Genomic DNA, 40560 nt, shown 5'->3' on the forward strand with positions numbered 1-40560 from the left:
ACGGACGTGTCGGCCTGGACCCCGGACTCCACGGCCTGGAAGCACCTGACGACGACCTTCCGGACCGGCGCCTCGACGACCTCGGTGACGGTGTACACGCACGGCTGGTACGGCCAGCCCGCCTACTACGCCGACGACATCTCCGTGCAGGGCCCCGACGGGGGCGGCGGCGACGGGGAGCAGCCCTCCGTCCCCGCCGTCCCCGCCGCCCCGGCCGGCCTGAGCGTCTCCGGCACGACCTCCTCCTCGGTCTCCCTGTCCTGGAACGCGGTGTCCGGCGCGACCGGCTACTCCGTCTACCGCGACGGTACGAAGGTGACGGCGGTGACCGGCACCTCGGCGACCGTGACCGGCCTGTCGGCCGCGACGTCCTACTCCTTCCAGGTCACGGCCGCCAACGCGGCCGGCGAGTCGGTGAGGTCGGCGGCGGTGCCGGCGCGCACGGCCGAGTCCGGCGGCGGCGCCCTGCCCCGGCACGCCGTGACCGGCTACTGGCAGAACTTCGACAACGGGGCGACGGTCCAGAGGCTCTCCGACGTCCCGGCCGCGTACGACATCGTCGCCGTCGCCTTCGCGGACGCGACGACGACGCCGGGCGCGGTGACCTTCGACCTGGACTCGGCGGGCCTGGACGGCTACACCGTCGACCAGTTCAAGGCCGACATCAGGGCCAAGCAGGCGGCCGGCAAGAAGGTGATCATCTCGGTCGGCGGCGAGAGGGGCACGGTGTCGGTCGCGGACGCGGCCTCCGCGGCCAACTTCGCGGACTCGGTCCACTCCCTGATGCGGACGTACGGCTTCGACGGCGTCGACATCGACCTGGAGAACGGCCTCGACGCGACGTACATGACCCAGGCCCTGCGCGCCCTGTCGGCGAAGGCGGGCCCGGAGCTGATCCTGACGATGGCGCCGCAGACCATCGACATGCAGTCGACGTCCGGGTCCTACTTCCGGACGGCGCTGAACGTGAAGGACATCCTCACCGTCGTCAACATGCAGTACTACAACAGCGGTTCGATGCTGGGCTGTGACGGCAAGGTCCACAGCCAGGGCTCGGTGGACTTCCTGACCGCGCTGGCCTGCATCCAGCTGGAGGGCGGCCTGTCCCCGTCCCAGGTGGGCATCGGCACCCCCGCCTCCGCCCGGGCGGCGGGAAGCGGCTACGTGGCCCCGTCCGTGGTGAACGACGCCCTGGACTGCCTGACCAGGCTCACGAACTGCGGTTCCTTCAAGCCGTCCAAGGCGTACCCGGACCTGCGGGGCGCGATGACCTGGTCGACCAACTGGGACGCGACGGCGGGCAACGGCTGGTCGGGCGCGGTGGGACCGCACGTGCACGCGCTGCCGTAGCTCCGGCCGGTCCGGCGGCTGTTCCCCCCGCCGCGGCGGCGGGGGGAACAGCCGCGCGGGTTCACTCCCGCCGTCCCGGGCGCTCGTTCGACAGGTACTTCTCCCGTACCCACAGGCCCAGCAGCACCGTCCCGCCGACCAGCAGCGGCACCGGGTCGTGCGCGGCGGGAGCCAGTACCTGCCCCAGGGTCGTGACCGTGCAGACCGTCAGCGGGACGAACGCCGCCGCGCCCTCCATCCCCCACCGCAGCGTCGGCCGGGCCATGTCCAGGACGCTCGCCCCGCCGGGCAGCCACGGGGCTGTGATGATCACCAGGAGACCCGCGGTCCGGTAGCCGTCGGCCAACGGACAGGACGTCCCGCCGGGGCCGTGCGGGCCGACCGCCGCGAGCTGCAGGGTGTCGCCGGCCAGAATGAGGGAGAGGCCGGCGATCCCCGCCCACAGGGCGGGCCTGCGGTCACTGCGCACCAGACGGCACAGGGCCAGCAGAAAGCTGAGGAACACCAGCTCGGCCGCCCACAGGACACCCACCATCCCCTCGCCGAGCCGCCAGCCGGCGCCGACCCCGCTCAGCAGTACCCAGCCCGTCATGAACAGGGCCCCGGCCGCGACCAGCCCGTCGAGCACCCGCCGCAGCAGCGCGGGCCGGCCGGTGCCGGCGTCGGCCGCGACCACCAGACCGGCCGTGCCCAGCGCGACCGTCAGGGTCGCCCCGACCATCACCACCGTTCCCGACAGCGACCGCTCGTCCTGCCCCGGGTCCTGCGGGTGGGCCGACAGCACGCCGGCCACGACCCGGTACACGCCTCCGGCCGCCGCCGAACCCCCCAGCAGCAGCAGACGCGTCCGCACCCGTCCGCTCGCCCACCACGCACGGAGCACCAGCGAGACCGCCAGCGCGCCGCAGCCGACGGTCGGCCCGAAGGACACCATCCGCGCCACCGCGCTCCCCAACCCCGACATCAGGTGGCCTTTCACCGGTTGCCGCCCGCAGGGTCCTTCTCCCGGCCCTGGGGTCCACGGGGAGAACGTAGAAGACCCGCCACCTGCCCCGAAACGATCCGCGGGCCCATTCACCCGTACCGCGTACGCACAGGACCCACCGGCTGCCGCCGCTGACGCACGCCGTCCACACGCCCCGTACGCCGCCGCACCCGTCCTCGGCGGGGCCGCCCACGTCCGCGTCCCGCCCCCGGGCTCCTTGGCCTCACCGAAGCCCCAGATGCCGTCGCGGGCCCGGGCGGCGCGGGCCAGGACCCGCAGGCCTCCCGTGCCTTCATCCGAGACGTCGCCAACAGCCCGTGAGGACACTCGCCATGGACCACACCACCTGGGAAGAACCCTTCCGCGCCGAGGGATCGGCCTGCTTCCGCCTCGGCACCGACGACGACGGCAACGCCTGCATCGCCATAGCCGGCGCCGAAGAGGACCACCTCACCGACAGCCGCGAAGCGCTCCGCCGCATGATTGTCGACATCAAGGCGGGCAAGGCCGACCACCTGCTCCGAAACGGCCGTCCCCCGCCACGAGGAGACCCCCTGGCCGGCATCCGGAACGGCGCGTGGGCGTACAGGGGCGGTACCCCCGGCGAGTACCTGGCCGTCGAGGCGCTCGGCCAAGTGAGCCGACCCGGCTTCGAGGGGCAGCCCGCCGGTGGGGGCGGCCCCGCCGTGACGCCCCGTGCCCAGACCTCACCGGGTCCGCGCTAGAAGAACTCCGACCACGGCTGGTCCCAGATCTGCTTCACGCACAGGACGAGGAAGAGCAGGCCCGCGATGCCCAGCATGCCGTTGCTCAGCCGGCCGTTGCGCCACTCGGCGGGGGTGCGGGTGGAGTTGAGGAGCCAGACCAGGGTCAGGGCGAGGAAGGGCATGAAGGCGGCGCCCAGCACGCCGTAGATGATGACCAGGCGGAAGGGCTGGCCCTGGAAGAGCAGGACGATCGGGGGGAAGGTCAGCCACAGGAGGTAGAGGCGGAACGGCCAGGAGCGCTCGCGCTCGCCGGCGGCGATCTTCTCGCCCGTCGCCTCGGCCGTCCCGGCCCGCAGCCGGGCCACGAAGTCGGCGAACATCAGGCTGACGCCGTGCCAGACGCCGATCAGCGAGGTGAAGGACGTGGCGAAGAAGCCGATCAGGAAGAACTTCGCCGTGGCCGTGCCGTACCGGTCCTCCAGGATGTCGCTGAGCTGGACCAGGCCCTGGTCGCCGCCGGCGAGGGCGATGTGGGCGCTGTGCAGCAGTTCCGCGCCGACGAAGAGCATGGCGACGACGAAGACGCCGGTGGTGAGGTAGGCGACCCGGTTGTCCAGCCGCATCACCTTCATCCAGCCGGTGTCCGTCCACCCCTTGGCGTTGACCCAGTAGCCGTAGGCGGCCAGCGTGATCGTGCCGCCGACGCCGCCGATCAGGCCGAGGGTGTTGAGGACCGAGTCCTTCTCGTCGGGCAGGACCGGCAGGAGGCCGGCGAGGGCGTCGCCGAGGTTGGGGGTGACGCGGACCGCCAGATAGACGGTGACCACGAACATGACGCCGACCAGGACGGTCATGACCCTCTCGAAGACGGCGTACTTGTTGAACCAGACGAAGGCCAGGCCGGCCACCGCGCAGGCCACGCCCCACCACTTCAGGTCCATCACGTCCGGGAAGAGGGCCTGGAGGGGGAGCGCGCTGGAGGACATCGCCGCCGCGCCGTAGACGAAGCCCCAGACGACGACATAGAAGGCGAAGAACCAGGTCGTCCAGCGGCCGAGGCTCGCCCAGCCGTCGAAGAGGGTGCGGCCGGTGGACAGGTGCCAGCGGCCCGCCGCCTCCGCCAGGGAGATCTTCACCAGGCAGCCGATGACCGCCGCCCACAGCAGGGTGTAGCCGAAGTTGGCGCCCGCGATGAGGGTGGCGACCAGGTCGCCGGCGCCGACGCCGGTCGCGGCGACGACGATGCCGGGGCCGATGTGGCGCCAGCTCGACTTGCGAGGAGTGCCGGTGTTGCCGGGGGTGCCCGTAGCGTCCGCCATGCCGATCAAGAAAGCGTAAAGAGCACTCCGGCGCAAGGGCGCGCGGATGCACTTGACCTGGCCATGTCATGACGCCAGGATGAGCGCCACATCCGCACAGCACGTCGCTGGACCACCCCCCGCTCCACTCCCCGCCTCCGGAGATCCCGGAGGTTCCGGAGACTTCAGGAGACTTCATGCGACTTCGCTCACGAGGCCCCGGCAGCCGCAGGCACTGGGCCGCGCTCGCCACCCTCCTCGCGCTCGCCCTCGCCGCCCCGCTCTCCGCGACGACCGACGCCGGCGCCGACAGCGCCCGCCAGGCCGCCCCGTCGGCGGACGACATCCGCCAGTACGAGGTGCGCACCCGCTCGGACTCCGCGTCGCGCACCGCGATCCAGCGCACCGGCGTCACGGTGGACGACGCCGACGACCACTCGGTCTTCGTCTCCGGCCGCGCCGACCAGATCAAGGAGCTGGAGCGGCTCGGCTACGACGTCACCCCGCTGGGCGCGGCCCCCGACCGCTCGGGCGGCGCGGACGGCGTACGGCTCCTCGACTTCCCCTCGGCCGACTCCGGCTACCACAACTACGCCGAGATGACCGCGGAGATCGACACCCGGATCGCGGCGTACCCCGGCATCATCAGCAAGCGCGTGATCGGGAAGTCGTACCAGGGCCGGGACATCATCGCCGTCAAGATCAGCGACAACGTGGCGTCCGACGAGAACGAGCCCGAGGTGCTCTTCACCCACCACCAGCACGCCCGCGAGCACCTGACGGTGGAGATGGCGCTCTACCTGATCCGCGAGCTGGGGGCGGGCTACGGCTCCGACTCCCGGGTCACCAGCATGGTGAACGGCCGCGAGATCTGGATCGTGCCGGACATGAACCCGGACGGCGGCGAGTACGACATCGCCACCGGCTCCTACCGGTCCTGGCGCAAGAACCGCCAGCCCAACTCGGGTTCCTCGTACGTCGGTACGGACCTGAACCGGAACTGGGCCTACCGCTGGGGCTGCTGCGGCGGCTCCTCCGGCTCGCCGTCCTCCGAGACCTACCGGGGTTCGGCGGGCGAGTCGGCGACCGAGGTGAAGGTCGTCGCCGACTTCGTGCGCAGCCGGGTCGTCGGCGGGGTGCAGCAGATCAAGGCGGGCATCGACTTCCACACCTACAGCGAACTGGTGCTGTGGCCCTTCGGCTACACCACCGCCGACACCACCACCGGGATGACGGCCGACGACCGGAACGCCTTCGCGACGGTCGGGCAGAAGATGGCCGCCAGCAACGGCTACACGGCGGAGCAGTCCAGCGACCTGTACATCACCGACGGGTCGATCGACGACTGGCTGTGGGGAAGCCAGAAGATCTTCGGGTTCACCTTCGAGATGTACCCGTCGTCCAGTTCCGGCGGCGGCTTCTACCCGCCCGACGAGGTCATCGAGCGGGAGACCTCCCGCAACCGGGACGCGGTGCTGCAGCTCCTGGAGAACTCCGACTGCATGTACCGGTCCATCGGCAAGGAGTCCCAGTACTGCTGACCGCCGGAGACACCCGCCCTGCCGAGAGCCTCGTACAGGAGGCCCTCGGCAGGGCGCGGTTCGGCAGACCCGGGGTCGTACGGGCGCGGCCGGAGCACCTGCCGGCGGTCTCCGAGCGGCCGGCTGCACGGCTGTCGGCCGTGCCCTTCGCCGCCGGGGCTCTCCCCGGCTCCGGGCAGGTCTCGACCGCCTGGGGCCCGGTCCCTCAACTGGACACCGCCCGGGTCGACAGCGCCCGCGGGCCGGAGTTCCCGAGCGGTGCCGCCCAGTTCGCGAAGTACCGTACACACCTGGACCGGATGGAGCGCATCACCCTGTCCCCGCAGGCGTCCCGCGACTTCGTCCGGGACGTCGCCAACGGCCTGTGAGGAGACGCGCCATGGACGACAGCACAGGGGAAGAGCCCTTCCGCGGGAGGGAGCGCGTTGCTTCCGCCCCGGCACCGACGCCACCGGCAATGCCCGCATCGCCATAGCCGGCGCGGAGGGCATCCCCCTCGCCGACAGCCGGGACGCCCCGCGCCGCATGATTCCCGACATCAAGGCGGGCAGGGCCGGCCACCTGCTGTGAAGAGGCTCGCCCGACGTCCGGCGGGGCGAGTCCCGGAAGGCATCGGGCAGTGCCCGCCACCATGCCCGTCCGGCCGTTGATGCCGGAACTTCCGGCACAGTTGCATGACCATTTGTACTTATGAAAGGCAACTCATGTACAAGCAGCAACGGCGCGGCAGCTCTGCCACCAGCCCCCACAGGACCCCAGCCGGTTCCGTGACCGCGTCCTCCGCGGAGCTGGACATCCTGAAGCTTCAGCGCACCGCAGGCAACGCGGCCGTCAACCGCGCGTTGGAGCAGGGGACGGCCGCGCCGGTTCAGCGCATGGAGGAGAAGGAGAAGAAGAGTCCTGGGTATCCGCCCGACCTCTCCAGCCTCACTCTCTCTTCCCGGGCCTACGAGCCCCCCACCCTCTCCTCCCGGGCCTACCAACCCCCCGCCACCCTCTCCTCCCAGGCCTACGAGCCCCCCACCCTCTCCTCCCAGGCCTACGAGCCCCCCACCCTCTCCTCCCGGGCCTACCAACCTCCCAGTGGCTCCCCGGCGCCGAACGAGAGCCGGGACCAGGGCACTCCCAGGGCTTCCCGTAGACCCGCGAATTCTGGTACCCGTGTCGCCAAGAAGCTCTCCGACGTCTTGCCGGAGAGTGAGTGGTGGAAACTCTTCATGGACCCGAACGACCATGAGACCGCACTGAAAAAGCACCCCGAGGATCCAGGCAGCTATTACGACAACGATCAGTCACCGGGATTCAGGGCAGGGATGGTCGACGCCTACCGCAAAGCACTCGAAGACCCCGAAATCACCCTCGACTCCGAGACGTACAGCGACCTCCACACCACGGTGACCTCAAACCTCGGGAAGAAGCCGGAGAAGACAGGAAACAGAGGTCAGCCGACGAAGTTCCCCTTGCGTGCCGACGCCATGAGTGAGGACACCGACAAACTGTACGTAGGCGACCGGAAACTTCTGGGAAACTTCAAGAATTTCTCTTTCCAGAAACCGGACAAAGAACTCAGTAGGGCGGTCTCCGTCCTCGGCATCCCCACCGCCAAGAAGGAGAGCAACACCGAGATATCAACCAACTACAACATCAAGGATTGGTCGACGCTGGTCGATCAGATATTCCAGGACTATTACAGCGAAATAAGCACCGCAGAAACCGACGAAAGCAAGCTCGAGGTAATAGCGAAGACCATCACCAAACTTCAGATAACGCACCCGTTCCAGGACGGAAACCGTCGGCTCAACGTCCACGTAATCCTGCCCAAGCTGCTCCTCGAGAACAACTTCAAACCGGCGATCTCACCAGATGTACGTCACATATTCCAGGGCGGCGCCAGCCACAAGAAGCAGGTGGAAGTCCTGCGGCAGAGCCAGATCTAGCCCAGTCCGTCACCACCGGACGCCGGGTGGTGCGAACCGTCCTTCGAGGGCATCCCCGCTGCCCGTCCGGCCCGTTTCCGGGCACCCCCGGACGTGCCACGATGATGACGGACTGGACTGGAGGAACAACCGTGTACTTGCGTCGTTCCCGTACGGACGAGACGACCGTGCGCCCCGATGCTCCGAGATCATCACCGGCCTGGTCGCGCGGCGTGTCCGCGTCCCGCCCGCTCGATGTGGCGGCTCTGCAGCAGCTCGCGGGGAACAACGCGGTGGCGCGTACGGTGAGGGACATGCCCGTCCAGCGGGCGGGCGACACGACGGTGCCTGGAGCCCGTGCACCCCGACGGCTGGAGGAGGTGCTCCCCCGTGACCAGTGGTGGCGGGCCCAGCTCGACCCGGCCCACCACGAAGAGGCACGGAAGAAGCACCCGCAGAACCCCGGGGAGCTGTACGACCACCAGGAGTCGCCGGGTTACCAGTCCAGCATGATGGCCGCGTACGACCAGCACCTCAACAGCGAGGACATCGGCGACCGGGTCGACTTCGCCAAGTACAACGCGATGCACGACGCGGTGGTGTCCGGGCTCGGCAAGGACTTCGAACCTTCCGGCAAAGACGGCTACGCAACCAGCTTTCCCCTGCGTGCGAGCTCCCCCACACCCTCGGTGCTGAACGAGGAGATCGACGGGAGGCCACTGACCGTCAAGAGGGACGGCTTCGCCAGCACGGGCGTCAGGCCCAACGCCCTCACCTGGTACGGCCGCATGCACGGGGCTCCCAACGTCCTCATCGAGACCCTCTACAAGCACGATGAGGTCGAGCGCCTGGTCACGCAGATACTCGACCGCCTCTATGCGGATCTCGACAGGGCGGAGACCGACCGTGACCGCTTCAAGGCCATCGGGCGGGCGGTACGGAGCATCCACATAGTCCACCCGTTCGAGGACACCAACCGGCGGCTGAACGTGCACGTGCTCCTGCCGCGCCTGCTCCTGGCGGCCGGCTTCCAGCCGGTGATCTTCAAGGACATGGACCAGCTCTTCCAGGGCGGACGGTCACTGGACCAGATCGCCGACGCTCTGGAGAAGGGGCAGGGGCTGGACCTGACCAGCGACGAGCTGGTGCCCACCGAGTCCCGCTACGACCGTCCCTGGTACGAGAACGACGGGCCGGTGGTCGCGGGCACGGCGGGGACGATCGTCATCCCGACCTTCTCCTCATTGCAGACACCCCAGAGCTACTACGAGCCGCTGCACGCCCCCGCTCCTGCGGGAGGCTACGAGGACTACGAAGCGGGCGGCCCGGGACCGGCTCTGGTCCACGGGCAGTACGAGGAGATGGGCGGCCCCGGACCGGCTCTGGTCCACGGGCAGTACGAGGAGATGGGCGGCCCCGGACCGGCTCTGGTCCACGGGCGGTACGAGGAGATGGGCGGTCCGGGACCGACGATGAGGCATCCGGCCCAGCTGGCGTCCGGCCCCGGCGGGACCGTCCGGCGAACGGACACGTCCGGACGTGCCGAGCTGACCGAATACCTCGTCGGAGCCCTGCGGCAACAGCCCACCGGTCACGGAGACGAAGCCGGCTCAAGGGGGTAGCGCCCCTTTGGGGCGGGGAGGCGGCCGAGCGGCATGGAGGCGGCGCCCAGGACGCCGTGGACGATCAGGCGGAAGGGCTCGTCCTGGAAGACCGGAAGAACGGAGTCGTCGGCGGGGAGGTGAGCGCCAGGCAGGCGGTCACGACGAACGTGACGCCCACCTGGCCGGGGCCAGGCCCATGGCGGACAGCGGGACAAAGGGGCGTGCGTGGGTCCTCACGCGGTGCGCCTACTCGGCGCGGACGGTGGCGTCCTTGGCGGCCTTCTCGCGGGTCCCTCCGGCGGTCGCTTCGTCCGGCCCCGCGTCCGTCCCGGGCTCGGCATCCGGCTCGTCGTCCTCGAAGTACGCGTCCAGGACCTCGTCCAGGGCGGACTCCCACTCCGCGAAACGGCTGCGGGACGCCGCCTCGATCTCGATCGGGTACCACCGGCGGTCCGGCGTGTGCACGGTGACGGTGAACCGCTTGCCGAAGCGGGCCGTCTCCGTCTCCACGGCCCCGACCTCGTCCCAGCGGAATTCGCACGCCTGGTCGTCGAGGGACAGGCGTATGCCCTTGTGGTCGGCGACGATCTTCGCGCGGCGGTCGGCGGCCTCGAAGACGGGGCCGTCCACGGGGGCCTCGTCCTCGGCGTCCGTCTCCCCGGTGCCCGTCTCCTCGGCGTCCGCCGCGTCCCCGGCGGGCGTCTCGCCGACCGGCGAGGGCTCCTCGGCGTCCTTCTGCGCCTCGTCGCGTCCCACGTCCTCGGGCTCACCGGACACGGGTGCGGTGAGCCCGGGGATGAAGGCCGGGTCGAATCCGGCACCTTCCAGGGGCTGGCTCGTCGATCCTCTGCGCTGCTCCACAGCGGGCAGTATGGTCGACGATCCTGTGCCGGGCACAGCCAGCCCCAACTTCGTTATCAGACGCCTACATGAGCCGCTTGCACGAGCCGCCTACACGAGCAGGCTCACCACGGCCGCCACCGCGAACCCGGCCAGCGACAGCACGCTCTCCAGCACGGTCCACGTCTTGAGGGTGTCCCGTTCGCTGATGCCGAAGTACTTGGCGACCATCCAGAAGCCGCCGTCGTTGACGTGCGAGGCGAAGATGGAGCCGGCCGAGATGGCCATGATGACCAGGGCGGTGAACGCCTGGGAGTGGTCGCCCCCGGCGAGCAGCGGGGCCACGATGCCCGCCGTCGTCACGATCGCCACCGTCGCCGAGCCCTGGGCGACGCGCAGCACCAGGGAGATCAGGTAGGAGAGGACGATCACCGGCAGGCCGACGCCGTCGAAGGTGTCGGACAGGGCCTGGGCGACGCCGCTGCCCTTGAGGACGGCGCCGAAGACCCCGCCCGCGCCGACCACCAGCAGGATGTTGCCGACCGGCTTCAACGAGGCCGTCGAGACGGTCTCCAGGGACTTGCGGGACCAGCCGCGCCGGATGCCGAGCAGGTAGTAGGCGAGGAACAGGGCGATGGTCAGGGCGACGAACGGGTTGCCGAAGAACTCGATCACCGAGCGGCCGGTGGAGGGGTCCAGGACGATCGAGGAGAAGGTCGCGGCGAGGATCAGGACCAGCGGGGTGCCGATGATGCCGAGGACCGTGCCGAGCGGCACCGGCGTCTCCCGCGGCTCCACCCCGGCGGCGCGCTGCTCGGCGACGACCGCCTCCCTGGCCTCCTCGGCGGCCTCCACCATGTCCTGCGGCACGGCGACGAAGATGCGGCGGCCGATCCAGGCGGACCAGGCCCAGGCGGCCAGCACGGCGGGGACGCCGCAGACGACGCCCATGAGGATGACCCAGCCGAGTTCGACGTGGAGCAGTCCGGCGGCGGCGACCGGGCCGGGGTGCGGCGGCAGGAAGGCGTGGGTCATGGAGAGGCCGGCCAGCAGCGGCAGGCAGTAGAGGAGGACCGACTTGCCGGAGCGTCTGGCGGCGGCGTAGACGATCGGCGCGAGGACGAAGATGCCGACGTCGAAGAAGACCGGGATGCCGAAGATCAGGCCGGTGAGGCCCATGGCGAGCGGCGCCCGCTTCTCGCCGAACAGGCCGAGCAGGCGGGTGGCCAGCACCTGCGCGCCGCCGCTGACTTCGAGGATCGCGCCGAGCATGGTGCCCAGGCCGATGATGATGGCGACGTGGCCGAGGATGCCGCCCATGCCGGACTCGATGGTGGAGACGGCGTCGGACTTCTGGACGGTGCCGAAGAGTTCGGTGACCGACAGCCCGGCGAGCAGGCCGACGGCTATGGAGACGGCCAGCAGCGCGACGAACGGCTGGAGTCTGACCTTGATGATGAGGAACAGCAGCAGCGCGATGCCGATCGCGGCGACGGTCAGCAGACCGGCCGTGCCGTCGATCAGGAGCAGCAGGCCGCCGGTGTGGGACGGGGTCTCGGACATACGGGGGTCCTCTGGGCCTTCTGGAGTGGTGCATGCGGCTTTCGGGCAGGAGCGATCGCGGCACGGCGCCCCGCGCGGGGAGCGCCGCGCCGTACGCGGACGAGCGAAGGGGGACGGTCAGCCCAGGACGGCCAGCGCGTCGATCTCGATGAGGAGTCCGGCGGGCAGACCGACGTAGACGGTCGTGCGGGCGGCCGGGGGCTGGGTGAGGCCCTGCTCCTCGAAGTAGGCGTTGTAGATGTCGTTCATCTCGGCGAAGTGGCCGACGTCGGTGAGGTAGACGCGGATCATCATCACGTCGTCCCAGCTCGCGCCGCCCTCTTCCAGGATCGCCTTGACGTTGGCGAGGGTCTGCAGGGTCTGCTCGCGCAGGGTGGGGCCGGCCGGGGTCGGGGTCTTGCCCTCCTCGTGCGGGAGGAAGCCGACCTGGCCGGCGACCTGGAGGATGTTCCCCTTCTTCACGCCGTGGCTGAACCTCGCCGGCGGCACGGTGTGGGTGGAGGGGGTGAGCGCGGTCTTCTCGGTCATGCGGTGACTTCCTTGGCTGGGGCTGAGGATGGGGCTGAGGATGGGGCCGGGGTTCTGCCGGAGTACTCGCCGCTGACGGCGTCCGCCGTACGGCGCACCAGCGGGAGCAGGGTGAGGAGTTCGTCGGCGGTGACGACGACGTTCGGCGCGGAGACCGACATCGCGGCGACCACCCGGCCGGCCGCGTCCCGGATGGGCGCGGCGACGCAGTTGATGGACTCCTCGTGGCCGCCGAGGTCGGTGGCCCAGCCCTGTTCGCGCACCTTGGCCAGTTCCTTGAGGAAGGCGTCGGCGCTCGGTGTCGAACGGGACGTGTACAGGGGGTAGTCGAGCTTCTCGGCGACCGCGCGCCGCTCGCCCTCGGGGAGGTCGGCCAGGAGCAGCTTGGCGACGGCGGCGACGGTGATGGCGACGGGCTTGCCGATCCGGGAGTACATGCGGACCGGGTAGCGGCTCTCCACCTTGTCGATGTAGAGGACCTCGTTCTCCTCGTGGACGGCGAGGTGGACGGTGTGGCCGCAGGTCTCGTTGAGGCGTACGAGGTGGGGGTGGGCGATCTCGCGGACGTCGAGGTTCTCCATCGCCTCCTGGGCGAGGGCGATCAGCCGGGAGCCGAGGCGGTAGCGCTGGTCGGACTGGCGGTAGACGAAGCCGTGGTCGTGCAGGGTGCGCAGCAGGCGCAGGGCCGTGGACTTGTGGACGCCGAGGGCGTCGGCGACCCGGCCGAGGTCGGCGGGGCCCTCGGCGAGCAGCGGCAGGATGCTGAGCGCGCGGTCGACGGTCTGGCTCATGGGGTGCGTACCTCCTCGTCGGCCCGGCCCGTGTCCCGTGTCCAGCCGGGGCCGAGTCGCAGTCTCCCCCATGCCTCCTCGTCCAGGGCGGCCAGCCGGTCGGCCAGGTCGCGGGCCGGGGGCGGGGCGAGGTCGCCGGGGACGGTGAGGGCGGCGGCGGCCCAGAGGTGGCCGTGGCGCAGCCGGTCCCGTACCGGCAGTCCGCGCAGGGTGGCGGAGAGGAACCCGGCGGCGAAGGCGTCGCCGGCGCCCACGGCGGCGACCACCTCGACGCGGGGCGCGCGTTCGTGGACGGCGGTGCCGTCGGCGTCCTCGCACCCGGCGGGGTCCCGGCCGAAGGCGACCGCGCCGCCCGGTCCCTGCTTGACGACCAGCACTCCGGGCTCCGGCAGCGCGTCCCGCACGGCCCGCGCGCCGCGCAGGCCCCAGGCGTCACGGGCCTCGTCGTCCCCGACGAACACGATGTCCGCCCCCCGCGCCAGTTCCAGCAGGACCTCGGGGCCGCCCGCCGCGCGGCTCCACAGCCCGGAACGGTAGTTCACGTCGAAGGACACGCGTGGCCGTTTCGCGTGACGCGTGGTCAGCTCCCGCATCAGCCGCAGGCAGTCGGCGGAGAGCGCGGCCGTGATGCCGGACAGGTGCAGTACGCGCCCGGTGCGGACGGCGGCCGGGTCCACCGTCCGCGGGGACATGGCGGAGGCGGCCGACCCGGCCCGGTAGTACGCCACCTCGTGCGCGTCGGTGGCCCGGTCCCCGGCGGTACGGAAGTACACGCCCGTCGGACGCTCCGGGTCCCGCCGGACGGCGCTCACGTCGACGCCGTAGCCGCCGATCGTCTCCACCAGGTGGTCGCCGAAGCCGTCCGCGCCGACCCGGCCGACCCAGCGGGCGGTGTGCCCGGCGGCGGCGAGCGCGCAGGCGACGTTGGACTCGGCGCCGCCGATGGCCCGGTCGAAGGAGGGGACGTCGGCCAGCCGGCCGGGGCGGGAGGGCAGGAAGGCGACCATGGACTCGCCCAGCGTGACCACGTCGACCACGTCGGCACCGTCTTCCGCACCGGCGGCGCCGGAGGCGACGACCGCACCGGCAGCGGCGGCGGAAGCGACGACCGCACCGGCGGCGTCTCCCGCACCGATGGCGCCGGAGGCGGCGACCGCACCGGTGGCGGCGGAGGCGGCGCTGCGGGGTCCGTCGGCGGTCACGGTGGGCAGGCTCCTTGTCGCGTCGCGCGGGCGGCGGCTCCGTTGACCCCGCGTTCGCCGAGATGTTAGACAGCGGTAAGCGATATACGCAATGGTTGTTGCACAGGATGCAACGCGCCTGAACAGGGAGGCTGCATGGCCCTCGACGCCGGTTCCGAAGCCCTCGCCCGTCTGGCCGAGGAGCACGTCGACCACCGCTTCAAGGGCCTCCCGCCGGACGCGTACGGCCTGACCGTCGCCGAGCTGGCCGCCCAGCGCCGGAACCTCTTCGACGGCGGCTTCACCACCCCCGTGCTGGCCCTGTCCGCCGAGCGCCTGGCGCACAACCTGGCGCTCATGGGGACGTACTCCGCCCGGCACGGCCTGGCCTTCGCGCCGCACGGCAAGACCTCCATGGCGCCCCGGCTCTTCCACCGGCAGATCGAGCACGGCGCCTGGGGCATCACCCTCGCCGTGCCCCACCAGGTGCGGGTGGCGCGGGCCTTCGGCATCCGGCGGATCTTCCTCGCCAACGAACTGGTCGACGCCGCCGCCCTGCGCTGGATCGCCGCCGAGCAGGACGCCGACCCGGAGTTCCGCCTCGTCTGCTACGTCGACTCCGTGCGCGGCGTGGAGCTGATGGACGCGGCGCTGGAAGGGGCCTCGCGCCCGCTGGACGTGGTCGTGGAGCTGGCCGCGGGCGAGGGGGCACGGACCGGGGCGCGCACCGAGGCGCGGTGCGCGGCGGTCGCCGACGCGGTGACGGCCGCGCGGGCGCTGCGGCTGGTCGGCGTCGCCGGGTACGAGGGCGAGGTGCCGCACGCCGGCCCGGAGCGGGTGCGGGCGTATCTGCGCCGGCTGGTGGACCTGGCCGCCGGCCTCGACGGGCGGGGCCGGTTCGGCGGGGCGGACGAGATCGTGGTGAGCGCGGGCGGCAGCGCCTGGTTCGACGCGGTGGCCGACGTGTTCGCCGAGATCCCCGCCCTCTCCCGGCCGGTGCTGAAGCTGCTGCGCTCCGGCGCGTACGTGTCGCACGACGACGGGCACTACCGCGAGCTGACCCCCTTCAACCGGGTCCCCGGGGAGGGGGCCCTGGAGCCGGCGTTCCGCCTGTGGAGCCAGGTCGTCTCCCGCCCCTGCCCCGAGCAGGCGTTCACCAACGCGGGCAAGCGGGACGCGGCGTACGACCTCCACCTGCCCTTCGCCCAGGTGGTCCGCCGGGACGGCGGCGCCGAGCGGCCCGCCGCCGGCGTCACGGTGACCGGCCTGTCCGACCAGCACGCCTGGCTGCGCACGACGGCCGAGGCGGACCTGGAGGTCGGGGACTGGGTCGGGATGGGCCTGTCCCACCCGTGCACGTCGTTCGACAAGTGGCAGCTCATCCCGGTCGCGGAGGCGGACGGGACGGTCGTCGAGTACATCCGTACGTTCTTCTGACCTGACGGGAGCCGTGGCATGGAAGAGCTGGTCATCCGGGACGCCGACGTCGTGGACGGTTCCGGCGCCCCCTCCTGCCGGGCGGATGTCGTGGTCGACGGCGGCCGGATCGTGTCGATCGTCCAGGAGGCCGCGGCGGCCGGCTGCCAGCGGCCCACCGCGCGCCGGGAGCTGGACGCCGAGGGGCTGGTCCTGGCCCCCGGCTTCATCGACATGCACGCCCACAGCGATCTGGCGCTGCTGCGCGACCCCGACCACAGCGCGAAGGCCGCGCAGGGCGTCACCCTGGAGGTCCTCGGCCAGGACGGCCTGTCCTACGCGCCGGTCGACGACCGCACCCTCGGCGAAGTGCGCCGCGCCATCGCCGGGTGGAACGGCCCCGGCGACGACGTCGACTTCGACTGGCGCTCGGTCGGCGAGTACCTGGACCGCCTCGACCGGGGCGTCGCGGTCAACGCCGCCTATCTGGTCCCGCAGGGCACGGTCCGCGCGCTCGCCGTCGGCTGGGAGGACCGGCCGGCGACGGAGGCCGAGCTGGAGCACATGCGGCGGCTGGTCGCCGAGGGCATGGAACAGGGCGCGGTCGGCATGTCGTCGGGGCTGACGTACACGCCCGGCATGTACGCGAAGGACGCCGAGCTGACCGAACTGTGCCGGGTGGTGGCGTCGTACGGCGGCTACTACTGCCCGCACCACCGCTCCTACGGGGCGGGGGCCCTGGAGGCGTACGCGGAGATGGTCCGGCTGGCCCGGGAGGCGGACTGCCCCCTGCACCTGGCCCACGCCACCATGAACTTCGGCGTCAACGAGGGCCGCGCCGGCGAGCTGCTGGCCCTGCTGGACGACGCGCTGGCCGCCGGCGCCGACCTCACCCTCGACACCTACCCCTACACCCCCGGCTCCACCACGCTGGCCGCGCTGCTGCCGAGCTGGGCGGGCGAGGGCGGCCCGGGGCGGCTCCTCGAACGCCTCGCCGACGACGACACCGCCGAACGGATCCGGCACCACCTGGAGGTGACCGGCTCCGACGGCTGCCACGGCGTGCCCGTGGAGTGGGAGACGATCGAGATCTCCGGCACGGGCGACCCGGCGCTCGGGGAGTACGTCGGCCGCACGGTCCGGGAGTCGGCCGCGGCCCGCGGCGAGACCCCGTGGACGGTCGCCCGCCGCCTCCTGCTCGCCGACCGGCTGGCGCCCACCGTCCTCCAGCACGTCGGCCACGAGGAGAACGTCCGCGCGATCATGCGGCACCGCGTGCACACCGGCGGCTCGGACGGCATCCTCCAGGGCGCGAAACCGCACCCGCGCGCCTACGGCACCTTCCCGCGCTACCTCGGGCACTACGTGCGCGAGCTGGGCGTGCTGTCGCTGGAGGAGTGCGTGGCCCACCTCACCTCACGCCCGGCCGCCCGGCTGCGGCTCCCCGACCGGGGCCTGGTCCGCGAGGGCTACCGGGCCGACCTGGTCCTCTTCGACCCGGCGACGGTCGCGGCGGGCTCGACGTACGAGGAGCCGCGCCGGCCGCCGACGGGCATCCCGCACGTCCTGGTGGACGGACGGTTCGTGATCGAGGACGGACGGCGCACGGACGTCCTGGCGGGGCGGTCGGTGCGGCGCGCGGACGCACCGGCGGGGCGTCCGGCGCGGCGGACGCCCCGCTGAGAGCGGACGCCGCGCCGAGAGCGGACGCCGCGCCGAGAGGGGGAGAATCCTCGCGAACGACGCGACCCACGTGGCGGAAAACACGGCCCGGCGGTCGTGACCGGGCCGTAAGCTCGCGGACATGCAGGTGATCCAGTCGACCAAGCTCGCCAACGTCGGATACGAGATCCGGGGCCCGGTGCTCGAGGAGGCGATGCGGCTGGAGGCGGCCGGTCACCGCATCCTGAAGCTGAACACGGGCAACCCGGCCGCCTTCGGGTTCGAGTGCCCGCCGGAGATCCTGGAGGACATCCTCCGCAACGTCTCCACGGCCCACGGGTACGGCGACGCCAAGGGGCTGCTGGCCGCGCGCCGGGCGGTCGTCATGCACAACCAGACCCTGGGCGTCGAGACGGACGTCGAGCACGTCTTCATCGGCAACGGCGTCTCCGAGCTGATCGTGATGGCGATGCAGGCGCTGCTCGACGACGGCGACGAGGTCCTCGTACCGGCCCCGGACTACCCGCTGTGGACGGCGGCCGTCTCCCTGTCCGGCGGCACGGCCGTGCACTACCGCTGCGACGAGCAGGCCGACTGGATGCCGGACCTCGCCGACATCGAGCGCAGGGTCACCGACCGCACCAAGGCGATCGTCATCATCAACCCGAACAACCCGACGGGCGCGGTGTACGGCGAGGAGCTGCTGCGCGGCCTGACCGACATCGCCCGCCGCCACAACCTGCTGGTCTGCTCGGACGAGATCTACGACAAGATCCTCTACGACGACGCCGTGCACGTCCCGACCGCGTCGGTCGCCCCGGACCTGCTGACGCTCACCTTCAACGGCATGTCGAAGGCGTACCGGGTGGCCGGCTACCGGGTCGGCTGGCTGTCGGTGTCCGGTCCGCGCGCCCACGCCGCGTCCTACATCGAGGGCCTGACCATCCTGGCGAACATGCGGCTGTGCGCCAACATGCCCGGTCAGCACGGGGTGGTCGCCGCGCTCAGCGGGCGGCAGAGCATCAAGGACCTGGTGCTGCCGGGCGGGCGGCTGCGCGAGCAGCGCGACACCGCGTACCGGCTGCTGACCGAGATCCCGGGGGTGACCTGCGTGAAGCCGAAGGGGGCGCTGTACCTCTTCCCGCGCCTGGACCCCAAGGTCTTCAAGATCAAGGACGACCGGCGGATGGTCCTGGACCTGCTCCGCCAGGAGAAGATCATGGTCGTGCACGGCACCGGCTTCAACTGGCCCGAGCCGGACCACTTCCGGGTGGTGACCCTGCCCTCGGCCGTGGACCTGCGGGACGCGGTCGGGCGCATCGGGCGCTTCCTGGACGGCTACGGCCAGCCCTGACGTCCGGTTCGCGAGAACACACAACTTTAGACTCGATCCAATGTAGGATGGTTTCCTGGAAGCAGTCAGGAGACCATCCATGTACGAGCCGATCCGTACCAAGTCGGTCCACAGCACGATGCCCGACAGCGCCCCGGACTTTCCCCACCGGTCCCGCGAGGAGGAGCTGGACATCCAGCTCGCGGGCCACCTCGCCGCGCTGCTCGCCGTCACGGACGAGCTGCGGGCGCTGGCGCCCTGCGACGAGCTGGACGCGGCGGCGCAGCGGCTTTCCGGGCAGGTCGCCCGGCTGCGGGACGGGCACGCGCCGGCCCGCGCCCCGCTGACCTCGGTGCGGGACGCACCGTGTCCCTCCGCCCTGCACCGGCGGGCGCACGCCCTGGCGGGGCGCGCGCTGGTGGTCGCCGCGTCCCGCGCGGACACGGCGGCGGCGATCCTGGCCGCCGAGATGATGGACCTCCACGCGGCGGCGCTGGAGCGCGGGGTCGCGCTGGCGCCGTAGGGGCCGCTGCCGGCCGACCTGCAGGCGCGGTGCCGCCGCGCGGATCCGGTGCCGCCGCGCAGGTCCGGCGCCACCGCGCGGATCCGGCGCCGTCGCGCGGACGCGGTTCCGCCGCGCGGACTCCGCGCCGCCACGCAGACTCCGCGTCGCCGCGCAAATCCGGCACCGCCGCGCGGCCTCCCGTGCCCGCGCGGCGGCACCGCGTGTGTCACAGCCGCGCGCCCTGCGGGGCGCGTTGCCATGCCGGGGCCGGTATGTCACCCCCCGTTCATGATCGAACGCCGGGAATGTTTCGTTCCGGAGGCAGGCTGCCGGCGTGAGACGAATCGCAGGAATAGTCCTCGCGGTCCTCCTCGTCGGCGGTGTGGTGGCGGCCGTCGTCGCGGGACGGGAGACCGGGGACGACAGCACGGCGACGAAGACCGTGCGTGCCGTGATCGGGTCGGAGAAGGCGGAGTTCTTCGCCGACCCGGACGTGGTGGAGGCCCTCGCCGCCAAGGGCTGGACCGTGACCGCCGAGACCTCCGGGTCCTGGGCGATGGAACAGCTCGACCTCAAGGGCTACGACCTGGCCTTCCCCTCCAGCCAGGCCCCGGCCGACGAACTCGCGAAGCGGTACGGCGCGCGGAAGCCGCTGCCCCGGCCGTTCTACTCGCCGCTGGTCGTCGTCGCCCACCGCGCCGCCGCCGACGTACTGGCGGCCAACGGCCTGGCGACCCTCGACCGCACCCACGGCGGCACCCTGCGGACCGACGCCTTCCTTGACGCCGCCCGCGACGACCGCACCTGGCAGCAGCTGGAGGGCGCCGAGCGGCACGGGGAGCTGCGCGGGACGGTCTACGTGTCGACCACCGACCCGGAGTCGTCCAACTCCGGCGCCCTGTGGCTGGCCGCCGCCTCCTACGCCGCGGGCGGCGACCGGGTCGCCGCCTCCGACGCCGACGTGGAGCGCACCGCGCCCCTGATGCGCAAGCTGGTCCAGGTGCAGGGCGCCCAGCAGGCCAGCTCGGACGCCGCGTTCCGGGACTTCGTCAGCGGCGTCGGCAACCCGCTGGTGCTGGTGTACGAGTCCCAGGTCGCCGCCCTGCTCCAGGAGGACCAGGACGTCGGCGACCTCACCGTCCTCTACCCGGACACCACCGCGACCAGCGACCACACGGTCGTCCCGCTCACCGAGGACGGCCGGGAACTGGGCGAACTCCTCTCCGACGACCCGGCGCTGCGGAAACTGGCCGTCCGGCACGGGTTCCGGCCGCAGGGCGCCGGTGCCGAGTTCACCCGGGCCACCCAGGACCACACCGCGTATCTCAACCAGCAGCTGACCGGCGTCCGGCAGGCGCCCGTGCCCACCTCCGAGGTGCTGCGCGACATCGCCCGCCGGGCGCGTGGATGACGGGGGACCCGGCATGACCGACGACACCGGCTTCGTACTCACCCCGCCCGAACCGGTGGCCGCCGTGCCCCGGGAGAGGGCCGGCGGGCTCGTCCCCGTCGACGACGGTGCCCGCGCCGAGATGTCCCGCAAGGCCGCCGCCTACGTCGAGTCGCTCGCGGCGCTGGACGCCCGCTCCCCGGAGTTCGCCGGCAAGGTCGGTGAGATCACCGCGCTGGGCGCCGGGGAGATGCGGGCCGCCGCCGCGCAGTCCAACCGGATGCTGGAGCGGACCGTGCGCGCCCTGCCGGGCAAGGGCGGTGACGCCCAGTCGCGGGTGGCGGGCTCGCTGGTGGAGCTGCGCCGGGTCGTGGAGGACCTGGACCCGCGCGACCTGCCCGCCGCCAGGGGCCGCCGGTTCCTGTCCCGGCTGCCCGGCGGCAACAGGCTGCGCGACCACCTCGCCAAGTACGCCTCCGCGCAGGGCACGCTCAACGCGATCGTGGGGTCGCTGCGCGGCGGCCAGGACGAGCTGCGGCGCGACAACGCCGCGCTGCAGACCGAACGGGTCCGCCTGTGGGAGACGATGGGCAAGCTCCAGGAGTACGTCGTCCTCACCGAGGCCCTGGACACGGCCGTCGAGGAGCACATCGCGGGCGTCACCGACCCCCAGGAGGCCGACGCGCTGCGCGCCGACGTCCTCTTCCCCGTCCGGCAGAAGCACCAGGACCTGCTCACCCAGCTCGCGGTGTGCGCGCAGGGTTACCTCGCCATGGACGTCGTGCGCCGCAACAACGAGGAGCTGGTCAAGGGCGTCGACCGGGCGGCGACGACCACCGTGTCCGCGCTGCGGATCTCCGTCATGCTGGCCTCCGCGCTCGACCACCAGAAGAAGGTCGTCGAGCAGGTCGACGCGTTGCGCGGCACCACCGAGGACCTGGTCCGGGGCAACGCGGAGATGCTCGCCACGCAGAGCGGCGAGATCCAGCGGATCGCCGCCGACCCGGCGGTCGGCGCGGACACCCTGCGCCAGGCGTTCCAGCAGATCTACCGCACCCTGGACACCATCGACACCTACAAGGCGCGGGCGGCCGAGGCGATGGCCGCCACGGTCGGGTCGCTGACCGCCGAACTCCAGGACGCGAGCGCCCGTCTGGAGCGCAGCCGTTCGCGGGGCGCGCTGGAAGGCGGTCCGGCGTGAGGCGCCTCGCCGTCGGTCTGACGGCCGCCCTCGCCCTGCTGACCGCCTGCACCGCCGACGGCGACGGCGCCGCCGGCGCCTCGGCCCCCGGTGTCCCCGGCCCCGCCGAGCCCGGCACCCTGCGCGTCCTCGCCTCCAGCGAACTCACCGACATGGAACCGGTGCTGGAGCGGGTCCGCGAGGACACCGGCGTCACCGTCCGCCTCACTCCCATGGGCACCCTCGACGCCGTCGACCTGCTGGCGAAGGGGAGGACGGACGGGCGGTACGACGCCGTGTGGCTGTCGTCCAACGACTACCTGCGGCTGCGCCCCGAGGCCGCGAAGCGGGTGGTGTCCGAGACGCCCGTGATGACCAGCCCGGTCGCCATCGGCGTCCAGGACGCCACGGTACGGGAGCTGGGCTGGAAGCCCGCCGACGTCACCTGGTCCCAGATCGAGCGGGCCGTGGCCGACGGGAAGCTGACGTACGGCATGACCGACCCGGCCCGCTCCAACTCCGGCTTCGCCACGCTGGTCTCGGTGGCCTCCGCGCTCTCCGGCGCCGAGGCGGCGCTCACCGACGCGGACGTGCGCGAGGCCCGGCCCCGGCTGAAGGAGTTCTTCCGGGGGCAGCAGCTGACCTCGGGCTCCTCGGGCTGGCTGGCGGCGGCCTACCAGCGGCGCGGGAACGTCGACGCGCTGCTCAACTACGAGTCCGTCCTCGAGGGCATCGACGGCCTCACCGTGATCCGCCCCCGCGACGGCGTCGTCACCGCCGACTACCCCCTCTCCTCCCTGGCGTCCACCAGCGCCGCCACCCGCGAGGACGTCCGGAAGGTGGCCGACGCCCTGCGCACCGAGGAGCTCCAGCGGCGGATCACCGACACCACCCTGCGCCGCCCGGTCGTCGCCTCCGTCGCCCCCGCCGCCGGCCTGGGCGCCGAACGCCGGCGCGAACTGCCCTTCCCCGGCACCCGCCCGGTCGCCGACGGCCTGCTCGACTCCTACGAGAACGAACTGCGCCGCCCCTCGCGCACGGTGTACGTCCTGGACACCTCGGGCTCCATGGCGGGCGACCGCCTCGACCGCCTGAAGACCGCGCTCACCGGTCTGACCGGCGACTTCCGGGAACGGGAGGAGGTCACGCTGATGCCGTTCGGCTCGGCGGTCAAGAGCGCGCGCACCCATGTCGTGGACCCGGGGGATCCCGGGCGGGGCCTGTCGGCGATCCGCGCGGACACCGAGGCGCTCACCGCGTCGGGCGACACCGCCGTCTACACCTCGCTGGAGAAGGCGTACGGCCACCTGGGCGGCGGCAAGGACACCTTCACGTCGATCGTGCTGATGACGGACGGCGAGAACACCACCGGCGCCGACGCCGGCGACTTCGACGGCTTCTACCGCGCGCTGTCCGCCGAGCAGCGGCGGATCCCGGTCTTCCCCATCCTCTTCGGCGACTCGGACCGGGCGGAGCTGGCGCACATCGCCGACCTGACCGGCGGCCGGCTGTTCGACGCCCGGCAGGGCTCGCTGGACGGCGCCTTCGAGGAGATCCGTGGCTACCAGTAGGGCATGGGCCTACCTCGAGTCCCGCAAGAACCTGGCCGGCAGCGCCTGCGGTCTCGTCGGTCTCGCGCTGACCTTCGCGGGGGTCGCGGGACCCTACTGGCCGGTGGTGGTCGCCGGGCTGTACGGCGCGGGCGCGCTGGTCGCCCCGCCGGAGCGGCCCGCCCCGCCGGCCTTCCCCGACCCGTCCGCCCAGCTCGACGGGGTCCGCGCCGACTGGGAGCGGCTGGGCGCCTATCTGGCCGGCGCCGACCTGCCGCCGGCGGCGGCCGGGCGCCTGGCCGAGCTGACCGGCCTGCTCGGCGCGCTGCTGGAACCGGGCTGGGTCACCGAGGTGCTCGCCCAGGACCCGGAGGGCGTGCACACGCTGACCCGGACGGTGCGGCAGGACGTCCCCGAGGCCGTCGACGCGTATCTGCGCACCCGCTGGTGGCACCGGATGACGCCGGGCGGCGAGCCGCCGGAGCGGCATCTGGAGCGCCAGCTCGGCCTGCTCCACGAGGAGGCGTCCGCGCTGGCGGCGCGGCTGCGGGAGGTGGAGGAGCGCCGCCAGGAGACGCACACCCGCTACCTGGAGGACCGCTCGGACTGAGGAAGCGGTAGGGGCCGGGTCCGTCGCACGCCGTTGTGCGGGGACCCGGCCCGGGCTGGGCGCCTCCGGCTGCTCCGGGACATCGAGCTACTGGAGCGGGAGGAGCCCTCTCGCGGCCGGCCTTCGTGACGACATCGCTGGTCAGGGCTGTGTCGGACCGGCCGCGACGTTTCGCGCGGAAAGGTCAGCCCAGGCGCTTCACCAGCGCGTGGTACTGGTCCCACAGCTCCTGGGGGGTGTGGTCGCCGAAGGTGCCCAGGTGCTCGGGCACCAGCGCGGCCTCCTCGCGCCAGACGTCCTCGTCGACGGTGAGCAGGAAGTCCAGGTCGGCCTCGGACAGGTCCAGGCCGTCGGTGTCCAGCGCGCCCTTGGCGGGCAGCACGCCGATCGGCGTCTCGACGCCCTCGGCCGTGCCCTCCAGCCGCTCCACGATCCACTTCAGGACGCGGGCGTTCTCCCCGAAGCCGGGCCACACGAACCGGCCCTCGTCGTCCTTGCGGAACCAGTTGACGTAGTAGATCCTCGGCAGCTTCGCCTGGTCCTTGTCCTTGGCGACGTCGATCCAGTGGCCCATGTAGTCGCCCATGTTGTAGCCGCAGAACGGCAGCATGGCGAACGGGTCGCGGCGCAGCTCGCCGACCTTGCCCTCGGCGGCGGCGGTCTTCTCGCTGGCCACGTTGGCGCCGAGGAAGACGCCGTGGTTCCAGTCGAAGGACTCGGTGACCAGCGGTACGGCGGTGGCGCGGCGTCCGCCGAAGAGGATCGCCGAGATCGGCACGCCCTTGGGGTCCTCCCACTCGGGCGCGATGATCGGGCACTGCGCGGCGGGGACGGTGAAGCGGGCGTTGGGGTGGGCGGCGGGGGTGCCGGACCGGGGGGTCCAGTCGTTGCCCTTCCAGTCCGTGAGGTGGGCGGGGGCCTCCTCGGTCATGCCCTCCCACCACACGTCGTTGTCGTCGGTGAGGGCGACGTTGGTGAAGACGGCGTTGCCCCACAGCGTCTTCATCGCGTTGGCGTTGGTGTGCTCGCCGGTGCCGGGCGCGACGCCGAAGAAGCCGGCCTCGGGGTTGATGGCGTACAGGCGCCCGTCCTCGCCGAACCGCATCCAGGCGATGTCGTCGCCGATGGTCTCGACCGTCCAGCCCGGGATGGTCGGCTCCAGCATGGCGAGGTTGGTCTTGCCGCAGGCGGAGGGGAAGGCGGCGGCGACGTACTTCGCCTCGCCCGCCCGTCGCCCACCGCCACCCTCGAACGAGGCCCTCCGGGCCTCGGGGTCGTCTTGCGGCGGGGTCAGCTTCAGGACGAGCATGTGCTCGGCGAGCCAGCCCTCGTCGCGGGCCATGACGGAGGCGATGCGCAGGGCGTAGCACTTCTTGCCGAGCAGGGCGTTGCCGCCGTAGCCGGAGCCGTAGGACCAGATCTCGCGGTCCTCGGGGAAGTGCGAGATGTACTTGGTCCGGTTGCAGGGCCAGGGGACGTCCCGCTGTCCTTCGTCCAGCGGGGCGCCGAGCGAGTGCACGGCCTTGACGAAGAAGCCGCTTTCGCCCAGCTCGTCCAGGACCGGCCGGCCCATGCGGGTCATGGTGCGCATGGAGACGGCGACGTAGGCGGAGTCGGTGATCTCGACGCCGATCGCGGACAGCGGCGAGCCCAGCGGGCCCATGCAGAACGGCACGACGTACATGGTCCGCCCCCGCATCGACCCGCGGAACAGGCCGTTCTCCCCGCTGAAGATCTCCCGCATCTCGGCGGGGTCCTTCCAGTGGTTGGTCGGGCCGGCGTCCTCCTCCTTCGCGGAGCAGATGAAGGTCCGGTCCTCGACGCGGGCGACGTCGGAGGGGTCGGAGGCGGCGTAGTAGGAGTGGGGGCGCTTGACCGGGTCGAGCTTACGGAAGGTGCCCTTGGCCACCAGTTCCTCGCACAGCCGCTCGTACTCGGCCTCGGAGCCGTCGCACCAGACCACGGCGTCCGGCCGCGTCAGTTCGGCGATCTCGTCCACCCACGAGATCAGCTCCTGGTGCCGGGTGGGGACGGGGGAAGCCGCGATGTCGCGCGCCACGATTGCTCCTCAAGGCGGGGATGTGTTGTTGACAGGCCCCGTGGGGGCTGCGACCCGGACGCCCGCCCGGGATCCCCGAGCGCTCATCCGGTGCCGACCGCACTCATTTGATCATCCGACGCTCGCGCCCATCTGTCCAGAGGGGCGCACACCTGAGCGACGTGAGGAGCGCCACGCACCTTCGCGAACGGCCGCACACCCGCCTGTTTTTTTGCGTATACGTTGGGTTCACCTGGCACTTCCTTTACTCGGTGACCGACTGCCGACCGTGAGACCATGGAACGCGTGACCGGATCCGCACGGCCCTACCGACGCGTAACTTACGGTTCCGTAGGTACGATGCCGTCCATGACTGCGTCCGCTTCCGATGCGCACACGGATTCCCCGGCCGCCGGCCGCGGTCCCGTCGCGCTCTCCCTGCCGCATCCGGTCAAGCCCAAGCTCCGTGGCTGGCTGCACCTCGGGATGTTCCCGGTCGTACTCGTCGCGGGGATCGCCCTCACCGCCCTCGCCGACTCGACCAGAGGACGGATCGCCTGCGGCGTCTACGCCCTGACGGCCTGCCTGCTGTTCGGCGTGAGCGCCCTGTACCACCGGGGCGACTGGAGCCCCCGCATGGACGGCGTCCTGCGCCGCCTGGACCACGCCAACATCTTCCTGATCATCGCCGGCACCTACACCCCGCTGACCATGCTGCTGCTCCCCGAGGTCAAGGGCCGGTGGCTGCTGTGGGGCATCTGGGCCGCCGCGGTGGCCGGCATCGCCTTCCGGGTCTTCTGGGTCGGCGCCCCGCGCTGGCTCTACACCCCCTGCTACCTCGCCATGGGCTGGGCGGCCGTCTTCTACCTGCCCGACTTCACGCGGGCGGGCGGCATCGCCGTCCTGGTCCTGGTGGTCGTGGGCGGTGTGCTCTACAGCGTCGGCGGTGTCGTCTACGGCATCAAGCGCCCCAACCCCTCCCCGCGCTGGTTCGGCTTCCACGAGGTCTTCCACTCCTTCACGCTGGCGGCGTTCATCGCGCACTACGTGGGGATCTCCCTGATCGCCTACTGACGCCGCGTGCCAGGCGGGGGCACGCCCCCGGCACGCGCCCCCGCCTGGCACGCGCTCCCGCCGGCCTGCCCGCCCCCGGCCCCCGTCCGGGTCCGCCATCAACCCCGGACGCCGGAAAAGCACCGGCCCCGAAGGGGGTGATCATGACATCCTGGCGGGGTGAACGGTCCCGAGATCCACGTCGAGTTCGCCCCCGAACTGCTGCTCTTCGTCTCCCGGGCACGCCGGTCCGGCGCCGCCCCGGCCGCCGTCGACGGCGTCTCCACCCTCGGCCACGTCGTGGAGTCCCTCGGCGTCCCGCTGACCGAGGTCGGCGCCCTCGTCGTCGACGGCCGCACCGTGCCGCCCGGACACGTCCCCACGGCCGGCGAGTCGGTGACCGTACGCCCCGTGGACCGCCCGCAGCGGGTGCCGGGCGCCCCCTTGCGCTTCCTCCTCGACGTGCACCTGGGCACCCTCGCCCGCCGCCTGCGCCTGCTCGGCGTGGACACCGCCTACGAGTCGGCCGACATCGGCGACCCGGCGCTCGCCGCCCGCTCCGCCGCCGAGCGCCGCGTCCTGCTCAGCCGCGACCGGGGCCTGCTGCGCCGCCGCGAACTGTGGGCCGGCGCCTTCGTCTACAGCACCCGCCCCGACGACCAGCTCCACGACGTACTGCACCGCTTCGCCCCCGACCTGCGCCCCTGGACCCGCTGCACGGCCTGCAACGGCCTGCTGCGCCAGGCCACCAAGGACGAGGTCGCCGACCAGCTGGAGAGCGGTACGCAGCGGTCGTACGACGTCTTCGCCCAGTGCACGGAGTGCGGCCGGGCGTACTGGCGGGGCGCGCACCACGAGCAACTGGAAGCGATCGTCAACCGCTACGTCCCGTAGGGGACGCGGACGACCGCGCGGGCGGCCGTCGCGCTCCCGTCACCGCACCGCGGCCCGCAACCGCTCCACGTCAGTGGTGGGGGCGTCGCAGGTGAAGTTCCGGCACACGTACGCCGCCGCCTCCCCGCCGACCAGCCCCCGCCCGGCGAGCAGCGGGAACTCCTCGCTGCCCTCCTCGCCGAAGGCGACCGCCATCCCGGGCGCCGTCCCCAGCAGCGCCGCCCGGCGCAGCTCCCCGTCCCCGACGACGGCGACCTCCCGCGGCCCGTCGAGGAACGCCTCCGCCACGGCCAGCCCCCACCCCACGAACCGCGGCACCCGCGGCCCCAGCGCCTTGACGACCCCCAGGGCGTGCTCCGCCGCCTCCCGGTGCGGTCCGGAGCCGGTGTGCGCGGCGTACGTCAGCAGCGCCCCCGCCGCGGCCGTCCACCCGGAGGGCGTCGCGTTGTCCGTCGGGTCCTGCGGGCGGCGGATCAGCCGCTCCGCGTCCACCGCCGTGTCGTACAGCGACCCGTCCGCGTCGCGGAACCGGGTCAGCACGTGGTCCAGGAGCAGCCCGGCGAAGTCCAGCCAGACGCCCTCCCCGGTGACGGAGGCCAGCGCGAGGAAGCCCTCGGCGACGTCGGCGTAGTCCTCCAGCACGCCCGCGTTGGCACCGGCCCGCCCGTCCTTGCTGGTGCGGGTGAGCCGGCCCTGCTCGTCGAGGTGGAGGCGGACCAGCAGGTCGGCGGCGGCGACGGCGGCCTCCACCAGGTCCGGGCGGTCGAAGTAGGCGCCGGTCTCGGCGAGCGCGGCGATCGCCAGGCCGTTCCAGGCGGCGACGACCTTGTCGTCCCGGCCGGGAGCGGGCCGCTCGCCGCGCGCGGCCAGCAGCCGCTGCCGTACGGAGCCGATCCGCTCGGCGTCGTGCACGCCCTCGTGCTGCGGGAGCTGGAGCACGGAGGCGCCGTGCTCGAAGGTGCCCTCCTCGGTCACGCCGAAGTACTGGGCGGCCAGCCGGGCGTCCTCCTCCCCGAGCACCTCGGCGAGCTGCTCGGGCGTCCACACGTAGTACGCGCCCTCGACGTGCCTGCCCGTGCCGTCGTCGCTGTCGGCGTCCAGCGCGGAGGCGAACCCGCCCTCGTCGGTGCGCAGCTCGCGGACGAGGAAGTCGGCGGTCTCCAGGGCGACCCGGCGGGCGAGGTCCGACCCGGTGGAGCGCCACAGGTGGGCGTACACCCGGCACAGCAGGGCGTTGTCGTACAGCATCTTCTCGAAGTGGGGCACGACCCACTCGCGGTCGACCGAGTAGCGCGCGAACCCGCCGCCCAGCTGGTCGTAGATCCCGCCCCGGGCCATCCGCTCGCACGTGTCGACGGCCATCTGCAGCGCGCCCTCGGCGCCGGTGCGGGCGTGGTGGCGCAGCAGGAACTCCAGCACCATCGACGGCGGGAACTTCGGCGCCCCGCCGAACCCGCCGCGCTGCGGGTCGTACTCCCGGGTGAGCCCGAGCAGCGCCGCCGCGAGTTCCTCCTCGCCGGGCACCCGGGCGTCGCCGTAGGAGATCTCCCGTCCGGCCAGCTCCCGGACGATCTTGCCGGCCACCTCGGTGACCTCCCCGCGCCGCTCGGTCCACGCCTGCTGGACGCCGGCCAGGACCTGCCGGAAGGAGGGCATGCCCTGGCGGGGCGCGGGCGGGAAGTACGTACCGAAGTAGAACGGCTCGGCGTCCGGCGTCAGGAACACCGTCATCGGCCACCCGCCCTGCCCGGTCGCCGCCTGGACCGCCTCCATGTAGACGGCGTCGACGTCCGGCCGCTCCTCGCGGTCGACCTTGACGGAGACGAAGTGCTCGTTCAGGTAGGCGGCGGTGGCGTCGTCCTCGAAGGACTCGTGGGCCATGACGTGGCACCAGTGGCAGCTCGAATACCCGACGCTCAGCAGCACGGGCACGTCCCGCCGCCGCGCCTCCTGGAACGCCTCCTCGGACCAGGGCCACCAGTCGACCGGGTTGCCGGCGTGCTGGAGCAGGTAGGGGGAGGTCTCGCGGGCCAGTCGGTTCGCCATGGGTTCCATCCTGCCCCAGTACCCGCGCCGCGCCGGACGGCACACCGCGGGCCCCCTCCCCAGGGACTTCACCCGGCGGGACACTTGACCGGCGGCCGAGGTGGGAAGGACCCGTAGACAGGCGGGCCCTCGGAGGGGGAGGGGACATGCGGGACAGTCATCGGGTGGAGGCCGAACGGCTGCTGGTGCGGGCCGTGGAGGAGGAGGTGCGGCGCACCGGCGGGCGGGTGGACGGCGGGGTCCTGCTGTCCCGGGCGCGCGGGGCGCTGGACTCGATGGCGCGCTCGGCCGCCGAGGAGTACGACGCCTACACCCGGGCCCTGGACGAGGCCGAGGCGGGCCGGCTCACCTTCCGGCAGCGCTACGCCCGCGAGGGCGCGGGCACACCGCTCGCGGTGGCAGCCGTCGCGGCGGTCGCGGCGGTGGCGGCCGACCTCGCGCTGGGCACCGGCACGGGCACCGCGATGGGCGCGGGCCTGGCGGTCGGGGTGGTGGGCGCGGCGGCGACCGTGGTGAAGGTGGCCGGCGCGCACCTGCCCGCCGCGCACCACCGGGCCGGCGCGGTCAGCCAGCCGGGCGGGCCCGAGCAGCTGCGGCTGCAGTGGCTGACGGCGCTGGAGGTGCGCGGCATCAGACCGTTCCTGGACCAGCAGCGGGTGCTCGCCGCCTCCACCGGGCGGAGCAAGCCGGGGCCGAAGCTGCGCGGCGCGGACAAGAGCGCGGCGGCGCGGGGGCGGACGGTGCTGGAGCAGTCGTTCGGGCAGCTCCCGGAGGCGGCTGGTGTGTTCGCGGGGCGGCGGCGGGAGACGGCCCGGCTGCGGCAGTGGGTGCGGGCGGCGCGGGCGAGCACGGAGACCGAGCCGACGGTGGTGGTGCTGCACGGGGAGCCCGGCAGCGGCCGTACGACGCTGGCGGTGCGCGCCGCCCACGACCTGCGGGACCACTTCCGCGGCGCGTGCCTCGTCGATCTGCGCGGGGACACCCCCGGGGAGTCGCCGCTGCCCACCCGGGACGCCCTGCTGCACCTGCTGAACCGGCTCGGCGCACCCCGCGAGCAGCTGCTGTTCCGGGAGCGGTCCTCGGCCGACCAGCAGGTCAGACGGCTGAGCGAGCTGTACCACCAGCATCTGACCGGCGTCCCGGTCGTCATCGTCCTGGACGACGCCGGCGACGCGGAACAGGTGCGCACGCTGATCCCGGAGCGGTCCGACAGCCTGGTCCTGGTCACCGCGCGCCGACCGCTCCGGTTGCCCGCGGACCTGCCCGCCCGGGTGCACCACCTGCCGGTGGAGCCGCTGGACGCGGCGGGCGCGGAGGAACTGCTGGCGTCCGCCGCGCAGGACGCGTCGGGGCCCTACGACGCCGACTCCGCCGGCCTGGTCCGGGAGCTGTGCGGCGGGCTGCCGCTGGCGCTGCGGATCGCCGGTTCCGCCCTCGGCCCGCGCTCGCCGCGCGCCCTCGCCGGCGACCTGGGCGCCTACGGCCCGGTGGAGCCCGTCGAGCGGGCCCTGTGGCTGCGCTACACCGACCAGCCGGAGCCCGCCCGCAAGCTGCTGCGCCGGCTCGCGCTGGCCGGCCGCACCTCGCTGGGTGCCGCCGCCGCTGCCGCGCTGCTGGCCACCGACGAGCCGGAGGCGACCGAACACCTGACGGCACTGGCCCGGGCCGGGCTCATCGACCACGTGCGCGGCAGCCGGTACCGCCTGCACGACGTGGTGCGCGCCTTCGCGCGGGCCCGGCTCCTCGACGAGGAGGAGGCTGCCGAGCGGGCGGCGGCGCAGGAACGGCTGATCGCCAACTACGGGGAGCTGGCCGACTCCGTGCTGCGCATGGTCGACGGCAACATGTCGACCCGCTCGGACCGGTTCGGGCCGCACGGCTTCACCTCGCTGGACGAGGCGCTGCGTTGGCTGGACGAGGAGTCCGGCTCCATCACGGCGACGCTGCGCTACGCCGAGGGCGTCGACCAGGGCGCGGTGCTCAACCTGCTGGGCGCGCTGTGCGACTACTGCCTGCTCCGCGGCGACCTGTACCGGCTCGGTGAGATCAGCGACCTGGCGCACGCCGTCGACCAGGGGCTGCTGCTGCGCTCGGTGCAGTGGCGCACCGGTATCGCGGCCCGGCAGCTCGGCGAGCTGGACAAGGCGCGGGCCACACTGACGTCCGTGGTCGACCTGTACCGGGAGGCCCACCACGACGCGGGCGCGGCCCGGGCGCTGACCTCGCTCGGCATCACCCTGCACCACCAGGGCGACCTGCCCGGGGCGGCGGCCAAGCTGCACGAGGCGCTGGACCTGCAGGCCTCCCCCGAACTGGCCACCGACCGGGCGTGGACGCTGCACGCCCTGGCGGCGGTGCAGCGCGACCGCTCCCGGCTGGCCGAGGCCCTGGGGCTGCTGGAGGAGTCACTGGTGCTGCACCGGGCGGGCGAGTCGGTGCACGGCCAGGCGTGGGCCCACTTCCAGCTCGGCCAGCTGCACCTGCGCCGGGGCGACGTGCCGCGCGCGGAGGCCGGCCTGCGGGCCGCGCTGGACCTGTACGGCCGTACCCAGGACGTACGCGGCGAGGCGTGGGCGCTGACCCAGCTGGCGCGGGCCCGGCTGGTGGCGGGCGAGGCGTCCCGCGCGGCGGAGGAGCTGCGCGGGGCGGTCGAGCGGCACCGGGACAACGAGGACGCGCGCGGCGAGGCGTGGACGCTGTACTACCTGGGCCAGGCGCTGGAGGAGACCGGTGACCTGGACCGTTCCGTGCGCGAGCTGGAGCGGTCCCGCACGATGTTCTCCCGGATGCGTGACGTGTACGGCCTGGCCTGCGCCCGGCACCACTCGGCCCGCGTCACCCGTGACCAGCGCGCCGCGCAGACCGGCTCGCTGCGCAACTCCGGTTTCGCCCGTCAGCTCCTGGTCGACGCCCGCGCCGACTTCCGCCGCATCGGCGTCGCGCACGGCGAGGCGTGGACCTGTCTGGAGCTGGCGGTGGTCGACGCGGGCAACGGCCGCACGGCGCAGGCGCTGGCCCTGTGCGACGAGGCGGTCACCCTGTTCGCCTCGTACGGCGACCGGCGCGGCGACGACTGGGCCCGCTTCCTGCGCTGCACCCTGCTGCCGTACGCCGCCCCCGGCGGGGTGGAGGTCGGCACGGCGGTGGCGCAGGAGGAGCTGGACCAGCTCTCCCGCGCGGGCCACCCGGCCCGCGACGGCCGCCTGGAGGAGGGCCTGGGCGCCTACCGGCTCCTGCTGGAGCGGGGCGTGCGGCTGGAGTCCGGCTGGCAGGCCTGGCGCCTGGGCATGGTCCCGAACCGGCACGCCCGGGAGGTCATGGGGGTGGAGGTGGAGATCGGGCAGGGGTGAGCGGCCCGGCGACGCGTCGCCGCCCGGCCGTCCACGCCGCCCGTCAGCCCTGCTGCGGCTCGGCCCGGCCGGCGTCCGGGCCGCCCGGCGCGGACGCCTCCGGCTCCGCGTCGGGGGCCTCCTTGAAGTCGACCTTGCCCATGTGCCGGTTCATGGACCGCATCAGGAACCACACGGCCACGGCCATCACCGCGAAGACGATGAAGCCGAGGACACCGGGGGTGACCTTGTCCTCGTCCACCTCGGCGAGGGTGACGAGGTGCGTCATTGCCAGGCTTGCGCTTGCGCTCATGTCAGGCATTGTCCCGGATGCCCGCGAAGAGGTCGTCCTCGGGGAGGAAGGTCTCCACGAGCGACTTCGCCAGCTCGTACTCCTCGGTGGGCCAGACCTCCTTCTGGAGGTCCATCGGCACCCGGAACCACCCGCCGTCGGGGTCGATCTGGGTGGCGTGCGCGATCAGCGCCTTGTCGCGGGTCTCGAAGAACTCGGCGCACGGCACGTGCGTGGTGAGCGTGCGCTCCACCCGCTCCGTCTCGTTCCACCGCTTGAGCCAGTCCCCGTAGGGCGACTCCAGGCCGCGGTCCAGCATCGCCTGGTGCAGGGCCTCGGTGCGGGGCCGGTTGAAGCCCTGGTTGTAGTACACCTTCAGCGGCTGGTACGCCGGTCCGTACTCGCTCTCCGGGTACTTCTCGGTGTCCGTCGCCCCTTCGAACGCCACCATCGTGATCTTGTGGGTCATGATGTGGTCGGGGTGCGGATAGCCGCCGTTCTCGTCGTAGGTGGTGATCACCTGGGGCCGGAAGGAGCGGATCTTGCGCACCAGTTCGCCGGCCGCCTTGTCGACGTCCTCCAGCGCGAAGCAGCCCTCCGGCAGCGGCGGCAGCGGGTCGCCCTCGGGCAGCCCGGAGTCGACGAAGCCGAGCCACTCCTGCTTGACGCCCAGGATCTCGCGGGCCTCGTCCATCTCCTTGCGGCGGACCTCGTGGATGTTCTCCTCGATGTAGGGGTCCCCCTGGAGCTTGGGGTTGAGGATGGAGCCGCGTTCCCCGCCCGTGCAGGTCACGACCAGCACGTCCACCCCCTCGGACACGTACTTCGCCATGGTGGCCGCGCCCTTGCTCGACTCGTCGTCGGGGTGGGCGTGGACGGCCATCAGTCGCAGCTGATCAGTCAAGACTCGATCCTCGGTTAAGTCGGCGCCCCGGTGTCTTCAGGCGCGGTCCAATGGGTGCCGCCCCGCAGGGGCATCCATGAGGGGCGGCGGTCGGGTGATGGGCGGGGGCTTCTATAGTGACCGAATCGGGGGGGCGAATAATTCCGGGGTCCGGCTCCGGGCCCCACCGGGACGTCCGGCCCGCTCCTGCCGAGAGGACGATCATGAGTACGGCGACGACGCGCCCGCCCGAGAGCCGTTACGGCCGCTCCTCGGACGCCCGGGCCGACCGCACGCTCAAGATCGTCGGCGCTGTCCTCGGTGTCGCCCTGCTCGCGCTGATCGGCTGGTTCGGCTACCACTACGTGGCGCAGAGCGAGATCAGCGGTGAGGTGATCACCTTCGAGACCGGCGAGAAGTCGGTCAAGGTCCACCTCGAGGTGCACAAGGATTCCGGCGTCAGCGGTTACTGCACCGTGCGCTCCCAGGCGGAGGACGGCGCCGAGGTCGGCCGGGCCGACTTCCGCTTCACCGGTGAGAAGACCCGCTTCGACGAGGTCGTCACCCTGCGCACCAAGGCCCGGGGCTCGACGGCGGAGCTGCTCGGCTGCCACGCCGACTGACCCGGACCGCCCCGGCCCGGTCCTCGCCGGATTCCGTCGCGGCTGACCTGCGCCGACGGGAAACTGGTGGCTTATGTCCTCCCCCTTTGGCCACTCAATTGTTAGGCTCGTGGTTTCGCCCTTCCGTGGAGGAACATGCTCCTGGGCAGGGCGATGCTTTGTATTCCCAGTACGGACGAGGAGCACCTGTGACCCAGACCAGCGAGAACGTCACCTGGCTGACCCAGGAGGCGTACAACAAGCTCAAGGAAGAGCTTGACTACCTTACTGGTCCTGCGCGCACGGAGATCTCTGCCAAGATCGCCGCGGCGCGTGAGGAGGGGGACCTGCGCGAGAACGGCGGGTACCACGCGGCGAAGGAGGAGCAGGGCAAGCAGGAGCTCCGCGTTCGCCAGCTGACCCAGCTCCTGGAGACCGCCAAGGTGGGTGAGGCGCCGGCGGCGAACGGCGCCGTGGCGCCGGGCATGGTCGTCACCATCGCCTTCGACGGCGACGAGGACGACACCCTGACGTTCCTGCTCGCCTCCCGCGAGTACGCGAGCGCCGACATCGAGACCTACTCGCCGCAGTCCCCGCTGGGCTCCGGCGTGACCGGTCACAGGGTCGGCGACGACGCGGAGTACGAGCTGCCGAACGGCAAGAAGGCCTCCGTCAAGATCCTCAAGGCCGAGCCGTACAACGGCTGACCCCGCCCCCTCCCGAGGGACCTCGACGGGCCCCGGCGTCCCCGTGACGCCGGGGCTCCGCCATGCCGGCGGCCGGGCCGCGTCGGGCCGGCCACCGGGCTCCGTCACGCGGTCGCCGAGCGGTACTTGCGGACCGCCAGCGTCCTGAACACGAGGATGATCAGGACCGAGTAGATCAGCGAGGCCCACACCGGGTGCTGCATGGGCCAGGCCCCGGAGGCGGACACCCCGGGGTTGCCGAACAGCTCGCGGCCGGCCTGGACGGTGGCGCTGAACGGGTTCCAGTCCGCGACGTGGCGCAGCCAGGGCGTCATCTGGCTGGAGTCCACGAACGCGTTGGAGACGAAGGTGACCGGGAACAGCCAGATCAGCCCGCCGGAGGTGGCCGCCTCGGGGGTGCGGACGGAGAGGCCGATCACCGCGCCGATCCAGGTGAACGCGTAGCCGGCCAGGAGGAGCAGGCCGAACGCGGCGAGCACCTCGCCGAGGGAGGTGTGGGTGCGCCAGCCGACCAGCAGGGCGACCACCGCCAGCACGGACAGGGTGAGCGCGGTCTGCACGAGGTCGGCCAGGGTCCGCCCGGTGAGCACGGCCCCGCGGGCCATGGGCAGGGAGCGGAAGCGGTCGATGAGCCCCTTGTGCATGTCGTCGGCGATGCCGGCCCCCGCGCCGGCCGTGGCGAAGGTGACGGTCTGGGCGAAGATGCCGGCCATCAGGAATTCCTTGTAGACGTCGGCGTCGGTACTGGCGCCGATCTTCATCGAGCCGCCGAAGACGTACGTGAAGAGGACGACGAACATCACGGGCTGGATGAGACCGAACAGGACCATCTCCGGGATCCGGGTCATCCGGATCAGGTTCCGGTGGGCGACGACCAGGGAGTCCTTGACGGACTGGCTGAAGCGGTTACGGGGTGCCTCGACGGGGACGGTGTCGGTGACGGCGCTCACTGGGTGGTCTCCTGTTCGCTCTCCTGGCCTGTTCCCCCGGACTCGGCCACGTGACCGGTCAGGGAGAGGAAGACGTCGTCGAGGGTGGGGCGGCGCAGGCCGATGTCGTCGATCTCCATGCCACGGCTGTCCAGCTCGCGGATGATCTCGGAGAGCAGCTTCGCGCCGCCGGTGACGGGGACGGTGAGCTTGCGCATGTGGTCCTCGACCGTGGTGTCGCCCTTGCCGAAGCCGCGCAGCACCTCCGCGGCGGCCGGGAGGTGCTCGCGCTCGTGCATCACGACCTCGACGCGCTCGCCGCCGGTGCGTGCCTTCAGTTCGTCGGAGGTGCCCTGGGCGATCACCCGGCCGTGGTCGACCACCGCGATGTCGTGGGCGAGGTGGTCGGCCTCCTCCAGGTACTGGGTGGTGAGCAGCAGCGTGGTCCCGCCGGAGACCAGTTGCTTGATGACCTCCCACAGTTGCTGGCGGTTGCGGGGGTCGAGGCCGGTGGTCGGCTCGTCCATGAACATCACGGGCGGCGAGACGACGAGGGCGGCGGCCAGGTCGAGCCGGCGGCGCATGCCGCCGGAGTAGGTCTTGACGGTCCGGTCGGCGGCGTCCAAGAGGTGGAACTGCTCCAGCAGTTCGGTCGCGCGCCGCTTCGCCGCCTTCGCGCGCATCTGGTGGAGCCGGCCGACCATCTGGAGGTTCTCCCGGCCGGTCAGGTATTCGTCGACCGCCGCGAACTGGCCGGACAGGCCGATCGAGCGGCGTACGGCGTCGGGCTGTTCCAGCACGTCGAGGCCGGCCACGAGCGCCCTGCCGCGGTCGGGGCGCAACAAGGTCGTCAGGCAGCGGACGGCGGTCGTCTTGCCCGCGCCGTTCGGCCCGAGCAGGCCCAGGACCGTGCCCTCGGGGACATCGAGGTCGACGCCGTCCAGAGCCCTGACGGTGCCGAAGGTCTTCACCAGGCCCTCGGCGTAGATGGCGCCAGGCATATGAGTCTCCACGTCGTCGGGGATTCTTCGGGAAGCCTAGATTTGCCGTTCTGGTCCCGCTTTGTCGATACGTCCGCGTAAGCGTGCGCCGCGAGTACGGCGATCCGTCGACCACGCTATCGCGATGTATCGCGTCGGACAATGGGGGTCACCCGGACGAGTGACCGGCCGCCCGGCGGACCTACCGCATGACCGGGTAGCCCGCGTCGCGCAGCGCGCGGCCGACCTCGGCGCAGTGCTCGGGACCCTTCGTCTCCAGGTGCAGTTCGACCTCCGCCTCCGTGAGCCCGAGCCGCGGGTCGGTCCGCACATGGCTCACGTCCAGGACGTTGGCGTCGACCGCCGACAGCACCCCCAGCAGCGTGGCGAGGGCGCCCGGCCGGTCCGTCAGCCGCAGCCGGACCGCCAGGTAACGGCCCTGCGCCGCCATGCCGTGCCGCAGCACGCCCTGCATCAGCACCGGGTCGACGTTGCCCCCGGACAGCACCGCCACGACCGGGCCCTCGAACGACCCCGGCTCGGCCAGCAGCGCCGCGACCGGGCTCGCCCCGGCCGGTTCCACCACCAGCTTGGCCCGCTCCAGGCACAGCAGCAGGGCCGCCGCCAGCTGGTCCTCGGTGACCGTGCGCACCTCGTCCACCAGGTCCCCGACGATCCCGAACGGCACGTCGCCGGGCCGGCCCACCCGGATGCCGTCGGCCATCGTCAAGGGCTGGGCGAGGGAGACCGGACGCCCGGCCGCCAGCGACGGCGGGTAGGCCGCCGCGCCCTCGGCCTGCACGCCCACGATCCGCACCCCGGGCCGCAGCGCCTTCACCGCGACCGCGATCCCGGCCGCCAGCCCGCCGCCGCCGACGCCCACCACGATCGTGCGGACCTCGGGGCACTGCTCCAGGATCTCCAGGCCGACCGTGCCCTGGCCCGCGATGACGTCGGGGTGGTCGAAGGGGTGGATGAACACCGCCCCCGTCTCCCGCGCGTGCTCCTGGGCGGCGGTCAATGTCTCGTCGACGACCTGGCCGTGCAGGCGCACCTCGGCACCGTAGTCCTGGGTGGCGCTGATCTTGGGCAGCGGGGCGCCCTTCGGCATGAACACGGTCGAGGCCACGCCCAGCAGCGAGGAGGCCAGGGCCACGCCCTGCGCGTGGTTGCCGGCGCTGGCGGCGACCACGCCGGCGGCCCGCTGCTCCGGCAGCAGGCCGGCGATCCGCACGTAGGCGCCGCGCAGTTTGAAGGAGCCGGTCCGCTGGAGGTTCTCGCACTTGAAGTGCACAGGAGCGCCGACCAGCTGGGACAGGTGCCTGCTGCCCTCCACCGCCGTCATCCGCGCCACGCCCGAGAGCATCTTCTGGGCCCCGCGCACATCGTCGAGGGTGACGGAGCGCGAAAGGCCGGCCGTGTCGTAGCTCATGGCGTCCAGCATCGCAGTTCACGGGCGGCGCCCGTTTCCGTGCCCCCCTGTCCGGGACCGGCTTTGCACAGCGCCGCTACGCCCCGGGCCCGGGCCGCGTACCCTGTCCCCCAACCCAGCAGCCCTTCACGAAGTGAGCCTCCGGCCATGCCCACAACACCTGAAATGTCGATGGACATGACGACCGCCGGTGACCCCGGTCTCCTCGACACGTTGCAGCACGAGGTGGCGGTGTTCGCCCGTCGTGCCGAGCAGACCCGGCTCGGCGGCGTCGGGCAGGTGCGCAACACCATGGACCGCGCCGCGTATCTGCTGCTCAACCGCCTGGACAAGGAAGGCCCGATGGGCGTCAAGGCGCTCGCCGCGAGCATGGGGATCGACTCCTCGACGGTCACCCGGCAGGTCGCCCCGCTCGTCGACGCCGGCCTCGTCAAGCGCACGTCGCACCCCGAGGACGGCCGCGCGGTCGTGCTCCAGCTCTCCCGGCGCGGGGTGGCCCGGCTGGACGAGGTGCGCTCCTCCCGCCGTCAGCTGATGGCCGAACTCACCCAGGACTGGGCACCGGAGGAGCGCGAGACCTTCTGCGCGCTCCTCACGCGCTTCAACGGCGCCCTGTCCGCCCGTATGGCGCCCCAGGCGAGCACCGGCACGGGAACACCACCGGTCTCCTGAGCACCGGCACGGGAACACCACCCGTCTCCTGAGCACCGGTACGGGAACACCACCCGTCTCCTGAGCACCGGTACGAGGACACCGCCGGGGTCTGCTGGGCACCGCCCGGCAGGGCCGCGTACGGCGGACGCGTTCCCGGCCCTTGACCGCCGGGCCGCGCCTGTCCTCAGATGAGAGCGGCGGGGTCGCCCGGAGGCGGGAGGCGCGGTGCGCGAACGGCACGCGGCGCGAAGTGCCCGCCGGGCCCGTGAGTTCGAGGCGTTCGTGGCGGGCGCGGCAGGGCGGCTGCTGCATGCCGCCACCCTGCTCACGGCCGAGGCCCCCCACGACAATCCGCGCGCCCGGCACCTCCTGACGCTCTCCCTCGCCCACACCTACGCGCGCTGGGACCGGCTGCGCGACGACGACCCGTACGACCTCGCCCGCCAGTACCTCGCCACCCGCTTCGCCCGCGAGACCTGGCACCGCCACCGCCTCCCCAAACGCGCCCGGACGCGGCCGGGCGGTCCGCCGGCCGGCCCGCTGGCCGGACTCAGCCCGCCCGAACGCCTGATCCTGGTCCTGCGGCTGTACGAGGGAGTCGCCGAGGAGCAGGCCGCGGCCCTGCTGGGGATGGGCCGGGACCGGGTCCGCGCGGTCTGCGACCGGGCCACGGCGGCCCTGCTGCACGCGCCGGCGGGGCCGGTCCCGGCGGCGGCCCCCGGGCGGGCCCGCCGCCGGGCGGCGCGCGCCGCGGGAGCACCCGGACGCCGA

34 protein-coding genes and 1 pseudogene (1 of these 35 cut by a window edge) are annotated in these 40560 nt (G+C 72.6%); 21 read left to right on the forward strand and 14 right to left on the reverse strand.

Annotated features, from left to right (window positions below; genetic code table 11):
• Positions 1 to 1350, forward strand: partial view of a chitinase gene (locus tag ACY1JF_RS07750; RefSeq protein ID WP_462704243.1) — the 3' portion only. The gene continues 354 nt to the left of window position 1, outside the view; the window shows 1350 of its 1704 coding nt (coding positions 355-1704); the start codon falls outside the window, past its left edge; its stop codon occupies positions 1348 to 1350.
• Between the two features lie 61 nt (positions 1351 to 1411).
• Here the strand turns inward: ACY1JF_RS07750 and ACY1JF_RS07755 are convergent, their stop codons facing one another.
• Positions 1412 to 2314, reverse strand: coding sequence for a hypothetical protein (locus ACY1JF_RS07755; protein ID WP_462704244.1), 903 nt, complete (start codon positions 2312 to 2314; stop codon positions 1412 to 1414).
• 353 nt (positions 2315 to 2667) lie between these two features.
• Here ACY1JF_RS07755 and ACY1JF_RS07760 point away from each other — a divergent pair.
• Positions 2668 to 2856, forward strand: a pseudogene (locus ACY1JF_RS07760) (hypothetical protein); the annotation flags it as partial.
• Between the two features lie 200 nt (positions 2857 to 3056).
• Here ACY1JF_RS07760 and ACY1JF_RS07765 read toward each other — a convergent pair.
• Positions 3057 to 4361, reverse strand: coding sequence for an Nramp family divalent metal transporter (locus tag ACY1JF_RS07765; protein WP_462704245.1), 1305 nt, complete (start codon positions 4359 to 4361; stop codon positions 3057 to 3059).
• Positions 4362 to 4537: 176 nt separating this feature from the next.
• On the opposite strand from ACY1JF_RS07765, the gene ACY1JF_RS07770 reads away from it, so the two are divergent.
• The 4 genes from ACY1JF_RS07770 (at position 4538) to ACY1JF_RS07785 (ending at position 9419) form a co-directional block, all read left to right on the forward strand.
• On the forward strand, positions 4538 to 5881 hold the full coding sequence (locus tag ACY1JF_RS07770; RefSeq protein WP_462704246.1) for a M14 family metallopeptidase: 1344 nt from the start codon (positions 4538 to 4540) through the stop codon (positions 5879 to 5881).
• Entirely contained in the window at positions 5878 to 6249 is a 372-nt protein-coding gene (locus tag ACY1JF_RS07775) for a Scr1 family TA system antitoxin-like transcriptional regulator (protein WP_462704284.1), read from the forward strand. Before ACY1JF_RS07770 ends, ACY1JF_RS07775 begins: the two co-directional genes overlap by 4 nt.
• A 399-nt stretch (positions 6250 to 6648) precedes the next feature.
• The gene (locus tag ACY1JF_RS07780; RefSeq protein ID WP_462704247.1) at positions 6649 to 7818 is read left to right on the forward strand and encodes a hypothetical protein; all 1170 of its coding nucleotides are present in this window, start codon (positions 6649 to 6651) and stop codon (positions 7816 to 7818) included.
• Positions 7819 to 8111: 293 nt separating this feature from the next.
• Positions 8112 to 9419, forward strand: a complete 1308-nt coding sequence (locus ACY1JF_RS07785) for a hypothetical protein (RefSeq protein WP_462704248.1) — start codon at positions 8112 to 8114, stop codon at positions 9417 to 9419.
• Positions 9420 to 9647: 228 nt separating this feature from the next.
• Here ACY1JF_RS07785 and ACY1JF_RS07790 read toward each other — a convergent pair whose 3' ends face one another.
• From ACY1JF_RS07790 to ACY1JF_RS07810, 5 genes are all read right to left on the reverse strand, one after another.
• Positions 9648 to 10262 (reverse strand): hypothetical protein, encoded by a 615-nt coding sequence (locus ACY1JF_RS07790; protein ID WP_462704249.1) that lies wholly within the window; start codon positions 10260 to 10262, stop codon positions 9648 to 9650.
• A gap of 90 nt (positions 10263 to 10352) precedes the next feature.
• On the reverse strand, positions 10353 to 11804 hold the full coding sequence (locus tag ACY1JF_RS07795) for a GntP family permease (protein ID WP_462704250.1): 1452 nt from the start codon (positions 11802 to 11804) through the stop codon (positions 10353 to 10355).
• Positions 11805 to 11921: 117 nt separating this feature from the next.
• The gene (locus tag ACY1JF_RS07800) at positions 11922 to 12332 is read right to left on the reverse strand and encodes a RidA family protein (RefSeq protein ID WP_462704251.1); all 411 of its coding nucleotides are present in this window, start codon (positions 12330 to 12332) and stop codon (positions 11922 to 11924) included.
• Positions 12329 to 13123 (reverse strand): IclR family transcriptional regulator, encoded by a 795-nt coding sequence (locus ACY1JF_RS07805; RefSeq protein WP_462704252.1) that lies wholly within the window; start codon positions 13121 to 13123, stop codon positions 12329 to 12331. Before ACY1JF_RS07805 ends, ACY1JF_RS07800 begins: the two co-directional genes overlap by 4 nt.
• On the reverse strand, positions 13120 to 14130 hold the full coding sequence (locus ACY1JF_RS07810) for a sugar kinase (protein ID WP_462704285.1): 1011 nt from the start codon (positions 14128 to 14130) through the stop codon (positions 13120 to 13122). Before ACY1JF_RS07810 ends, ACY1JF_RS07805 begins: the two co-directional genes overlap by 4 nt.
• Before the next feature lie 330 nt (positions 14131 to 14460).
• On the opposite strand from ACY1JF_RS07810, the gene ACY1JF_RS07815 reads away from it, so the two are divergent.
• The 8 genes from ACY1JF_RS07815 (at position 14461) to ACY1JF_RS07850 (ending at position 23950) form a co-directional block, all read left to right on the forward strand.
• Entirely contained in the window at positions 14461 to 15741 is a 1281-nt protein-coding gene (locus tag ACY1JF_RS07815; RefSeq protein WP_462704253.1) for an amino acid deaminase, read from the forward strand.
• An 18-nt stretch (positions 15742 to 15759) separates the two neighbouring features.
• Positions 15760 to 17403 carry an N-acyl-D-amino-acid deacylase family protein gene (locus ACY1JF_RS07820; protein WP_462704254.1) on the forward strand — a complete coding sequence of 548 codons (1644 nt, stop codon included), beginning with the start codon at positions 15760 to 15762 and terminating at the stop codon, positions 17401 to 17403.
• A 121-nt stretch (positions 17404 to 17524) separates the two neighbouring features.
• Entirely contained in the window at positions 17525 to 18736 is a 1212-nt protein-coding gene (locus tag ACY1JF_RS07825) for a pyridoxal phosphate-dependent aminotransferase (RefSeq protein WP_462704255.1), read from the forward strand.
• A gap of 79 nt (positions 18737 to 18815) precedes the next feature.
• On the forward strand, positions 18816 to 19238 hold the full coding sequence (locus tag ACY1JF_RS07830; protein ID WP_462704256.1) for an SCO4983 family protein: 423 nt from the start codon (positions 18816 to 18818) through the stop codon (positions 19236 to 19238).
• Between the two features lie 316 nt (positions 19239 to 19554).
• Complete coding sequence (locus tag ACY1JF_RS07835; protein ID WP_462704257.1) at positions 19555 to 20631, forward strand: substrate-binding domain-containing protein; 1077 nt, start codon at positions 19555 to 19557, stop codon at positions 20629 to 20631.
• Between the two features lie 13 nt (positions 20632 to 20644).
• Positions 20645 to 21811, forward strand: a complete 1167-nt coding sequence (locus ACY1JF_RS07840) for a toxic anion resistance protein (RefSeq protein WP_462704258.1) — start codon at positions 20645 to 20647, stop codon at positions 21809 to 21811.
• Positions 21808 to 23361, forward strand: coding sequence for a substrate-binding and vWA domain-containing protein (locus ACY1JF_RS07845; protein WP_462704259.1), 1554 nt, complete (start codon positions 21808 to 21810; stop codon positions 23359 to 23361). The genes ACY1JF_RS07840 and ACY1JF_RS07845 overlap by 4 nt, the downstream gene beginning before the upstream one ends.
• Positions 23348 to 23950 carry a hypothetical protein gene (locus ACY1JF_RS07850; RefSeq protein ID WP_462704260.1) on the forward strand — a complete coding sequence of 201 codons (603 nt, stop codon included), beginning with the start codon at positions 23348 to 23350 and terminating at the stop codon, positions 23948 to 23950. The genes ACY1JF_RS07845 and ACY1JF_RS07850 overlap by 14 nt, the downstream gene beginning before the upstream one ends.
• A gap of 184 nt (positions 23951 to 24134) precedes the next feature.
• Here the strand turns inward: ACY1JF_RS07850 and ACY1JF_RS07855 are convergent, their stop codons facing one another.
• Entirely contained in the window at positions 24135 to 26009 is a 1875-nt protein-coding gene (locus ACY1JF_RS07855) for a phosphoenolpyruvate carboxykinase (GTP) (protein ID WP_462704261.1), read from the reverse strand.
• A 348-nt stretch (positions 26010 to 26357) separates the two neighbouring features.
• Here ACY1JF_RS07855 and trhA point away from each other — a divergent pair, with 348 nt between their 5' ends.
• Together trhA and ACY1JF_RS07865 are read left to right on the forward strand one after the other, a co-directional pair.
• The gene (trhA, locus tag ACY1JF_RS07860; RefSeq protein ID WP_462704262.1) at positions 26358 to 27062 is read left to right on the forward strand and encodes a PAQR family membrane homeostasis protein TrhA; all 705 of its coding nucleotides are present in this window, start codon (positions 26358 to 26360) and stop codon (positions 27060 to 27062) included.
• A gap of 159 nt (positions 27063 to 27221) precedes the next feature.
• Positions 27222 to 27935 carry a Mut7-C RNAse domain-containing protein gene (locus ACY1JF_RS07865; RefSeq protein ID WP_462704263.1) on the forward strand — a complete coding sequence of 238 codons (714 nt, stop codon included), beginning with the start codon at positions 27222 to 27224 and terminating at the stop codon, positions 27933 to 27935.
• Between the two features lie 39 nt (positions 27936 to 27974).
• On the opposite strand, the gene ACY1JF_RS07870 is transcribed toward ACY1JF_RS07865, so the two are convergent.
• Positions 27975 to 29981, reverse strand: coding sequence for a thioredoxin domain-containing protein (locus tag ACY1JF_RS07870; RefSeq protein ID WP_462704264.1), 2007 nt, complete (start codon positions 29979 to 29981; stop codon positions 27975 to 27977).
• 146 nt (positions 29982 to 30127) lie between these two features.
• Between ACY1JF_RS07870 and ACY1JF_RS07875 the strand changes: the two genes are divergently transcribed.
• Positions 30128 to 33331 carry a tetratricopeptide repeat protein gene (locus ACY1JF_RS07875; protein ID WP_462704265.1) on the forward strand — a complete coding sequence of 1068 codons (3204 nt, stop codon included), beginning with the start codon at positions 30128 to 30130 and terminating at the stop codon, positions 33329 to 33331.
• A 43-nt stretch (positions 33332 to 33374) separates the two neighbouring features.
• Here ACY1JF_RS07875 and ACY1JF_RS07880 read toward each other — a convergent pair whose 3' ends face one another.
• Together ACY1JF_RS07880 and mca are read right to left on the reverse strand one after the other, a co-directional pair.
• Positions 33375 to 33632 (reverse strand): hypothetical protein, encoded by a 258-nt coding sequence (locus ACY1JF_RS07880; RefSeq protein ID WP_462704266.1) that lies wholly within the window; start codon positions 33630 to 33632, stop codon positions 33375 to 33377.
• Positions 33625 to 34506 carry a mycothiol conjugate amidase Mca gene (mca, locus tag ACY1JF_RS07885; RefSeq protein WP_462704267.1) on the reverse strand — a complete coding sequence of 294 codons (882 nt, stop codon included), beginning with the start codon at positions 34504 to 34506 and terminating at the stop codon, positions 33625 to 33627. The genes ACY1JF_RS07880 and mca overlap by 8 nt, the downstream gene beginning before the upstream one ends.
• A gap of 203 nt (positions 34507 to 34709) precedes the next feature.
• On the opposite strand from mca, the gene ACY1JF_RS07890 reads away from it, so the two are divergent.
• Positions 34710 to 35108, forward strand: coding sequence for a DUF4307 domain-containing protein (locus ACY1JF_RS07890; protein WP_462704268.1), 399 nt, complete (start codon positions 34710 to 34712; stop codon positions 35106 to 35108).
• Positions 35109 to 35296: 188 nt separating this feature from the next.
• Positions 35297 to 35794 carry a transcription elongation factor GreA gene (greA, locus tag ACY1JF_RS07895; protein WP_462704269.1) on the forward strand — a complete coding sequence of 166 codons (498 nt, stop codon included), beginning with the start codon at positions 35297 to 35299 and terminating at the stop codon, positions 35792 to 35794.
• A 104-nt stretch (positions 35795 to 35898) separates the two neighbouring features.
• Here the strand turns inward: greA and ACY1JF_RS07900 are convergent, their stop codons facing one another.
• The 3 genes from ACY1JF_RS07900 to ilvA form a co-directional block, all read right to left on the reverse strand.
• Positions 35899 to 36744 (reverse strand): ABC transporter permease, encoded by an 846-nt coding sequence (locus ACY1JF_RS07900; RefSeq protein WP_462704270.1) that lies wholly within the window; start codon positions 36742 to 36744, stop codon positions 35899 to 35901.
• Positions 36741 to 37724: an ATP-binding cassette domain-containing protein gene (locus ACY1JF_RS07905; protein ID WP_462704271.1), complete on the reverse strand. Its 984-nt coding sequence runs from the start codon at positions 37722 to 37724 to the stop codon at positions 36741 to 36743. The genes ACY1JF_RS07900 and ACY1JF_RS07905 overlap by 4 nt, the downstream gene beginning before the upstream one ends.
• 181 nt (positions 37725 to 37905) lie before the next feature.
• Positions 37906 to 39135, reverse strand: coding sequence for a threonine ammonia-lyase (ilvA, locus tag ACY1JF_RS07910; protein WP_462704272.1), 1230 nt, complete (start codon positions 39133 to 39135; stop codon positions 37906 to 37908).
• A 147-nt stretch (positions 39136 to 39282) separates the two neighbouring features.
• Here ilvA and ACY1JF_RS07915 point away from each other — a divergent pair, with 147 nt between their 5' ends.
• Complete coding sequence (locus tag ACY1JF_RS07915; protein WP_462704273.1) at positions 39283 to 39807, forward strand: MarR family winged helix-turn-helix transcriptional regulator; 525 nt, start codon at positions 39283 to 39285, stop codon at positions 39805 to 39807.
• 207 nt (positions 39808 to 40014) lie between these two features.
• The coding region (locus ACY1JF_RS07920; RefSeq protein ID WP_462704274.1) for a sigma factor-like helix-turn-helix DNA-binding protein at positions 40015 to 40560 on the forward strand (546 nt) is incomplete at its 3' end.

This window comes from Streptomyces sp. SYSU D01066-1 (assembly GCF_054956795.1).

Coding starts and splice junctions, on each gene's coding strand:
- ACY1JF_RS07830 (WP_462704256.1), top strand. CDS start 18,816: ATGTACGAGCCGATCCGTACCAAGTCGGTCCACAGCACGATGCCCGAC.
- ACY1JF_RS07915 (WP_462704273.1), top strand. CDS start 39,283: ATGCCCACAACACCTGAAATGTCGATGGACATGACGACCGCCGGTGAC.
- ACY1JF_RS07810 (WP_462704285.1), bottom strand. CDS start 14,130: ATGGTCGCCTTCCTGCCCTCCCGCCCCGGCCGGCTGGCCGACGTCCCC.
- ACY1JF_RS07785 (WP_462704248.1), top strand. CDS start 8,112: ATGCCCGTCCAGCGGGCGGGCGACACGACGGTGCCTGGAGCCCGTGCA.
- ACY1JF_RS07840 (WP_462704258.1), top strand. CDS start 20,645: ATGACCGACGACACCGGCTTCGTACTCACCCCGCCCGAACCGGTGGCC.
- ACY1JF_RS07880 (WP_462704266.1), bottom strand. CDS start 33,632: ATGCCTGACATGAGCGCAAGCGCAAGCCTGGCAATGACGCACCTCGTC.
- ilvA (WP_462704272.1), bottom strand. CDS start 39,135: ATGAGCTACGACACGGCCGGCCTTTCGCGCTCCGTCACCCTCGACGAT.
- trhA (WP_462704262.1), top strand. CDS start 26,358: ATGACTGCGTCCGCTTCCGATGCGCACACGGATTCCCCGGCCGCCGGC.
- ACY1JF_RS07875 (WP_462704265.1), top strand. CDS start 30,128: ATGCGGGACAGTCATCGGGTGGAGGCCGAACGGCTGCTGGTGCGGGCC.
- ACY1JF_RS07820 (WP_462704254.1), top strand. CDS start 15,760: ATGGAAGAGCTGGTCATCCGGGACGCCGACGTCGTGGACGGTTCCGGC.
- ACY1JF_RS07890 (WP_462704268.1), top strand. CDS start 34,710: ATGAGTACGGCGACGACGCGCCCGCCCGAGAGCCGTTACGGCCGCTCC.
- ACY1JF_RS07815 (WP_462704253.1), top strand. CDS start 14,461: ATGGCCCTCGACGCCGGTTCCGAAGCCCTCGCCCGTCTGGCCGAGGAG.
- ACY1JF_RS07755 (WP_462704244.1), bottom strand. CDS start 2,314: ATGTCGGGGTTGGGGAGCGCGGTGGCGCGGATGGTGTCCTTCGGGCCG.
- ACY1JF_RS07905 (WP_462704271.1), bottom strand. CDS start 37,724: ATGCCTGGCGCCATCTACGCCGAGGGCCTGGTGAAGACCTTCGGCACC.
- ACY1JF_RS07800 (WP_462704251.1), bottom strand. CDS start 12,332: ATGACCGAGAAGACCGCGCTCACCCCCTCCACCCACACCGTGCCGCCG.
- ACY1JF_RS07765 (WP_462704245.1), bottom strand. CDS start 4,361: ATGGCGGACGCTACGGGCACCCCCGGCAACACCGGCACTCCTCGCAAG.
- ACY1JF_RS07795 (WP_462704250.1), bottom strand. CDS start 11,804: ATGTCCGAGACCCCGTCCCACACCGGCGGCCTGCTGCTCCTGATCGAC.
- ACY1JF_RS07770 (WP_462704246.1), top strand. CDS start 4,538: ATGCGACTTCGCTCACGAGGCCCCGGCAGCCGCAGGCACTGGGCCGCG.
- ACY1JF_RS07805 (WP_462704252.1), bottom strand. CDS start 13,123: ATGAGCCAGACCGTCGACCGCGCGCTCAGCATCCTGCCGCTGCTCGCC.
- ACY1JF_RS07825 (WP_462704255.1), top strand. CDS start 17,525: ATGCAGGTGATCCAGTCGACCAAGCTCGCCAACGTCGGATACGAGATC.
- ACY1JF_RS07870 (WP_462704264.1), bottom strand. CDS start 29,981: ATGGCGAACCGACTGGCCCGCGAGACCTCCCCCTACCTGCTCCAGCAC.